Annotated in this window: 49 protein-coding genes and 1 tRNA gene (2 of these 50 cut by a window edge); 24 read left to right on the forward strand and 26 right to left on the reverse strand. The window is 69.7% G+C overall.

The genetic code is table 11. The features are described from left to right. The 3 genes from ABLE88_RS02210 to ABLE88_RS02220 all read right to left on the reverse strand — a co-directional run. On the reverse strand, positions 1-1215 hold the 5' portion of the coding sequence (locus ABLE88_RS02210; RefSeq protein WP_348829772.1) for an amino acid ABC transporter permease. The gene continues 192 nt to the left of window position 1, outside the view; 1215 of the gene's 1407 nt are visible here — the first part of the coding sequence; its start codon is at positions 1213-1215; the stop codon falls past the left edge of the window. A 1-nt stretch (position 1216) separates the two neighbouring features. Then, positions 1217-2512, reverse strand: coding sequence for an amino acid ABC transporter permease (locus ABLE88_RS02215; RefSeq protein ID WP_348829773.1), 1296 nt, complete (start codon positions 2510-2512; stop codon positions 1217-1219). A 123-nt stretch (positions 2513-2635) separates the two neighbouring features. Then, the gene (locus ABLE88_RS02220) at positions 2636-3607 is read right to left on the reverse strand and encodes an amino acid ABC transporter substrate-binding protein (protein WP_348831064.1); all 972 of its coding nucleotides are present in this window, start codon (positions 3605-3607) and stop codon (positions 2636-2638) included. A 211-nt stretch (positions 3608-3818) separates the two neighbouring features. On the opposite strand from ABLE88_RS02220, the gene metC reads away from it, so the two are divergent. Continuing rightward, entirely contained in the window at positions 3819-5003 is a 1185-nt protein-coding gene (gene metC / locus ABLE88_RS02225) for a cystathionine beta-lyase (RefSeq protein WP_348829775.1), read from the forward strand. Between the two features lie 183 nt (positions 5004-5186). On the opposite strand, the gene ABLE88_RS02230 is transcribed toward metC, so the two are convergent. The 9 genes from ABLE88_RS02230 to ABLE88_RS02270 all read right to left on the reverse strand — a co-directional run bounded on the left by ABLE88_RS02230 (position 5187) and on the right by ABLE88_RS02270 (position 16295). Then, positions 5187-5519 (reverse strand): lipid-A-disaccharide synthase N-terminal domain-containing protein, encoded by a 333-nt coding sequence (locus ABLE88_RS02230; protein WP_348829776.1) that lies wholly within the window; start codon positions 5517-5519, stop codon positions 5187-5189. Further along, positions 5509-6267 (reverse strand): glycosyltransferase family 2 protein, encoded by a 759-nt coding sequence (locus tag ABLE88_RS02235; protein WP_348829777.1) that lies wholly within the window; start codon positions 6265-6267, stop codon positions 5509-5511. The genes ABLE88_RS02230 and ABLE88_RS02235 overlap by 11 nt, the downstream gene beginning before the upstream one ends. After that, positions 6264-7187, reverse strand: a complete 924-nt coding sequence (locus tag ABLE88_RS02240; RefSeq protein WP_348829778.1) for a phosphatase PAP2 family protein — start codon at positions 7185-7187, stop codon at positions 6264-6266. Before ABLE88_RS02240 ends, ABLE88_RS02235 begins: the two co-directional genes overlap by 4 nt. After that, entirely contained in the window at positions 7184-8938 is a 1755-nt protein-coding gene (locus ABLE88_RS02245) for an ArnT family glycosyltransferase (protein ID WP_348829779.1), read from the reverse strand. The genes ABLE88_RS02240 and ABLE88_RS02245 overlap by 4 nt, the downstream gene beginning before the upstream one ends. Positions 8939-9188: 250 nt before the next feature. Further along, the gene (locus ABLE88_RS02250) at positions 9189-9419 is read right to left on the reverse strand and encodes a hemin uptake protein HemP (RefSeq protein ID WP_510182837.1); all 231 of its coding nucleotides are present in this window, start codon (positions 9417-9419) and stop codon (positions 9189-9191) included. Positions 9420-9631: 212 nt separating this feature from the next. Then, positions 9632-12757 carry an efflux RND transporter permease subunit gene (locus tag ABLE88_RS02255; RefSeq protein ID WP_348829780.1) on the reverse strand — a complete coding sequence of 1042 codons (3126 nt, stop codon included), beginning with the start codon at positions 12755-12757 and terminating at the stop codon, positions 9632-9634. Positions 12758-12763: 6 nt separating this feature from the next. Beyond that, the gene (locus ABLE88_RS02260; RefSeq protein ID WP_348829781.1) at positions 12764-13975 is read right to left on the reverse strand and encodes an efflux RND transporter periplasmic adaptor subunit; all 1212 of its coding nucleotides are present in this window, start codon (positions 13973-13975) and stop codon (positions 12764-12766) included. 150 nt (positions 13976-14125) lie between these two features. Continuing rightward, positions 14126-14407, reverse strand: a complete 282-nt coding sequence (locus tag ABLE88_RS02265) for a hypothetical protein (RefSeq protein WP_348829782.1) — start codon at positions 14405-14407, stop codon at positions 14126-14128. 115 nt (positions 14408-14522) lie between these two features. Then, a complete protein-coding gene (locus ABLE88_RS02270; protein WP_348829784.1) occupies positions 14523-16295 on the reverse strand; it encodes a potassium/proton antiporter in 1773 nt (590 codons plus the stop codon). A gap of 143 nt (positions 16296-16438) precedes the next feature. Here ABLE88_RS02270 and ABLE88_RS02275 point away from each other — a divergent pair, with 143 nt between their 5' ends. Further along, positions 16439-16720, forward strand: a complete 282-nt coding sequence (locus ABLE88_RS02275; RefSeq protein WP_348829786.1) for a hypothetical protein — start codon at positions 16439-16441, stop codon at positions 16718-16720. A 10-nt stretch (positions 16721-16730) separates the two neighbouring features. Here ABLE88_RS02275 and ABLE88_RS02280 read toward each other — a convergent pair. The 8 genes from ABLE88_RS02280 to ABLE88_RS02315 form a co-directional block, all read right to left on the reverse strand. After that, positions 16731-16807 (reverse strand) — tRNA-Arg (locus ABLE88_RS02280). Between the two features lie 135 nt (positions 16808-16942). Next, positions 16943-17248, reverse strand: a complete 306-nt coding sequence (locus ABLE88_RS02285; RefSeq protein WP_348829787.1) for an ETC complex I subunit — start codon at positions 17246-17248, stop codon at positions 16943-16945. Positions 17249-17349: 101 nt separating this feature from the next. Then, positions 17350-17619, reverse strand: a complete 270-nt coding sequence (locus ABLE88_RS02290; RefSeq protein ID WP_348829788.1) for a hypothetical protein — start codon at positions 17617-17619, stop codon at positions 17350-17352. Positions 17620-18041: 422 nt separating this feature from the next. Beyond that, positions 18042-18692 (reverse strand): hypothetical protein, encoded by a 651-nt coding sequence (locus tag ABLE88_RS02295; protein WP_348829789.1) that lies wholly within the window; start codon positions 18690-18692, stop codon positions 18042-18044. A gap of 83 nt (positions 18693-18775) precedes the next feature. Then, positions 18776-19408 carry an invasion associated locus B family protein gene (locus ABLE88_RS02300; RefSeq protein ID WP_348829790.1) on the reverse strand — a complete coding sequence of 211 codons (633 nt, stop codon included), beginning with the start codon at positions 19406-19408 and terminating at the stop codon, positions 18776-18778. Positions 19409-19419: 11 nt separating this feature from the next. Then, positions 19420-21615, reverse strand: a complete 2196-nt coding sequence (locus ABLE88_RS02305; RefSeq protein ID WP_348829791.1) for a YadA-like family protein — start codon at positions 21613-21615, stop codon at positions 19420-19422. A 97-nt stretch (positions 21616-21712) separates the two neighbouring features. Continuing rightward, complete coding sequence (locus ABLE88_RS02310; protein ID WP_348829792.1) at positions 21713-22189, reverse strand: hypothetical protein; 477 nt, start codon at positions 22187-22189, stop codon at positions 21713-21715. Between the two features lie 873 nt (positions 22190-23062). After that, positions 23063-24130, reverse strand: a complete 1068-nt coding sequence (locus ABLE88_RS02315) for a LacI family DNA-binding transcriptional regulator (protein ID WP_348829793.1) — start codon at positions 24128-24130, stop codon at positions 23063-23065. 387 nt (positions 24131-24517) lie between these two features. Between ABLE88_RS02315 and ABLE88_RS02320 the strand changes: the two genes are divergently transcribed. From ABLE88_RS02320 to ABLE88_RS02365, 10 genes are all read left to right on the forward strand, one after another. Then, on the forward strand, positions 24518-25309 hold the full coding sequence (locus ABLE88_RS02320; RefSeq protein WP_348829795.1) for an SDR family oxidoreductase: 792 nt from the start codon (positions 24518-24520) through the stop codon (positions 25307-25309). Positions 25310-25366: 57 nt separating this feature from the next. Then, entirely contained in the window at positions 25367-26566 is a 1200-nt protein-coding gene (locus ABLE88_RS02325; RefSeq protein WP_348829796.1) for a CaiB/BaiF CoA transferase family protein, read from the forward strand. 7 nt (positions 26567-26573) lie between these two features. Beyond that, entirely contained in the window at positions 26574-27719 is a 1146-nt protein-coding gene (locus ABLE88_RS02330) for an extracellular solute-binding protein (RefSeq protein ID WP_348829797.1), read from the forward strand. Between the two features lie 10 nt (positions 27720-27729). Beyond that, the gene (locus tag ABLE88_RS02335) at positions 27730-28500 is read left to right on the forward strand and encodes an enoyl-CoA hydratase/isomerase family protein (RefSeq protein ID WP_348829798.1); all 771 of its coding nucleotides are present in this window, start codon (positions 27730-27732) and stop codon (positions 28498-28500) included. Between the two features lie 34 nt (positions 28501-28534). Next, on the forward strand, positions 28535-29710 hold the full coding sequence (locus tag ABLE88_RS02340) for a fumarylacetoacetate hydrolase family protein (RefSeq protein ID WP_348829799.1): 1176 nt from the start codon (positions 28535-28537) through the stop codon (positions 29708-29710). A 28-nt stretch (positions 29711-29738) separates the two neighbouring features. Continuing rightward, positions 29739-31334 (forward strand): aldehyde dehydrogenase (NADP(+)), encoded by a 1596-nt coding sequence (locus tag ABLE88_RS02345; protein ID WP_348829801.1) that lies wholly within the window; start codon positions 29739-29741, stop codon positions 31332-31334. A gap of 50 nt (positions 31335-31384) precedes the next feature. After that, on the forward strand, positions 31385-32617 hold the full coding sequence (locus tag ABLE88_RS02350; RefSeq protein WP_348829802.1) for an extracellular solute-binding protein: 1233 nt from the start codon (positions 31385-31387) through the stop codon (positions 32615-32617). A gap of 65 nt (positions 32618-32682) precedes the next feature. Continuing rightward, positions 32683-33621, forward strand: a complete 939-nt coding sequence (locus ABLE88_RS02355) for a carbohydrate ABC transporter permease (protein ID WP_348829803.1) — start codon at positions 32683-32685, stop codon at positions 33619-33621. 5 nt (positions 33622-33626) lie between these two features. Then, a complete protein-coding gene (locus tag ABLE88_RS02360; RefSeq protein ID WP_348829804.1) occupies positions 33627-34448 on the forward strand; it encodes a carbohydrate ABC transporter permease in 822 nt (273 codons plus the stop codon). A 41-nt stretch (positions 34449-34489) separates the two neighbouring features. Beyond that, entirely contained in the window at positions 34490-35659 is a 1170-nt protein-coding gene (locus tag ABLE88_RS02365) for an ABC transporter ATP-binding protein (protein WP_348829805.1), read from the forward strand. A 110-nt stretch (positions 35660-35769) separates the two neighbouring features. Here ABLE88_RS02365 and ABLE88_RS02370 read toward each other — a convergent pair whose 3' ends face one another. After that, entirely contained in the window at positions 35770-36678 is a 909-nt protein-coding gene (locus tag ABLE88_RS02370) for a substrate-binding domain-containing protein (RefSeq protein WP_348829806.1), read from the reverse strand. Positions 36679-36854: 176 nt separating this feature from the next. After that, positions 36855-37640, reverse strand: coding sequence for an IclR family transcriptional regulator (locus tag ABLE88_RS02375; RefSeq protein ID WP_348829807.1), 786 nt, complete (start codon positions 37638-37640; stop codon positions 36855-36857). Between the two features lie 185 nt (positions 37641-37825). Between ABLE88_RS02375 and ABLE88_RS02380 the strand changes: the two genes are divergently transcribed. Further along, the gene (locus ABLE88_RS02380; RefSeq protein ID WP_348829809.1) at positions 37826-38803 is read left to right on the forward strand and encodes a tripartite tricarboxylate transporter substrate binding protein; all 978 of its coding nucleotides are present in this window, start codon (positions 37826-37828) and stop codon (positions 38801-38803) included. Positions 38804-38834: 31 nt separating this feature from the next. Continuing rightward, positions 38835-40601, forward strand: a complete 1767-nt coding sequence (locus ABLE88_RS02385; protein ID WP_348829810.1) for a thiamine pyrophosphate-binding protein — start codon at positions 38835-38837, stop codon at positions 40599-40601. Here the strand turns inward: ABLE88_RS02385 and ABLE88_RS02390 are convergent. The 4 genes from ABLE88_RS02390 to ABLE88_RS02405 all read right to left on the reverse strand — a co-directional run bounded on the left by ABLE88_RS02390 (position 40576) and on the right by ABLE88_RS02405 (position 45285). After that, entirely contained in the window at positions 40576-41118 is a 543-nt protein-coding gene (locus ABLE88_RS02390) for a hypothetical protein (RefSeq protein ID WP_348829812.1), read from the reverse strand. The two genes, ABLE88_RS02385 and ABLE88_RS02390, sit on opposite strands and share 26 nt — an antisense overlap. Before the next feature lie 136 nt (positions 41119-41254). After that, positions 41255-42076, reverse strand: coding sequence for an SDR family NAD(P)-dependent oxidoreductase (locus ABLE88_RS02395; RefSeq protein WP_348829813.1), 822 nt, complete (start codon positions 42074-42076; stop codon positions 41255-41257). Continuing rightward, positions 42052-43866 (reverse strand): TRAP transporter large permease, encoded by a 1815-nt coding sequence (locus ABLE88_RS02400; protein ID WP_348829815.1) that lies wholly within the window; start codon positions 43864-43866, stop codon positions 42052-42054. The genes ABLE88_RS02395 and ABLE88_RS02400 overlap by 25 nt, the downstream gene beginning before the upstream one ends. Before the next feature lie 393 nt (positions 43867-44259). Beyond that, positions 44260-45285 (reverse strand): TRAP transporter substrate-binding protein, encoded by a 1026-nt coding sequence (locus ABLE88_RS02405; RefSeq protein WP_348829816.1) that lies wholly within the window; start codon positions 45283-45285, stop codon positions 44260-44262. Between the two features lie 246 nt (positions 45286-45531). Between ABLE88_RS02405 and ABLE88_RS02410 the strand changes: the two genes are divergently transcribed. The 10 genes from ABLE88_RS02410 to ABLE88_RS02455 form a co-directional block, all read left to right on the forward strand. Continuing rightward, positions 45532-45972 (forward strand): cupin domain-containing protein, encoded by a 441-nt coding sequence (locus tag ABLE88_RS02410; protein WP_348829817.1) that lies wholly within the window; start codon positions 45532-45534, stop codon positions 45970-45972. A 48-nt stretch (positions 45973-46020) separates the two neighbouring features. Continuing rightward, the gene (locus tag ABLE88_RS02415) at positions 46021-46977 is read left to right on the forward strand and encodes a TIGR03619 family F420-dependent LLM class oxidoreductase (protein WP_348829818.1); all 957 of its coding nucleotides are present in this window, start codon (positions 46021-46023) and stop codon (positions 46975-46977) included. Between the two features lie 64 nt (positions 46978-47041). Continuing rightward, positions 47042-47728, forward strand: coding sequence for an NADPH-dependent F420 reductase (gene npdG, locus ABLE88_RS02420; RefSeq protein ID WP_348829819.1), 687 nt, complete (start codon positions 47042-47044; stop codon positions 47726-47728). A 25-nt stretch (positions 47729-47753) separates the two neighbouring features. After that, entirely contained in the window at positions 47754-48485 is a 732-nt protein-coding gene (cofE, locus tag ABLE88_RS02425; RefSeq protein WP_510182838.1) for a coenzyme F420-0:L-glutamate ligase, read from the forward strand. After that, entirely contained in the window at positions 48482-49543 is a 1062-nt protein-coding gene (gene cofD, locus ABLE88_RS02430) for a 2-phospho-L-lactate transferase (protein ID WP_510182839.1), read from the forward strand. The genes cofE and cofD overlap by 4 nt, the downstream gene beginning before the upstream one ends. Further along, entirely contained in the window at positions 49534-50196 is a 663-nt protein-coding gene (cofC, locus tag ABLE88_RS02435) for a 2-phospho-L-lactate guanylyltransferase (protein WP_348829822.1), read from the forward strand. The genes cofD and cofC overlap by 10 nt, the downstream gene beginning before the upstream one ends. Positions 50197-50201: 5 nt before the next feature. Continuing rightward, a complete protein-coding gene (cofH, locus tag ABLE88_RS02440; RefSeq protein ID WP_348829823.1) occupies positions 50202-52574 on the forward strand; it encodes a 5-amino-6-(D-ribitylamino)uracil--L-tyrosine 4-hydroxyphenyl transferase CofH in 2373 nt (790 codons plus the stop codon). Positions 52575-52802: 228 nt separating this feature from the next. Further along, a complete protein-coding gene (locus ABLE88_RS02445; RefSeq protein WP_348829824.1) occupies positions 52803-55484 on the forward strand; it encodes a 2-oxoglutarate dehydrogenase E1 component in 2682 nt (893 codons plus the stop codon). Between the two features lie 111 nt (positions 55485-55595). After that, positions 55596-56843 carry a CoA transferase gene (locus ABLE88_RS02450; RefSeq protein WP_348829825.1) on the forward strand — a complete coding sequence of 416 codons (1248 nt, stop codon included), beginning with the start codon at positions 55596-55598 and terminating at the stop codon, positions 56841-56843. 13 nt (positions 56844-56856) lie between these two features. Next, positions 56857-57223, forward strand: partial view of a 2-oxo acid dehydrogenase subunit E2 gene (locus ABLE88_RS02455; protein ID WP_348829826.1) — the 5' end (the start) only. Its footprint extends 782 nt past the window's final position; the window shows 367 of its 1149 coding nt (coding positions 1-367); the start codon lies at positions 56857-56859; its stop codon lies beyond the right edge, outside the window.

Here is a 57223-nt window from a genome sequence, read left to right on the forward strand (position 1 = left end):
CAGCGTCGTGTCCTTGAACAGGCCGATGAAGTTGTTGACGATGCCGGGGATCACCAGCTTCAGCGCCTGCGGCAGCACGACGAGGCGCATCATCAGGCCGGAGCGCAGGCCGAGCGCCATGGCGCCCTCGTACTGGCCCTTGGGGATCGCCTGCAGGCCGCCGCGCACCACCTCGGCCATATAGGCGGAGGCGAACAGCGCGACGCCCACGAGGGCGCGCAGCAGCCCGTCGATGTTCATGCGGCCAGGCAGGAACAAAGGCAGCATGTAGGTGGCGAAGAACAGCACCGTGATGAGCGGAACGCCGCGCCAGAACTCGATGAAGGCGATCGAGACGATCTTCACCAGCGGCAGGTTCGAGCGCCGCCCGAGCGCCAGAAGGATGCCGAAGGGCAGCGACACGGTGATGCCGGTCACCGCGATCACCAAGGTGACGAGCAGGCCGCCCCACAGGCGCGTCTCCACCGGCATCAGGCCGAGGTCGAGGTCGGCCGCGAACAGGATCGCGGCGAGCACGGCCAGCACCCCGAGGGTGGAGCGCGCCGCCGGCCGGGCGGCCTGGGGGCCGGCGACCACGCGGCAGACGGCGGCGACGAGCGCCGTCAGCAGCGCCGCCGACAGCACGAAGTCGGCCCAGAAGCCGAACTGCACCCCGCCGAGCGCCCCGAAGCCGGAGAACAGCCCGCCGAGCCCCAGCCAGGAGAGCAGGAAGCCCTTCGGCTCCATGTTGCCGCCGGTCAAGAGGATGAAGGCGACCACCGGAAAGACGCCGAAGAAGGCGATGGCGTTGAGCCGCTTGTAGGGCAGGCGCTGGATCAGCAGCGGCAGCAGCAGCAGTGCGCTGAGCGCATAGACGAGGTTGACGCGCCAGCGCGCGCTCGCCGGGTAGAAGCCATAGACCAATTGGTCGAACTTGGCCCAGATGAAGGGCCAGCAGGCGCCCACCGGGCGGCCGACCTTCTCGGGCAGGCAGGCATCGCGGCTGGTGCCGGTCCATACCGCGTCGATCAGGAAGAACTGCACCAGCGGCGGCACCGTCACATAGAGCAGCCAGGCGCCGAACAAGGTGAGCAGGATCTGCGGCAGCGAGCCGAACAGGTGGCCGCGCAGGAACGCGAAGGTGCCGCGCTCGGAGATCGGCGGCGCCTCGGCGCCGAGCACCAGCGGGGCGACGAAGGGATCGAACGGGGCGCCTTGCGCCGGGCTCTTGGCCATCTCAGCGCTCCACCAGCGCGACGCGCTTGTTGTACCAGCCCATCAGCGCCGAGGTGACGATGGAGATGGTGAGATAGACTGCCATGGTCATGGCGATGATCTCGATCGCCTGCCCGGTCTGGTTCAGGGTCGAGCCGGCGAACACCGAGAACAGGTCCGGATAGCCCACCGCCACGCCCAGCGAGGAATTCTTGGTGAGGTTGAGATACTGGCTGGTGAGCGGCGGCACGATCACGCGCAGCGCCTGCGGGATCACCACGAGGCGCAGCGTCGGCCCGGTGCGCAGGCCGAGCGAGTGGGCGGCCTCGCTCTGGCCCTTGGAGACCGCGAGGATGCCGGCGCGCACGATCTCGGCGATGAAGCCGGCGGTGTAGATCACGAGCGCCAGCAGCAGCGCCACGAATTCGGGGATCACGGTCACGCCGCCGGAAAAGTTGAAGCCGCGCAGCTCCGGCCGCTCGATGCCCACCGGAAAGCCCATGGCCGCCGCCACCAGCAGCGGCAGGCCGACGATGATGGCAAGGCCGATCCAGAACACCGGGAAGATCTGGCCCGTGGCCTCGCGCCGCCGTTTGGCGAAGCGCGCGAACAGCAGGGCGATGACGATCCCGGCGGCGATGGCGATCAGCAGCGCGGTTCCGCCGCTCTCGAGGAAGAAGCGCGGCACCACGAGGCCGCGATTGTTGATGAACACCGACGGCGCGCCGAGCCCGGCGGCGAAGGCGCCGACCGGCGCGCCCAGCACCCCGAGGCCGACGGCATCAAGGCCGTTGGCAATGGCGGTGAAGAACGGCTGCAGGCCCATGCCCCAGCTCTGGCGCGGCCCCGGCAGCGCCGCCAGCACGGCGAGGTACCAGAACAGGATCTGGAACAGCGGCGGCAGGTTGCGGGTGATCTCCACATAGGCCGAGGCGAGGGCCTGGATCACCACGTTCTTGGACAGCCGCGCCACGCCCATCAGGAAGCCGAGGATGGTGGCGAGGATGATGCCGAGCACCGCCACCAGCAGGGTGTTGAGCAGCCCCACCAGGAAGGCGCGGCCGTAGCTCATGTCCTCATTGTAGGGGATCAGCGCCTGGCTGATGGCAAAGCCGGCGCGGTTGTCGAGGAAGCCGAAGCCGGAGGCGATGCCCTGGCGCGACAGGTTCGCCACCGCGTTGTGGTAGAAGGCCCAGAGCAGGAATACCAGCAGCAGCCCGAGGGCGATCTGTATGACGGCCGACCGGAGCTTGGGGTCGGTCCATGACCATCGCCGGCCGGCGCCTCGCGCAGGCGCGGAATCTGTCGCGTCGCTCATGTGCCCCTCGAGAAGATGGGGGAATTTTTCCCCTTATGCTTGAGGGCGGGGCGCCGGCGCCCCGCCCCGTGTCGTTGCTCCAAGACCGCTGCCGCGGCGGCGCCCGCGGGCGGGAGCCGCGCCTCAGCGCACCGGCATGCCGTACTGCAGGCCGCCATTGACCCACAGCTTGTTGATGCCGCGCTCGATGCCGAGCGGGGTGGCGGGCCCCACGTTGCGCTCGTAGATCTCGCCGTAATTGCCCACCGCCTTGACGATGCGCACCACCCAGTCGGCGGACAGGCCGATGCCCTCGCCATACTTGCCGTCGGTGCCGAGCAGGCGCTTCACCTCGGGATTGGTGGAGGTGAGCATCTCGTCCACGTTCTTGGACGTCACGCCCAGCTCCTCGGCGTTGAGCAGCGCGAAATAGGTCCACTTCACGAGGTCGAACCACTGGTCGTCGCCGTGGCGCACCAGCGGGCCGAGCGGCTCCTTGGAGATGGTCTCCGGCAGCACCGCGTGGTCCGCCGGGTTGGTGAGCTTCAGGCGCACCGCGGCGAGCTGGGAACGGTCCGAGGTGAACACGTCGCAGCGGCCGGATTCGTAGGCCTTGATCGCCTCGTCGAGGGTGGCGAAGGCGATCACCTCCTTGTACTTCATGTTCTTGGAGCGGAAGTAGTCGCCCACGTTCAGCTCGTTCGAGGTGCCGGTCTGCACGCAGATCGAGGCCCCGTCGAGTTCGGTCGTAGACTTGAGGCCCACCGACTTGCGGATCAGGAAGCCCTGGCCGTCATAATACATCACGCCGGCGAAGTTGAAGCCGTTGGTGGTGTCGCGCGACATGGTCCAGGTGGTGTTGCGCGACAAGACGTCGATGGCGCCCGAGGTGAGCGCGGTGAAGCGGTCCTTCGCCGAGAGCGGCGAATACCTCACTTTCGAAGGATCGTTGAAGATGGCGGCGGCGATGGCGCGGCAGAAATCCACGTCGAGGCCGGACCATTCGTTCTTGTCGTTGGGGGTCGAGAAGCCCGGCAGGCCCTGGGACACGCCGCAGTTGAGCGCACCGCGTGCCTTGACGTCGTCGAGGGTCGCCGCCTGGGCCGCGCCTGCCATGGCGAGGAGGCCGGCAGTTGCTGCGATGAGGAATTGCTTCACGGAAACGTCCCCTTCTGTGGTGATCCCGGGCTGGCCACCGCCGGCTCTTGTGTGGCGCCGGCTCGACGACGGCCCCAAGGCATCGTATCTGCGCATCTCATCGCCTTGCGCGGGTCGGGTCAATAGAGCCATACGCAGCCCACGCGGAATTCCGGGACGGAGTAGGAACATGAGTCACGATGGGGATGACGGGCGCACCTTCGCGCCGCAGACCGAGGTGGTGCGGCTCGGGCGCGACCCGTTCCGGTTCGACGGCTTCGTGAACACGCCGGTGGTGCGCGGCTCCACCGTTCTCTCGCCCACCTATGACGATCTCGTGCACCACCGCGGCCGCTACAGCTACGGCCGGCGCGGCAATCCCACCACCGAGGCGCTGGAAGGGGCGCTCCAGGCGCTGGAGGGCAGCGACGGGGTGGCGCTCACCCCGTCCGGGCTGTCCGCCTGCACCCTCGGCCTGCTCTCGGTTCTGGGCGCCGGCGACCATCTGCTGATGGTGGACACGGTCTACAAGCCCACCCGCCAGGTCTGCGACACGGTGCTGAAGCGGCTCGGGGTCGCGACCACCTATTACGATCCGTTGGTGGGCGCCGGCATCGCCGACCTCATCGGCCCCAACACCCGCGCCATCTTCCTGGAATCGCCCGGCTCCCAGAGCTTCGAGATGCAGGACGTGCCGGCCATCTGCGCGGTCGCCCGCGCGCGCGGCGTCACGACGCTCATCGACAACACCTGGGCGACGCCGCTCTACTTCAGGCCGCACGCCTTCGGGGTGGACGTCTCGATCCAGGCCGGCACCAAATATATCGGCGGCCATGCCGACCTCAATCTCGGCACGGTCTCGGCGGTGGGCGCGGCCTGGCGCAAGGTCCACGCCACCCACGGCACGCTCGGGCTGACGCTCAGCCCGGACGACGCGGCGCTCGCCGCGCGCGGCCTCCGGACCATGGCGCTGCGCCTGGAGCGCCACCACCGCTCGGGCCTGGAGATCGCCCGGTGGCTTCAGGGGCGGCCGGAGGTGTCGCGGGTGCTCCACCCGGCGCTGCCCACCGACCCCGGCTTTGCCATCTGGTCGCGCGACTTTTCCGGCGCGAGCGGCCTGTTCAGCTTCATCCTGAAGCCGGTGCCGGAACAGGCGGTGGCCGCCTTCTTCGACGCGCTCGCTTTGTTCGGCATGGGCTATTCGTGGGGCGGCTATGAGAGCCTCGCCATCCCCTTCGACTGCGCCGACTACCGCACCGCCACCACCTGGAAGGTGGAGGGCCCGGCCGTGCGCATCCATATCGGCCTCGAGGACGTGGGCGACCTCATCGCCGACCTCGACCAGGCGTTCGCGAAGATGGCGGCGGCGGGCTGACGCCGGCTGAGCCGGCAGGCCGCCGTTTCACGGCCGCGCGCCGCTTTCGCGCTCCGTCATGCCCCGGCTTCTCCGGGGCATCCACCGGGCCGCCCGCGCTGCGCTCGAAGAACGAGCGCCCGCCAAGCCGCAAAGTGGATCCCCCGGACAAGCCGGGGGATGACGGCAGTTCCGCGGCCGCCCTCAGGTCACCGCGCTGCTCGCCCGGCGCTCGCGCAAGGCGAACTGCAGATTGCGGATATAGATGAAGGTGGACAGGGCCTGCCCGGCGATGAACACCGGGTCGCGCCGGTAGAGCGCGTAGATCAGCAGCAGCGTGCCGCCGCCCAGCGAGAAGGTCCAGAAGGCGAACGGGATCACCGAGCGCTGCGCGCGCTCGGAGGCGATCCACTGCACCACGAAGCGCATGGTGAACATGAACTGGGCGACGAAGCCCAGCACCACCCACCAGTCCAATTGGGCGACGAAGACGTCGTGCAGATAGTCGCCGACGGCCTGGGCGAGTTCAACGAGCATCGATACTCTCATCCACGAGCTGCGGCACGCGGCGCCGCCTGATCAGCCAGAACACGCCGCCGAGGTCGGCGATGCCGACCCACAGGCGGTTCCAGAAGCCGTATTTGGACTGCCCGTGCCAGCGCGGACGGTCCACCACCTTGACGACACGCACCTCGTAGCCCTCGCGCTTGACGAGGGCCGGCATGAAGCGGTGCAGGCCGTCGAACACCGGCAGGCGCAGATGCACCTCGCGCCGCACCACCTTGAGGCCGCAGCCGGTGTCGATGGTGTCGTCGTTCAGCATCGAGCGCCGCACGCCATTGGCGAAGCGCGACTGGAAGCGCTTGAAGCGCGTGTCCTTGCGCCCCTGCCGCTCGCCTTGGACGATGCCGACCCGGGGGCCGCCTTCGTCCATGGCGCGCACCATCTCGGGCAGGTAAGCGGGGTTGTTCTGGCCGTCGCCGTCCAGCAGCAGCAGGATGTCGCCGCGCGCCGCCCGCGCGCCGGTGTCGACACCGGCCGATTTCCCGCACGAGGCGGCATGGGTGAGGATGCGCAGATGGGGCCGGCTCGCCGCCGCCTGCTTCAGCGCCTCGGCGGTGCCGTCGGTCGAGCCGTCGTCCACGAACACGATCTCGAACGCCTCGCCGGCCAGCGCCGCATCGATCTCGGCCACCAGCGGAGCGATGTTCTCCGCCTCGTCCTTGACCGCGATGACGACCGAGAGCCGGGGCGTCGCCGGAAAACCTTGGAAGGGAGCGTTCACGATCTCGCCTCTTCGAGGGAGGCGCCGCCGGAGGCGCCGTTGGATGCGCCGGGCGCCCTGGGAAACAGCACCTTGCCGAGCCGCCGCGCCGACGGCCCCGCCATCGGCGCGATGCGTCCGTCGGCGGCGACGGCGAACACCACCCGGCGGGCGGCGAACACCTTCACCATGACGAGCACGAAGGCGGTGCCGAGCGCCGCCCCAGCGATCACGTCGCTCGGATAATGGGAGCCGAGCACCACGCGGGTGGAGGCCACCACCGCCGCCAGCGCGATCAGCCAGCCCCGCGCGCGGGGATAGAGCGCGGCGAAGGCGATCGCGGTGGCGAACACCGTGGTGGAATGGCCCGAGGGGAAGGAGGCGAAGTTGGACTTCCAGGCCAGCCAGTCGAAGGTGAGCTGGGCGTGCGGCCCCGGCAGGAAGAACGCCGCCTGCGGCCGCGCCCGGCCGAGCAAATGCTTGGCGATCGCCACCGACAGGCCCACCGTGGCGATGGACAGGAACAGGAAGCCGAGCCGCGCGACGAGGCTCGCGGCGACGCGCCGGCCGAAGGCGTCGAGCCGCGGCTGCAGCGCCAGCACATAAAGGAGCGCGAGGCCGAGCGGCCACAGGATGACGGTGCCGAGCCCGAGGTCGGTGAGGCGGTCGGCGAGCTCCACCAGCCCGCGCGGCAGCCTGAGGCGCAGGCCGGGAATGGCCGGGTCGACCAGGATCATGGCCGCCGCCACCAGCCCCACCACCAGGAGCGCGAGGGCGATCGCCTCCCAGGCGCCGGCAAGGCCGAGGCGCGGGGCGGGGCGCCTGCGCGGCCGCGCCCTCAGATAAGCGAGCGTGCCGACGAGCGCGGCGAGGAGGGCGGCAAGGCCCTGCCCCGCTTCGCGCAGGAACCGGACGGCCGGAGGCCCGTGCGCCGGGCTCACGGGCCCGGCTCCTCGGAGCGCAGCACCGTTACCGCCACCGGACGCCCGCCATTATAGGCGAAGCCCTCCACCGTGGTGACGGCGCGGTATTTCAGGCCGATGGCGGCGGCGCGGATCTGGAACGGCCCCATGACCCGGTTCTCGATGAAAGCGAGGGCGCAGCCGCCCTGCTTCAGATGGTCGGCGGCGAGCGCCGCGGGCATGAATTTGATGTCGGTGCCCACCAGGAAGACGAGGCTCGGCTCCTGGTAGGGCGCGCTGGCGATCCGCGATGCCGGGCAGCCCTCGGCCTTGGCGACCGCGGCGAGACGCTCGGAGACCCACAGCCCCCGCATGTTCGGCAGCAGCAGCTGGTAGGCGGCGAAATAGAGCGCGAGCGCGCCCACCGCCGCGGTGAGGAAGGCGCCGGGCGCGCCGACGCGCCGGAAGACCAGCGCCGCCCACCAGGTGAGCACCGCCGCCGCGGCGATCAGCGGCCAAGCCGCGACCCCGAGGCCGGAGCCGAGCCAGACGTTGAGGCCGATCAGCGCCGCGCCGATGGCGATGGCGAGGATCGGCCACAGCCGCACCAGCTCGCCGAGGCGCGTTCCCGCCTTGGCGAGCGCGTCGCGCTCGATGGCGAGCGCGGCCAGGATGGCGAGCGCCGGATAGAGCGGCAGCACATAATGCGGCAGCTTGGTGGCGGCGAGCTCGAAGGCGATCCAGGTGGGCAGCACGAAGGCGAGCAGGAAGCGCACCTTCGGCTCGCGCCGGGCGCGCCAGGCGAACGGCGCCGCCAGGGCGACCAGGACGATCGCCGGCCAGAAGGTGCCCCACACCGCCAGAAGATAGGTGCCGGGCGGGCCCCAATGGCCTTCCTGGCCTTCCGTCACCTTGCCCAGCATGTCGACGCCCACCGCGTGCTCGTAGAAGGCGCCGGCGGTGACGTAATAGATGGCGACGAACCACGGCAAGGCCAGCAGCAGGCACCAGGCGAGGCCGATCAGCGGCTTCAGCGGCCGCAGGAAGGCGCCGGAGCGCTCGATGATGGCGAGCACCAGGATCGGCAGCGCCACGAACAGCGGCGCCATGGGCCCCTTGATGAGGATGCCGGCGGCGAGCGCGGTCCAGAAGATGGCGGCAAGGCCGAGGTCGCCCGCCGGCGCCCCCTCCCCCCGCGCGCGCGCCGCCACCGTGCCCAGATAAGCGCGCGCGAGCGCGCCGAAGGCGGCGACGATGGTGAACAGCAGCACCGCGTCGGTCTTGGCGAGGCGCGCCTCCACCCCGAGCAGCACCGAGGTCGCCATCATGAGCCCGGCGAGGAGCGCCCCGCGCCGGCCGACGAAGGCGAGCGCGCTCCAATAGGTCAGCAGCACCGCGCCGATGGCGCCGAGGAGCGAGGGGATGCGGTAGGCGCCGATGGCGCTGCGGGCCGAGGGGCCGACCACCGCCTCGCTCGCGCGCACCGCGCCCGCCTGGAGCCAGTGGATGCCGGCCGGCTTCTTGTGGCGCGCCTGGTCGTGGAAGCGGATGTCGACGTAATTGCCGCTCTCCAGCATCTGCTTCGTCGCCTGGGCGAAGCGCGCCTCGTCGCGGTCGATGGGCGACAGGGTGAGAAACCCGGGAAGGAACGCGAGAAGACACGCAACAAGCAGCGTGAGGCAGGCGCGGTGGTGGCGCGCGCAGGCGGCGTCGAGCGCCCGGTCGAGGCGCCGCGGGAGGTCGAACTCGAAGGCCCGTCCGTTGCCGGAGGCGGGCTCAGAAATGGCCATGCGCTCTATAGGATCCGCTCGAATTGGGCGCGGACAATAGCAGAAACGCCCTGCCCGGAAAGGGTGGGCGCGCCCGGTCCCGTCGCGCGGGCGGAGCTACTCGCAAAGGAAGGCGGCGAAGGAAAGGCGCAAATCGCCGCGCGCCCCCGGAGCTTTGATCTGGGGTAATATGATGCCGTCGGCCAAGCCACGGCCCGCGCGTGCCGAAGCCACCCGCATCGGCGGCCGCCGCGACGCTCCGGCGCCGCGCCTATTTGGTCAGGATCAGCTTGTTCTGGGCCGTCAGGCGCAGCTGATAGACCTGGTCCCCATGGGCAATGGTGATGACGCGCTCGGCCGCGAACAGGTCCCGGCTGTCGATCTGGGCGTTGATCATGGGAAGGGCGCGCGCCGCCCCGGCCGGCGCCATCGGGTCCGAAGCGCCGTCTTCGCCCCCCGAAAGGTCCCGCCAGAGACCGCGCACGTGCTCATGCCTGGACATCTGGAATTACTCCAAATTTAAACAGCGCCAGACCCCCTGGAATCACAAGAAGATCGCAGCAGCTTGGAAGCATTCGACAGTGAAATCTCAATGGCTGATTCATTGAATAATATAATCAGGGACGTGATTCAACACGCGCCGTGAAATGACGCGTGATTTCTTGACGGAAACCGCTGGCGCGGCCGCAAGGATTGGAATGGCTCAAGGAAAGACTATTCGGCGGGGGTCCGTTCCGGCGCCGCCGCGCGTCCCGATCCGGCCCCGCCGGCGAGCGCCCGGTTCACCACCCCGTCGAGCCGGTCGAGATAAAGATAGATCACCGGCGTGATGAAGAGCGTCAGCAACTGGGACACCAGCAGGCCGCCCACCACCGCGATGCCGAGGGGCTGGCGCAGCTCCGAGCCAGCCCCGGCGCCGAGCGCGATGGGCAGCACGCCGAAGATGGCGGCGAGCGTCGTCATCATGATGGGGCGGAAGCGCAGCAGCGCCGCCTCGCGGATGGCGTCGAGCGCGGCGTAGCCGTTGCGGCGCCGGTCCAGCGCCACGTCGATCATCATGATCGCGTTCTTCTTGACGATGCCCACCAGCATGATGATGCCGATGATGGCGATCACCGACAGCTCCATGCCGAACGCCATCAGCGTGATCAGCGCCCCGATGCCCGCCGAGGGCAGGCCCGAGAGGATGGTGATGGGGTGGATGAAGCTCTCATACAGGATGCCGAGCATGATGTAGATCACCACCACCGCCGCCAGCAGCAGGAACGGCTGGCTCGACAGCGCGTCCTGGAACACCTGCGCGGTGCCCTGGAAGCTGGTGGCGATGCTCGCCGGCAGGCCCGCGTCGCGCTCCGCCGCCCGGATCTCGTCCACCGCCTGCCCGAGCGACGTCCCCGGCGCGAGGTTGAAGGAGATGGTCACCGCCGGCTGCTGCTGCTGGTGCGCCACCTGCAGCGGACCCACGGTGCGGCGGATGTCCGCCACCGTCTCCAGCGGCACGACCGCGCCGGAGGCGGTCCGCAGATAGACCCGCGAGAGGTCGCCCGCATCCTGCTGGAAGCGGGGCTGCACCTCGGCGATGATGGCGTACTGGTTGGCGGGGGTGAACAGCGTCGCCACCTGGCGCGTGCCGAACTGGGTATAGAGCGCATCGCGCAGCTTCTGCTCGGTGATGCCGAGCGCGGCCGCCTTGTCCTTGTTGAGGTCGATGGTGAGCTGGGGATTGGAGATCTGCAGGTCCGAGGTCACGTCCCGCAGCCCCGGCAGGGCCGAAAGGCGCTCTTCCATCGCGTTGGCGTTGGCATAGAGCGCCTCGGTGTCCGAGCTCTGGAGCGTGTACTGGAACTGGCTCTTGGAGGCGACGCCGCCGACATTGATGTTCTGCACCGCCTGGAAGAACACCCTGACGCCCGGCACCTCGGCCACGCGCTTCCTGAGGTCCTGGATGACCTCGAAGGCGGAGAGCTTGCGCTCCGAGCGCGGCTTGAGGGCGATGAACATGCGCCCGCTGTTGGTGGTGCGGCTGATGCCGGTCGCCCCGGCGGTGGAGACCAGATAGGCGACGTTCGGGTCGGCCCTGACCGCCGCCGCCACCTTCTTCTGGCGTTCGACCATGGCGTCGAAGGAGCTGTCGGTCGCCGCCTCCACCGTGCCGGTGATGAAGCCGTTGTCCTCCTGCGGGAAAAAGCCTTTGGGGATGATGATGTAGAGATAGATCGAGGCGGCGATGGTGGCGAACGTCACCACCAGCATGAAGGGCCGGTGGCGCAGCACGAAGTCGAGGCTGACGCGATAGGCGGCGAGCCAGGACTCGAACATGCGCTCGGTCACGCGCATGAACAGGTTGGGCGTCTTGTGGTGGTCCGGCGCCTTCAGCACGCGCGCGCACAGCATGGGCGTCAGCGTCAGCGAGACGAAGCCGGAGACCAGGATCGCCACCGAGATGGTCACCGCGAACTCGCGGAACACCCGCCCCAGCACGCCGCTCATGAACAGCACCGGGATGAACACCGCCACCAGCGACAGCGTCATCGAGATGATGGTGAAGCCGATCTCGCGCGAGCCGAGCAGGGCGGCCTTGAAGGGCGGCTCCCCATTCTCGATGTGGCGATAGATGTTCTCCAGCACGACGATGGCGTCGTCCACCACGAAGCCGACGCACAAAGTCAGCGCCAGCAGCGTCATGTTGTTGATGGAATAGTCCAGCACCCACATGGCGGCGAAGGTGGCGACGATGGACAGCGGCAGCGCCAGCGAGGGGATCAGGGTCGCCCGGACGTTGCGCAGGAACAGGAAGATCACCATCACCACCAGGAAGATCGCTTCCATCAGCGTCTTCTGCACGTCGGCCACGGCCTCGCGGATCGAGACCGAGCGGTCGTTCAGCACCGAGATGTTGATCGAGCCGGGTACCTGGGCGCGGAACTGCGGCAAACGCTGGCGCACCTCGTCCACCACCGCCACGGTGTTGGCGTCCGGCTGGCGGTAGATCGCGAGGATCACCGCGCGCTCGTCGTTGAACCAGCTCGCCACGCGCTCATTCTCGACGCCGTTGGTGACGCTGCCGATCTCGTCGAGCCGCACCGGCGCACCGTTGCGCCAGGCCACCACCAGGCGCCGGAACAGCTCGGCGTCCGCCTTGGGGGTGCCGAGATCGATGGTGAAGGTCTGCTTGGTGCCGGACAGGACGCCCAGCGGCGTGTTGGACGCCGCCGCCTCCACCGCCCCCTGGATGTCCGCCGCCGAGATGTTGCGCGCCGCCGCCGCCGCCGGGTCGACGCGGATGCGCACGGCATATTTCTGGCTGCCGAAGATCTGCACCTGCGCGACCCCCGACAGCTGCGAGATCTGCTGACCGATCAAAGTGTCGGCATATTCGTTGACCGAGGAGAGCGGCAGCGTCTCGGACGAAATCGCCAGCAGCAGCACCGGCGCATCGGCCGGATTGACCTTTCGGAAGCTCGGCGGGGTGGTCATCTCGTCGGGCAGCTGGCGCTGCGCCACCGAGAGCGCCGACTGCACGTCGAGCGCGGCATCGTCGATGTTGCGGCTGAGGTCGAACTGCACCGTGATGGAGCTCGACCCCTGCGTGCTCGATGAGGTGAGCGAGCTGATGCCGGCCACCGTCGACAATTGCCGCTCGATGGGCGTCGCCACCGCGGTCGCCATGGTCTCGGGGCTCGCGCCCGGCAGCGTCGCGGAAATGGTGATGGTGGGGAAGTCCACGCGCGGGAGCGCCGCGACGGGAAGCTGGCGATAGGCGAACAGGCCCGCCACCACGAGCGACAGCATCATGAGCGTCGTCATGACCGGTCGGCGGATGCACAGTTCCGGGAACATGGCCGTTCAGCTCCCGGCCGCCGGGCGGGGCTGGTTCTTGACGCTCACGCGCGCGCCGTTGCGCAGCGAGAGCTGGCCGTCGGTCACGACGGTCTCCCCGCCCTCAAGGCCCTTCGTCACCACCGCCTCGCCGTCCACCGTGCGGGCCACGGAAACCGGACGCACCTTGGCGACGTCGCCGTCGAGCACGAACACGAAGGTGCCGTTCTGGCCGTTCTGGATCGCTTCCGCCGGCACCGCCACCACGCCGCTCTGCTGGCCCAGCGTCACCGTGACCGCCCCCAGGGTGCCCGGCCACAGGCGCTCGTCCTCGTTGGCAAACAGCGCGCGGGCCGTGAGCGTGCCGGTCTGCGGATCCACCGTGTTGTCGAGCACCGCCACCCGACCGCCGTCCACGGTCTCGCCGCTGCCCTGGAGGGAGATCGAGACCCTGGCGTCCTTGGAGGCCCTGAGGTCGCCGATATAGCGCTCGGGCACCCCGAAGGCGACATAGATGGGGCTGGTCTGCCGCACCGTGGCGAGGACGTCCTCGACGCGGATGACGGTGCCGGGCCGCGCCGTGGCGACGCCCATGCGCCCGGTCGCCGGCGCACGGATGGTGTAATAGCCGCGCTGCACCTTCAGCGACTGAAGGTTCGCCTCGTCCTGCTGGACCGTTGCGTCCTGCACGTCGACCGCGGTGCGCGCATCCTCGACCTGCACCTGGGAGACGGCGCTACGCGCGGCAAGGCCGGTATAGCGCTCCACGTCGCGCCGCACCTTGTCGAGCTGGGCCTTGTCTCTGGCGAGGGTGGCCTCGGCCTGGCGAATCTGCGCATCCACCACCCGGGCGTCGAGCTCGAACAGCACGTCGCCCTCCTTGACCGAGGCGCCGTCGGCGAAGCGCACGGCGTCGACGCTGGCGGCGACGCGCGAGCGGATGGGAACGGTGACGATCGCCTCCACGGTGCCGAGCGCCTGCAGACGGATCGGCATGGGCTTGCGGACCGCGACGGCGGTGAGCACGGCCACCCGGCGCGGCGGTTGAGCCACCTGGGCGTTGGCCGCGGGGCCGGTCGAGAACCAGCCGTGCGACCAGCCATAATAGCCGCCGCCCGCCGCGGCGATCACCAACAGCGCCAGGACCAACCTTCCGCGGCGCGACCGGTCGCTGGTGGCCCTTTCCGCCGGCACCGTGACCTGCGCTTCCCCGTCCGGCCTGTTGGTGTGCTGCAACATCTAACCCTCGAACGGCGCTGAGCGCCGGTAAACACACAACCGCAGGGCACTATAGCCCCAGCCTGCGATGGCGCGCGTGGCAACTTATCGGCCGCGCTGCGGCATGGCGGCAACGGGCAACCGTCTGACAACCCCGTGATCGGACACGCCTCATGCCTCCGCAAGGGGGCGCAACGCCGTCCGCAAGTCTTCTTCGGTAACCTGCGCCATGGGGCACTTGACCTTGGCGGCCTCGGTGCGCCGCCCGGGCCGCATCACCAGCACCACCGTCTCGGCGCCGCCGCAGGCCGGGTCGCCGCAGGCGATCTCGGATATGGAGACGGTGGCCTCCTCGTCCAGCGCCAGCACGCGCCGGGCGAGATCCGCCAGGGCGCGGGCCGCGTCGCGGCCGCCCTCCCCCTCCTCGCCGCGCCGCCTCATGAAAAGTCGCATGAACCCACCCGCCGGCGCCGCGCGCCGTCATGCACCCTTGGCCGGCGTCGCGCGCCGCCATGTATCTTAGCTTGGCGATCCTTTCGTGCGGACAAGGCAGGAGCGTGGCACGCCATCAGTCGTCGTCCACCACCGGACGACCGAACAGCCGGCGCACCGTCGCGAGGCCCCGCCGGAAGCCCTTGGGCTCGAGCCGCAGGACCGCGGTCTTCACCCCGTGCTCGTCCACCTCGCGCACCTCGATCACCGCGCCGTCGCCGACGCCGATGCGCATGCCCGCAAAGGGATGGCCGTCGGAGCGGTCGGCGAACGCCTCGGCGATGGTGAGGCCGCGCTCGCTTTCCGGCACCGGCAGGCCATAGAGGTCGGCGAGGTCGGCGAGGCGCACCGATCCGACGAAGGGAAAGGCCGCCACGTCGAGAAACACCGTCACCTCCCGCGGCCGGAACATGCGGTCGAGGTCGAGCACCCGCTTCGGAGGGACGAGCAGGTAGCCGTAGTCTCCCGCCCGCAGCGGCCCGGCGGCCTCGGGGGTGAGGATGTGACCGCCCCGCATGACGAGGACCAGCCGTGCCCAGTCGGGCAGAGCCATGGCGCCGGCGGCCGGCGTCCCCTCGGTCACCGGATAGGCGACCAGTTCCTGGTCGATCTGGCCGGGCAGATCGATCTCGAAGCGCCGCACCGGCGGGGTCGGATCGGTGAGCGCGACGTCGAGGCGCCGCGCCGCTGCCACCAGGGTCCAGCCGTGGAGCACCAGGGAGATGAACACCACCGCGAAGGCGACGTTGAAATAGACTTCCGCCCCCGGAAGATGGGCCAGCATCGGGATGGTGGCGAGGAAGATCGACACCGCCCCGCGCAGGCCGGCCCAGGAGATGAAGGTCTTTTCCTTCAGCGAGAAGCCGAACGGCGCGAGGCAGGCGAACACCGCCGCCGGCCGGCCCACCAGGATCAGGAAGGCCGCCACCGCGAGGGCCGGCAGCGCATAGGCGGCGAGCTTCTCCGGCGAGACCAGCATCCCCAGCATCACGAACATGACGATCTGGCACAGCCAGGTGACGGTATCGAGAAAGCCGGTGATGGGCGCGAGCGCGCGCACCGGCCGGTTGCCGATGACGAGGCCGGCGAGGAACACGGCGAGGAAACCCGAGCCGTGCAGCAGCGAGGCGACCGCGAAGATCAGCACCGCGAACGCCACCACGAGCACGGGATGGAGCCCGCCCGGCAGATCCACGCGGTTGATGAGCCAGGCGAGCGCGAAGCCGCCGCTGACCCCGATCGCCGCGCCCACCGCCAGCTCGCGCATCACGCCGAGCAGGACCACCAGCCCCAGATCGCCGAGATTGGAGGTCAGCAGTTCCACCAGGAGGACGGTGAGGAACACCGCCGCCGGGTCGTTGGTGGCCGATTCGATCTCGATCACCGCGCCCACCCGCCGGCCGAGATGGAGGCCTTGGGCCCGCACCAGGAAGAACACCGCAGCGGCATCGGTGGAGGCGACGATGGCGCCCACCAGGAAAGCCTCCATGGCCGACAGCGAGAGCAGCGGCGCCGCCACCAGCGCCACCAGGGCCGCGGTCAGCACCACCCCCACCGTGGAAAGGGCCAAAGCGGGAGCAAGCGCGCCGCGCATGCTGGCGATGCGCATGCGCAGCCCGCCATCGAACAGGATCACCGCCAAGGCCGCGGAGCCGACCATATAGGTGGCCCAGTAGTCGTCGAAATGAATGCCGCCCGGCCCCGCCTCCCCGGCGAGCACCCCGATGAGCAGGAAGACGAGCAGGATGGGCGCGCCGAATCGCGCCGCGAGCAAGCTCGACAGCGTGCCCGCCACGACCAGCGCCGCCACCACCAGCAACACCAGATTGGAGACGACAACCGATCCCATCCGCCTTTCCGATTCGTCCCGGCCCCTTGTCCGCCGGCAGGGCGACCGATAATACGGCCAACAATAAGATAGCCTTCACATTCCCAGGCGCGTTATCCTTGAACCGGTCCGGGATTCGGCCTGCGCACGAGGGATCATCCATCATGCCACGTGCTGGCTGCGCGGCAGCATATCTCATCACGACATTCGTCATGTCGCCACGCGGCGAGGTGCGGTTGGAGGGTGAGACCGTGTGCTTCGACCTGTGTTGCGCCCTGGACATGGCGCGATCCGACTGCGAATGGGCGGCGGGAGCCTGCGTCTATGCCCTGGACCTCGCCAGCGAGCGGGGCAATCCGCGCCTCGTGGCGGGATTCGGCCTCCTCGCGTCCTCCGGCAAAGGCCGGCATGCCGTGTCCCCGGTGGAAATCCGGCACATCGCCTGAAGGCGGACGCTGGCGACCCCGGCAGGGCTCGAACCTGCGACCTAGTGCTTAGAAGGCACTCGCTCTATCCAGCTGAGCTACGGGGCCAGCTCCTGTGCTTTTAGTCGGCCGGGCCCGCCGATGGAAGCGCCGCGCAGCGGGGCGGGCGCGCGGCCCCTGCTCGGTGGTTGCCGTCCGCAGCGTTCAAGCCGCGCGGCGCCGCGCCTCCGGCCGGCCGGCCGGTCAGTGGGTCCACTGCCCCATGCGCCGGAAGGCGAAATTGTCGGAATAGGAGATCTTCTTGCGCTCGGCCTCGTGGGGCTCGAACACCCGGAACGGGATGCCGCGCTTCTCGGCGTAGGCCACCGCCTCCTCCTTGCTCGCGAAGGTGAGGCGGATCTGGCTGCGCATGTCGGCCGAGGACGTGTAGCCCATCAGCGGCTCCACCAGGCGCGCATGCTCGGGCTCGTAGTCGAGCACCCAGCTCTTGGTCTTCGCCACGCCCGATTGCATCGCGTTGCGCGACGGCTTGTAGATGCGTGCCACCATGATGTGCCCGTGCCCGCTTGCCGTGCGGGCCCCGGCCCGCTCTTTCAAATGGTTCTATAGCGAGACGGCGCGCGCCCGACAACCGTCCGGCGCGCCCCCGGTCAGCGCAGCACCAGGCAGTCGGCGGCCGCCATCGCCGCGACGTTGGCGGTGAGGTGGCTGACCTTGCCCGAGAGCACCAGCTTGCGGGTCTGCTCGGTGACCACGGCGCGCCCGTCGGCGCCCTTCCCCAGGAGCGGGGCGCTCGCGTTGTAGATGGCCCGCGCCTCGCCGGAGAGCTTGGCGGCGCAGCGGCCCGCTTCCGCCGTGTCCGCGCGCGCCGGGCTCGCCAGCGCCGCCAGTGCCGCGAGGGTGACCACAACACGTTTCATGAGCAGCTCCTTGGATGAACCGAGATCGATCATCGGGGTTTCCGGTGCCCCGGGTCCGGGCGCCCATGAGCCGCAGGCGGGCGCCGAATGCAAGTGCCGGGACCGTGTGCGCGCGACGGCCGGGGGATTGTGTTGCCCGTTCGCACGGCGGAATGCGCGGCTGCGACGCCGGGGACAGGCCCCCCTCAACCGTCGGGAGACCGCGTGGGCGGCGCCGGACGGGGACGATCACGGCGCGCCGGGACAGGCCGGCGCGCCACCGCTACGGCGCCTGTTCCCGTTGGCGCGATGGGAGATGCCGCCGGTCCGGCACGCTTCGCCGGGCGGTTCGCGGGCGCCAGGGCGGAGCCCCGCGCCAGCACCTGCCCCTGTCTTGCCGACGCCGCTCTCAGGCGCGCCCGCGCCGCGCCGACGCGGGCCGATCAGGCGCCCACGCGCACTGCGGTGATGGCGACGCAGCCCGTGCCGACCGGAAGGAGCAACGTGTGCTCGCCCTTGGGCAGGGCGAAGAAGGCAAGGCCCGACAATGGCGGCATCGCCTTGCTGCCGGCCGGCAGCAGCGCCACCGAGGCCTCGCAACTCTGCTTGAGCGCGACCACGTGCACCGAATTGCCCTCACAGTTCGCCCCATTCGGCGCGGCGAGCACCACGCCCGCCCCCTGCCCCGTGAAGCCCGCATTGGGCTCAAAGCGCATGCCGATAGTGCCTTGAAGGACATGACGGTCGGGATCGGTCGCCGAGGTCTGGGTCTGGAACACGAACTGGGCGCCGGCGATGAGCGCGCTGCCGAGCTTCGCATAGGTCTGCGCGCAGGTCTTCACGCCCGCCGCGGCGGCAAAAGCGGAGAACGGGTCGGACGCGCCCGCGGGCGTCCCGCGCGTCGCCACCTGCGCCTTGCCGTTGACGGCCGAGGCCGGGTCGAACCCGAGCCCGCGCGCGAAGAGCAGGCCCCCTATACCGCCGACGGCGAGCAGCGCGACGGCAAGTCCCGCGAGAAGGAGGCCGCGGGGAAGCGACCGCCGCGCGGACGCGGGCGCGCCGTCGTCGCCGGCCCAATGGGGACGGCCGCCCATGATCCGATCATGGATGCTCTTCTTCCCTGGCATGGCTCTGTCGCTGTGCTGAGGGGGCGGGAAGCTCGACTTGGGCATGGGCGTCAGATGGCCGCGAGGGCGCGCGTGAGCCCCGCGAACGGCACGCGAAAGGACAGCGCCTGCACCGTGCCGGCGCTGAGGGCGACGTAGGAGATCTTCACCGTCGCGCCTTTCTCCATGGCGGCGCGCAGGCGCTTCTCCAGCGGCAGATAGGCGATGCACAGCTGCGCGTCGCACCCCTTCGCCGGAACCGACAATGCGGGCGATCCGTCGGCGAGGTCGACGTCGATGGCGCCGGTGGAGCCGAGCCCCGGCGGCGTCCGCAGAATCATGAACGGCAGGCCGTCCTGCGTCGCCGCCAGCGACCAGCTGAACACCGTCGCCCCGGCGGGGCCGGAGATGACCTGCGAGATGTTGCAGACTCGCTGCTTCTTCGAGAGGTTTTCGTCGCAGATCAGCGTCCAGTTGGGAAACGGCTGGATCGTGCGCCGGTATTGCCCAAGGGGCACGCCCTCGGGGGGCACCACCTCGGAGGGCTTCACCGCATAGCCGGGCGTCAGGCTCTCGGCCGGGGTCTGCGGCGCCGCGGGCTCGGCCTTCTTGGCCTTGCCGGCGGCGAGCGCCGTGCCGCCGGTGAACATCAGGGCCGCGAGCAGAGTGGCCGCGGCGGGGAGGAGGCGGAGGGAGAGGGGCATGGCCGCTGCGCTCAGTTGAGGGTGAAGCTCACGCCGCCGCCGAAACCCCAATTGCCGCCGGCATTGGTGCCCGAGATGTTGGCGCGCACCCGCTGATCGTCGCTGGTGTAGCCGAGGCCGGCCGCCGCCGCCCCCTGGCCGCCCCAGGCGCCGCCGCCGATGGCGGCGCTGATCTTGCCGGGCCGGTCGTCATAGCGCAGCGAGCCCGCCGCAAGGCCGATGGCCGCCGCCTGGCGCGCCTCGGAGCGCACGTCGCCGATGGACTCGTTGAGCATGGCGAACTTGCGGTCGGTATAGCTGTTGGCCTGCTGGAGCGTCTGCGACGCCTTCTGATCGGTATAGGTGTTGGCGGTCTGGATGGCATAAGCGGAGCGCTCGTCGGCGTAGCTGGTGGCGGATTTCAGCGTGTCGCCGAGCCCGGTCTTCAGCTGCGCCACGTTGACCGCATCGGTGCCGCCCACTCCGGCGGCGACGTTCGAGATCACCACCGGGGCGTTGGGATCGCCGCCCTGCAGCGTGACGGAGTTCCGCTTGTTGCCGCCGAGATCGGTGTCGTACTGCAGGGCGTTCTTGCCGAGCGCGCCGATGCTGGAGGCCGTCGCCTCGAGAGCCTTGTTGGTGGCGTAGAGCTGGGACCCGTTCACGGCGTCCGTGGAGGTGGCCTCGACCCGCCCCGCGGCGACGTTGGTGATGGTGCGCTCGGCGCCCGCCGAACCGACGGAGACGGTGCTCGCGGCGGTGCCTGCCACCGCATAGGTCTGCCCGTTCACGGTCATGGTGGAGGTCTGCACCGCCGCCAGGGTCATGGAGCCGGCGCCGAGCGCCACGTCGCCCGCATTGCCCGCGACCGCGCCCCGGCCGAGGGCGGTGGCCCCTTCGGCGGTTGCCTGGGCGTCTGCGCCGCCAGCCAGGGCCCCGGTGCCGGACGCGAGCGCGCCGCCGCCCATGGCGAGGCTCTCCGCACCGGTGGCCTGGCTGTCCCCGCCCGCCGAACTGGTGTGGAAATACTTGATGCCGCCGCCGTTGGTGATCGACGTGATCTGCGTGCTGATGGACGAGATCTGGGTGTTCACGGACGCGACCTGGGTGGTGAGGGACGAGAGGCCGCCATTCACCGCGCCCAAGGCGTCCCCCACATTGGAATAGCTGCTGCCGCCGATGGTGTAGCTCGGCGCGGTCACCTTGCCGTTGGCGTCGACGCCGGCGCCGCCGCCGAGGGCGCCCGCCACGCTCTGGGAGGCGCCGTAGAGCTGCGCGCCGTTGATCGCCTCCATGGATCCGGCGGAGACCGCGCCCGCTTTCAGGTTGGCAAGGGTGGTGCCGCTCGTTCCCGCGAGCGTGATCTTGTCCTTCGCCGACCCCAGGGCGCCGTCATAGGTGACGGCGCGGTCGGCGAGGTTGCTGACGTCGGCCGAGACCGACTTCAGCTGCGCCACATTGACCGCGTCGCTGTCGGCGGTGCCCGCCGCGACCCCGGTGACCTGCCGGTACAGGCCCTTGGACGGATCGCCCACGGCGACCGCGCCCCGGGTGCTGGTGGTGGCGTCGACCGCGCTCTGGGCGCCGGCCGGCGTGCCGATGGGCGTATAGCCCTTGGCGCCCGCCGCGGTATTCGCCACCGAGCCCTCGCCGATGGCGACGCCGCCGGCCGCCGTCGCGCTGCTGTTGGCGCCCAGCGCCACCGCGCCGGCGCCAAGCGCCTGCGCTCCGGCGCCGAACGCGGCTGCGCCGTCCGTCTCCGCGCGTGCGTTCGCGCCGATGGCGACCGCGTTGGCGGTGCCGTAGGTCGTCCCCCCGTCGACCACGCCGGCGATCGCGCCCGTGCCGAGGGCGATCGAGGAGCTGCCGAGGCCGGCATTGCCGGACCGGGTCGCCGTGCCGAGCAGCACCTGCGCGCCCGAGCCGATGGCGGTGCTGTCCGGCGTCTGCGCCGAGGTGGTCGGCGTGCCGATGGCGAGCGCGTTCGCCCCCGGCGCGTTGCCGGCGAGATTGGCGGCCTGGACCGTGGAGGCGTTGCCGACGACGCCGTTGACCCAGGCGATGCCGCCCGAGGGCGTGCGTGTCTGGCAACTCCACACCGCGGCGGACGAGGCGGGGTCGTCCGACGTCAGGCAGAAATTGGTCTGGCCGGCATTGGCCGCGCTGGTGCTGCCGATCACGTAGCCGCCCGCAGAGGCGGCCTGCATCGCGAGCGGCAACGACGCCATTGCGCCGAGGCCGAGCCCCAATCCGAGCCGGCCGTGCCGAATGACGAGGACCTTCGAAAGAAAAAGGGCCGCGCCCTTCTTTGTCCGCCGGCGGCGCTCAGCACGCGCCGGCGCGGCTTTCATGGTCTGCGATCCTGTACCCACAGCCGCTCTCCCGCGGTTTGGCATTGGATGATGAGATGGGTTCGAGTTCGATTTGCCCGGCGTGCCCGCGCGCGATGCGGCCGCCGTCGTGGCGGCCCGCCTCTTCCGCCGCCGCCACGACGCGCGCGATGGCGGAGCCGTTGGCCGGCGGCGCGAGATGGACGACACGCGCGATGGCCGCGCGCGGCAGCACCAGAGCGGCGAGGCGCCGGAACAGCGCCATCTGGGCGCCGGACGGGGCGCGGCCCCGGACCGCGAAGACCAGGCCGAGCAAGTAATGCGCGAAGATCAGCTCCATGTCCCGGTCGGTCCAGTCGGGCGCGCGGCCGCATTGCATGGCGCGCTCGAAGGCGACGACCCGCTGCTCCAGGCGCGCCAGGGTCTCCCGGGACAGACGCGGGGCGGAGAGCCGATTCAGCAAGGCGTGCATGCGGACGCACCCTCCGACGGGAGGCGGGCGCGGCCCGAATGCAAGGATGATTTGGCCGGGGTCGCCTTGGGCTGCCCGGCTTCGCGGCCGGCCCCCGACCGCCTGCGGACGAGCGGCCGCTGGGACCAAGGACAGGCGCGCCAGCGCGTGCGCATCGCGCTGACCCCTTCCAGGACATTGAATGACATGACAGCCCCCGACGTCGGCCCCGCCGCCCGCGCCCATGGCGCGGGAGCTGAACGCACGACATTCGCAACGCGATGGGTTGGACTGTGGAACGATACGCATTCCACTACGCACGGACAAATCAAGCCTTTAGAACGCCGCACGCCGGCGCGATGCAATTTAAATTCAACTACATTTTATCATAAATATACTATCGCACTTGAGAGCATCTCGGAACGCAGAAGGACCATAGCCTTCCGGTGTTCGCCTCCGAACATTCACACCAATGTAAAGCACACGCATCATTTGCTTCAGGATGTTGACTTCGCCGGCGGCGTTCTTCGGTGCAATTTATGGCTGTGGTGTTTAAAAAAAGTGAACGGCGCGATCCTGGCACGATAAGAAAATATTCAGGTATTCGAGTAAGATTGACTGGCCTGCTGAATGTATTGGTAGAAATTTACCTCTATATACTTTCAGCACGCCATTAAGTGGAAAGAGTATCCGCGTTCCCGATTTGGCCACGACCGCCGGCGGCACGAGCCCGCGCAGCCCCCGCGCGCAAGGTTCCCGCACCAGGCCATCGACGCGCGCTTGCCCGCCCTTCCGCCCCGCGCGATGACGGATCCGCGCGCGGGCTCGACCGCCGGATGCGGCGGAAGCGCAGGCGCGGGCTCCGGGACCTGACGGCCTTCGTCATCGGCGATCTCAGGAACTGCCGCGCACCAGCAGCTCGAACCCCACGTCCACCATCTTCGCCTCCACCTCCTCGCCCTGCATGCGCCGCAGCAGCAGGCGGGCCGCCTCCATTCCGATCTTGCGGCTGGCGATGGCGATGGTGGTGAGGCCGGGCACGAGATGGGCGGCGATGTCGTAATCGCCGAACCCGGTGATGGCGAGATCCTGCGGCACGCGCATGCCGAGCGCCGTGCACTTCAGCAGCGCCCCCGACGCCAGCACGTCGCTGGCGAACACCACGGCATCGGTCTCGGGGTGCGCCTGGCGCACGCGCTCCAGCAGCGCGACGCCGGCATCCATCACCATGGGACCGCCGGTCGCCGTGACCACACGTGGCTGTTGCCCGGGAAAATGCCGGCCGTGGGCATCCAGGAACCCCTTAAGACGCGCCTTGGCCCGGTGGTCCCCCGGCTTGATCATGCCGGCGAAGGTCAGCCTGCGGTAGCCGCGCCCCACCAGATGGTCGACCACCGCCATCATCGCCGCGGGGTTCGAGAAGCCGACCAGCAGGTCGATGGGCCGCTGCGTCCAGCTCCAGCTCTCCACCACCGGCACGCCGGAGCGCTTCAGGATGTCGGTCGCCTCCTGGGTGTGGCGCGTGCCGATGATGAAGAAGCCGTCCGGGCGGCGTCCGGCGAGCGAACGCACCAGGGCCTCCTCGCGGGCGGAGGTGTAGTCGGTATGACCGAGAAAGACCTGGTAGCCCTCCGGCAGCAGGACGTCGGTCAGGCCCTGAATGGTCTCGGCGAAGATCGAGGTGGAGATGGTGGGAATGATCGCCGCCACCGTCATGGAGCGGTTGGAGGCAAGGTGGCTCGCGGCGTAGTTCTGCACGTAGCGCGTCTCGCGCACCGCCTTCTCGATGCGCGCCAGGGTCTCCGGACCGACGCTGCGCGGATCGCGCAAAGCGCGCGAGACCGTCTGGGTGGACACCTCCGCCGCGCGCGCCACGTCCGCCATGGTGACCGCGCGGGTGGCGGACCTGCGCCGGGAAGCGGGATTCAGCGCCGGCCCTCGCCCGTTTTCTGACACGTCCACTAACCCCTTCGCCAGCCACGAAATCCCTGGACCGCGCCAGGGTCTGCCCGGGCGGCCCGCAGGCTGTGGCCGACGCCCCACGACCCGCGCGGCGCAACCGGCAGCGGTCCCGATGTTAGCGATCGCGTTATCGCTAATCCAGTGGTGTCCGCCGGCGGGCGGACGGCCGCCGCCCGCAAGCGCAGGAGGCTCCGCCCCGGCCCCGGCCGCCCGGATTGGAACGGGTCCACCCCGCGCCGGGCCTCTTGCGCGCCGCTGGACCTGCATGTTATCGCTAACGTTAGCGGTCACTTTGCACCAATGCAGACGCCCGGCAGCACCGGGAAGAGAGCCGCGATCAGCGCGCGGGTGAACGGCCCGCCGTGCATGGGAGAGGACGATGCGGCCATGAGGGCCACGGGCCAGCTCGAGGGCAGGATCGCCTGGATCACCGGCGGCGGCAGCGGCATCGGCGAAGCGACCGCGCGGGCGCTCGCACAGGCCGGCGCGCATGTGGTCGTCTCCGGGCGCCGCGCGGGCGAGCTCGACCGGGTCGCCGCCAGCATCCGCGCCGGCGGCGGGCGCGCCGATGCCCTCCCCCTGGACGTCGCCGATGCCGATGCCGTGGCCCGCGCCGCCGACGCGATCGGCGCCGCCCACGGAACCATCGACATCCTCGTGGCGAGCGCCGGGCTCAACGTCCCGAACCGGGCCTTCGCCGACCTCGACATCGCCTCCTGGGACAAGATCGTCGCGGTCAATCTCAGCGGCGTGATGTATGCCGTTGCCGCCGTCCTGCCCGGCATGCGGGCGGCGGGCGGCGGGCTGGTCGTCATCGTGTCCTCCTGGGTCGGGCGCCATGCGGTGAAGCTCGGCGGGCCCGCTTACAACGCCACCAAGCACGCGCTCGTGGCGCTGGGCCATTCGCTCAACATGGAGGAATGCGGCGCCGGCATCCGCGCCTGCGTGGTGATGCCGGGAGAGGTGGCGACCGACATCCTGGCGAAGCGCCCCGCGCCGCCGCCGCCGGAGGAGCTGGCGCGCCTCCTCGACCCGTCGGACGTGGCGCGGATGATCCGCGCGGTATGCGAGATGCCGCCGCGCGCCTGCGTCAACGAAATCCTCATCAGCCCCACATGGAACCGCAACTTCATCGCCCCGGGGGAGACCGCGCCGCACCCTGCGCGCGCGGCCACCTGAGGCGTCCCCTTTACGAGAGCAGCTTCCGCCGACGGGCGGACCCAAGGATGACCAGGCATGGACAGCAAGCGTAACGTTCTTTCCGGGTACCGCGTGCTCGACTGCTCGATCGCCATGGCCGGCCCGTTCGCCGCCCAGCGGCTCGGCGACCTCGGCGCCGACGTGGTGAAGGTCGAGCCGGTGACCGGCGAATGGCAGCGCCACGTAGCGGCCGGCGGCGCGGGCGGCAACCGCATCAACGTCTCGTTTCTCTCGCTCAACCGCAACAAGCGCTCGCTGGCGGTGGACCTCAAGTCCCAGCAGGGCAAGGCGGTGCTGCTCGACCTCGTGAAGAGCGCCGACGTGTTCCTGCAGAACTACCGGCCCGGCGTCGCCAAGCGGCTCGGCGTCGACTACGAGACGCTCGCGGCGATCAATCCCAAGCTCGTCTACTGCTCCATCTCCGGCTATGGCGAGAGCGGGCCCTACACCCAGCGTCCGGGCCAGGATCTGCTGCTGCAGGGCATGTCGGGCGCCATGCTCTCGGCCGGGCGCGCGGGCGAGCCGCCGACCCCGGCGGGCCAGTATCTGGTGGATGCGGTCACCGCCTACACCGCCTTCGAGGGCGTGCTCGCCGCCTTGCTCCATCGCGAGCGCACCGGCGAGGGCCAGCTGGTGCAGGTGAACATGCTCGACGCCATCACCACGCTGCAGATGCAGGAGCTCTCGGTGTTCACCGTGGCCGGCAAGCCGCAGGTGCGCTCGGCCGAGCCGCACGCCCACGTCTATATCCGCGCGCCCTACGGCGTGTTCGCGACCGCCGACGGCTTCCTCGTGCTCGCCTTCCCCTCGCTCAAGCTGCTCGGCGAGCTGATCGACGAGCCCTCCTTCCTCGCCATGAACGACGAGGTGGACAGCTGGACGAAGCGCGACGACATCTTCGCCAAGACCCGCGCCAAGCTCACCGGCAAGACCACCGCCGCGTGGCTGGAGGCGTTCCGCGCCGCCGACGTGTGGGCCGGCCCGGTCTATGGCTACGAGGACCTCGTGAGCGACCCGCAGGTGGCGCACAACGGCACGTTCGTCACCTATGACCATCCCACCGAGGGCCGGGTGACGACGCCCGGCTTCCCCATCAAATTCTCCAAGACCCCGTCGCAGGTGGACCGCGGCGCGCCGCTCGCGGGCGAGCACTCGCGCCAGGTGCTGGCGGAAGCCGGCTATGACGATGCCGCCATCGCGCGCCTCCTCGCCTCCGGCGCGGTGGCGGAAAGCTGAGGCGGCAATGCACTATCACGGCCTCACCTGGGACCATCCGCGCGGCTACAATGCGCTCGCCGCCGCGGCGGCGCGGCTCGATCCCGCCGGCGGCCTCTCCCTCTCTTGGGAGAAGCAGCCGCTGGAGGGCTTCGAGGCGCATCCCATCGACGATCTGTGCGCGCGCTACGATCTGGTGGTGCTGGATCACCCCCATGTGGGCGAGGCGGTGGCCAAGGGCTGCCTGGTGCCGCTGGAGGACCTGTTCGCCGCCGACGAGATCGCGGCGCTGGACCGGGAGAGCATCGGCCCGAGCCTGTCGAGCTACCGCTTCGCCGGCGCCCACTGGGCGCTGCCGCTCGATGCGGCGACGCAGGTGATGGCGCGCCGGGCGGACCTCGTGGAGGGGCCGGCCCCGGCCACCTGGGACGAGGTGCTGACCCTTTCCGAGCGCGCGCCGGTGGCGCTCTCGCTGGCCGGCCCGCACGCCTGCCTCACCTTCCTCTCCATCGCCGCCGCGCTCGGCGAGCCGCCCGCCGTGGCGGACCCGGACGTTCTGGTCTCGGACACGGTGGGGCAAGCCGCGCTCGACGCCATGGCGCGCCTTGCCGCCCGTTCCCCCGCCTCGGTGCGGGAGAAGAACCCCATCGGCATCCTCGACCACATGGCCGCCCACGCCGACGTGGCGCTCTGCCCGCTCATCTATGGCTATGTGACCTATGCCGCCCCGCGCGATCCCGGCCTCGCGGCGATCGCCTTCTCCGATGCGCCGCGCGCGGCGGCGGGCGGGCGGCCGGGCTCGACGCTGGGCGGCACCGGCATCGGCGTCTCGCGCCGCTGCGTGGTCACCCCGGCTCTGCTCGACCATCTGCGCTGGCTGATGGGCGCCGCGGCGCAGGTCGCCTTCATCCCGGCCCATGACGGCCAGCCGAGCCGGCGCGACGCCTGGCGGGATGGCGGCGTCAACGCCCGCTGGGGCGGCTTCTACGCCGCCACCGCGCAGACCCTGGAGGCGGCCTATGTGCGCCCGCGCCACGGGGGCTACATCGCCTTCCAGGCCGACGCCGCGCGCCTCATCCGCGACGGGCTCGCCGACGGCCGTCCCCACCGCGACATCCTGGGCGACCTCGCTGCGCGCTATGCGCGCAGCCGCGTCCCCGGCACCGAACGATAGGCGGAGCACCATGAGCGAAGACGTCACCTTCTCCACCGACGGCCACGTCGCCACCCTGACCCTCAACCGGCCGCAGAAGCTGAATTCCGTGACGCCGGAAATGGCGAGCGCGCTGATTGATGCCGTCGCGCGTATCAATGACGACGACGCCATCCGCTGCGTGGTGCTCACCGGCGCCGGTGAGAAGGCGTTTTGCTGCGGTTCCGACATCCGCGAGCTCGACCGCTACGACACGGCGTGGAACTTCCGCAACCGCGCGGACTATTGCGACGCCATCCGCCGCCTGCGCAAGCCCGCCATCGCCGCGGTGAACGGCTACGCCTTCGGCGGCGGCCTCGAGACCGCCATGAGCTGCGACGTGCGCATCTGCTCGGTCAATGCGCAGTTCGCCGCGCCCGAGATCAAGCTTGGCTGGATCGGCGGCGGCGGCGTCGCCGCCTTCCTCTCCCATGCCATCGGCGCATCCAACGCGGCGCTCATGATCCTCACCGGCGATCCCATCGATGCGCACAAAGCGCTGGCCTGGGGCCTCGTCAGCGAGGTGACGCCCCAGGACCGGCTCCTGGAGCGCGCCCAGGCGCTGGCGGCGGTCATCGCCAGCCGCGCCCCGATCGCGGCGGAGACCGCCAAGCTCAACCTCGCCGCGGCCCATACGCTGCCGGTCGAGCAGGCCATCGCCTACGAGCGGGACCTGCAGACCATCTGCTTTGCCACGCAGGACGCCGCGGAAGGCCGCGCCGCCTTCAAGGAGAAGCGCCCGCCGGTGTTCCGGCGCAAATGACAACAAGAACGACTGGAGGAGGAAACGCCCAGCCATGACCGACCCTGCCCTCACCCTCGACCCCGCTGCAGCGCTCCCTGCGGGCGGTCTCCTGGTGGGCCGCGCCTTCCGCCCCCGCATCGGCCCCAGCGTCGTCACCGTGCGCGGCGGCGAGGTGATCGACATCACCTGCGCCGAGGCGCCCACCGTGCGGGACCTGTGCGAGAGCGCCGATCCCGCGGCGCTCGCCCGCGATCTGCCGGGCGTGCCCATCGGCGCCGCGGCGGACTTGCTCGCCAATTCCGACGAGGCGCGGCGCGCCACGCCGGCGCCGCGCCTCCTCTCGCCCATCGACCTGCAGGCCGTGAAGGCCTCCGGCGTCACCTTCGTCATCAGCCTGCTGGAGCGGGTGATCGAGGAGCAGGCGCGTGGCGCGCCGGAAAAGGCGCATGCCATCCGCGCCGACATCGACCGCCTGATCGGCGCCGATCTCTCCAAGCTCAAGCCCGGCTCGCCCGCCGCCATGGAGGTGAAGGCCGCCTTGGTCGCGCGGGGTCTGTGGTCCCAGTATTTGGAAGTGGGCATCGGCCCGGATGCGGAGATCTTCACCAAGGGCCAGCCGCTCTCCACGGTGGGCACCGGCGCCCATGTGGGCATCCTGCCCTCCTCGGTGTGGAACAATCCCGAGCCGGAGGTCGCGATCGTCGTCACCAGCCGCGGCGCCATCGTCGGCGCGACGCTCGCCAACGACGTGAACCTGCGCGACGTGGAAGGCCGCTCGGCCCTGCTGCTCGGCCGCGCCAAGGACAACAATGCGAGCTGTTCCATCGGCCCGTTCGTGCGGCTCTTCGACACCCGCTTCACCCTGGACGACGTGCGCGCCGCCGAATTGAGCCTGACCGTGGACGGCCCGGACGGCTTCCGCCTCACGGGTGCAAGCTCCATGCGCCAGATCAGCCGCGACCCAGCCGAGCTTGCCGCCGCCACCATCGGCGCCAACCACCTTTACCCGGACGGCTTCGTGCTGCTGCTCGGCACCATGTTCGCCCCGGTGGAGGACCGCGACCGCCCGGGCGAGGGCTTCACCCACAAGGTGGGCGACGCCGTGACCATCGCCACGCCGTCGCTCGGCGCCCTGTCCAACCGGGTGCGCCATTGCTCGGACTGTGCGCCCTGGGCATTCGGCGCCGCCGACCTCATGCGAAATCTCGCGGGACGCGGGCTCCTGTGAGCCCCCTCGCCACCGGATGGAGGTTGCCATGACCGCCGAAGTGACCGGGCTGATGCTGATCGGCGCCGCCGCCGTGCGCGGCAGTCGCGGCGCGATCTGCGCCGTCGACCCGAGCTCAGGCGAAGAGCTGCAGCCCGCCTTCCCCGGCGGCTCGGCCGACGACGTGGCGCGCGCCTGCGCCCTCGCCTGGGCGGCCTTCGACACCTATCGCGAGACCGCGCCCGAGGCGCGCGCCCGGTTCCTGGAAGCCGTGGCCGAGGCCCTCCTCGGCCTCGGCGACGGCCTCATCGGGCGCGCCATGGCGGAGAGCGGCCTGCCGCGCGGGCGGCTCGAAGGCGAGCGCGGCCGCACGGTGGGCCAGTTGCACCTGTTCGCGAGGCTGCTGCGCGAGGGCGCATTCATCGAGGCGCGCATCGATCCGGCGCTGCCGGAGCGCCAGCCGCTGCCGCGCGCGGACCTGCGCCAGCGCCACATCGCGCTCGGCCCGGTGGCCGTGTTCGGCGCCAGCAATTTCCCCCTCGCCTTCTCGGTGGCGGGCGGCGACACCGCATCCGCGCTCGCCGCCGGCTGCCCGGTGGTGGTGAAGGGCCATTCCGCCCATCCCGGCACGTCCGAGCTGGTCGGGCGCGCGGTGCAGCAGGCGGTGGCGGCCTGCGGCCTGCCGGAAGGCGTGTTCTCTTTGCTGTTCGGCTCGGGCAGCGAGGTGGGCATCGCCCTCGTCACCGATCCGCGCATCAAGGCGGTGGGCTTCACCGGCTCGCGCCGCGGCGGGCTGGCGCTGGTGGCCGCCGCGCAGGCGCGGCCGGAGCCGATCCCGGTCTATGCGGAGATGGCCTCCATCAATCCGGTGGTGCTCCTGCCGGCCGCGCTCGCCGCCCGCGCCGAGGCGCTGGGCCGGGATTTCGTCGGCTCGCTCACCCTCGGCGCGGGGCAGTTCTGCACCAATCCGGGCCTCGTCTTCGCGCTCGCGGGTTCCGACCTCGACCGCTTCGTGGCGGCCGCGGCGGCGGTGCTGCAATCCAGCGCCGCCGCCACCATGCTCACCCCCGGCATCCATGCCGCCTACGAGGCGGGCGTCGCCCATCTCGAAGGCAATGCCCATGCGCGCACCCTTGCCCGTGGCGGCAAGGGCGCGGGCCCGCACCAGGGCTGCGCGGCTTTGTTCATGACCGACGCGGCCGCGCTCGCCGCCGATCCCGCGCTCACCGAGGAGGTGTTCGGCGCCGCATCCCTGGTGGTGCGCTGCCGCGACCTCGACGAGGTGCGCGCCGCGATCGAGCAACTCGAAGGCCAGCTCACCGCCACCCTCCATGCCGACGATGCGGACCAGGGCGCCGCCCGCGCGCTGCTGCCGACGCTGGAGCGCAAGGCCGGGCGCATCCTGTTCAACGGCTGGCCCACCGGCGTCGAGGTCTGCGACGCCATGGTCCATGGCGGTCCGTTCCCGGCCACCTCGGACAGCCGCACCACCTCGGTCGGCACCCTGGCCATCCGCCGGTTCCTGCGGCCGGTCTGCTACCAGGACGTGCCCGACGCCCTCCTGCCCGACGCCCTGAAGCGCGCCAACCCGCTCGGCGTGCCGCGCCGCATGGACGGCGCGTTCCAAGGCGCCGCCCCGGGCTGATTTTTCCCCGCAAGGGGCCCCACCGCAAACAAGAAAACTGGAGGAAGCCAATGACCCTGAACCGATTTCTGACCCCCCTCGCCGCCGCCGGAGCGCTGCTGCTCGCAGCCGGAGCGGCGTCCGCCCAGACCAAGAGCGTGGTCACCTTCGCCGCCTCGCATTTCGCCGAGGTCGGCCGCGGCGACCGACTGCGGGCCTGGGTGGAGAAGTTCAACAAGGCGAATCCGAACGTGGAGGTGAAGCCGATCACCATCCCGTTCTCCTCCTTCGCCACCACCATCTTCACCCAGATGGGCGGCGGCGGCGGGCCGGACATCATCCGCTTCGACCTGCCGGAATTCTATGCGGCGGTGGCGGCGAAATCGGTGCTGCCGTGGGACGGCTTCATCACCGATGCCGACTACAAGTTCACCAGCGCCGACAAGTTCATGTTCGTGGGCGGCAAGCGCTACGGCGTCGCCTTCGACACCGCCAACTACGCCATGGTCTTCAACGCGGCGCTGGTGCCCGGCGGCAAGCCGCCGGCGAGCTTCGACGATTTCCTGGCCGCCGCGAAGGCCGCGACCAAAGACGGCCATTACGGCTTCGCCTTCCGCGCCACCATGGCCGAGCGCGGCGGCATGTGGTATGATTTGACCAATTTCGTCTATGGCTTCGGCGGCCGCTGGTCCAAGCCCGACGGCACGCCCACCTTCAACAGCCCCGAGGTGATCGCCGGCATCACCGCCTACAAGCAGGTCTACGACGCCGGCGTGACGCCCAAGGGCACCGACGCCGCCACCTACCGGCGCATGTTCTGGGAGGGCAAGATCGCCATGGAGATCGACAATGGCGGCGTCGCCACCATTCTGACCTCCGAGGGCAAGACCCATCCCATCGGCGCGGCGCACTCGCCGTTCCCGCACCGCGAGCAGGGCATGATCCTCGCCCCCGCCACCATCAACGCCAACACCAAGGTGAAGGACGCGGCGGTGAAGTTCCTGCGCTGGGCGCTCGAGCCCCAGCAGCAGCAGGAATTGCAGACCCTGCTCGGCGCCGCCAACGTCGCCACCGTGGTGCCGCGCACCCCGGCGGAGCTGGAGGCCATGCCGTGGCTGAAGGTCTACGACGCACAGACCCCCTACAGCGTGCCGGCTCTGCCCCAGGGCCTGGAGACCAAGGCGCCGGAGATCCAGCAGATCGTGGTGGCGCAGGTGCTCAAGGTGCTCCAGGGCGGCATGGCGCCGAAGGCGGCCATGGACGAGACCCAGCGCCTCGTCACCACCCGCGTGCTCGGCCAGTGACCTGCACCTGACCCTGCCGGGGGCGGCGCGCGCCGCCCCCGCCTCTCCGCGACGGACCCATGATGATGACGCGCCCCGCCCCGAGCCGGCCTCAGGCCACCGACACCGCCGCAGCGCCGGACCGCAGCCGATGGACCGCGGCGGTCTTCGTCGCGCCGGTCGTGCTCTATCTCCTCGCCCTCCAATTCTACCCGCTGGCGCAGCAATTCTATCTCAGCGTGACCGCCACCTCGCTGCTGGACCCCTCGCGCCAGACCTTCGTGGGGCTTGAGAACTATCGCGACATCCTGAGCGATCCCGAGTTCCACCAGGCGCTCCGGGTGACGGTGGTCTACACTCTGGTCTGCGTCGCCGGCTCGATCCTGCTCGGCCTCGGGGCGGCGCTGCTGCTCGACCGGCCGTTCCGCGGGCGCGGCATCGCGCGCGCCCTCGTCACCATCCCCTGGGCGGCGCCGCCGGTGGCTGCCGCGCTCATCTTCGTGTGGCTCTTCAATGCCCAATACGGCCTGGTGAGCCGCGCCTCGCAGGCGCTCGGCCTATCGACCGGCGGCTTCAACTGGCTCGACGAGCCCTCCTTCGCGCTGCCGGCGATCCTCATCACCACGCTGTGGCAGATCTTCCCATTCTCGGCGGTGGTCATCCTCGCCGCGCTCCAAAGCGTGCCCTCCGAGCTGCGCGAGGCGGCGGTGATCGACGGGGCGGACCGCCTCAGCGTGTTCAAGGCGGTGGTGTGGCCCACCATCCGGCCGACCGTGGCGCTGCTCGCGCTATTGATTACCGTGTGGTCGCTGCGCCGCTTCGATGTGATCTGGATCATGACCCAGGGCGGCCCGCTCGGGGAGACCAACACGCTGGTGATCGACCTTTATCGGCGCGCCTTCGTCTATCTGGACCTCGGCCGCGCCGCCGCCGTTGGCATCGTCGGCCTGGTGGTCGCGGTGCTGGTCACCCTCATCTATTTCTGGGCTTCCCGGCGCGCGGAAGCGGCGAGCGGAAAGCGGTGAGCGCCATGGCCCGGTTCCGTCCCTTCCATGCCGCGGCGGTGCTCGCCCTGCTCGGGGTCGCCGCCTTCCCGCTCTACTGGATGTTCGTCACCTCGCTGACGCCGTCGGCGCGGCTGTTCGGCGCCGCGCCGCAGGTGCTGCCGGACCTCTCCCAGCTGCCGGTCTACCTCGATGCGCTGACCTCGACCTCGCTGCGGCACTGGCTGTTCAATTCCATGGTGGTCGCGGTGGGCACCACGGTGCTGTCGATCCTGCTCGCGGTGCTGCCGGCCTACGCGCTCTCGCGCCTCAAATTTCCCGGCATGCTGCTGCTCGGCTTCACGCTGTTCCTCACCCAGATGCTGCCCGAAGCCATGCTGGTGGTGCCGCTCTACGACATCTTCGCGCGGCTGGGGCTGCTCAACACGCTGCTCGGCCTGATCCTCGCCAACACCGCCTTCACGGTGCCGGTGGTGACCTGGATCCTGAAGGGCGCCATCGACGCCGTGCCGAGCGAGATCGAGGAGGCGGCGCACATCGACGGCTGCTCGCGCCTCGGCATCGTGCTCACGGTGGTGGTGCCGCTCATCGCGCCGACGCTGGCGGCGGCGGCGGTGATCGCCTTCTTCCATGGCTGGAACGAATATGTGTTCGCCCAGACCTTCATCAGCGACGACCAGTTGCGCACCGCCTCGGTGGGCCTGGCAAGCTTCGTGGGCGAGCTGTCGACGCCGATCCACACGGTGATGGCGGTGGGCTTCATCTACACGCTGCCCGCGGTGGTCTTCTATCTCTTCGTCCAACGCTACGTGGTCGCCGGCATGACGTCCGGCGGCGTCAAGGGCTGACGCGCGCGCGTCGCCGTCCCCATCTTCGAGGAACACGCCCCATGGCGCTCAAGCTCGCGAACGTCACCAAGTCCTTCGAGGCCCACAAGGTGATCGACAACATCGACATCGAGGTGGGCGACGACGAGTTCCTGGTCCTGCTCGGCCCTTCGGGCTGCGGCAAGTCCACCATCCTGCGCATGATCGCCGGCCTCGAGAGCGTCACCAGCGGCGAAATCCACCTCGCCGGCCACCGGGTGGACCAATTGCCGCCGAGCGAGCGCGACATGGCGTTCGTGTTCCAGTCCTATGCGCTCTATCCGCACATGACGGTGCGGCGGAACATCGCCTTCCCGCTCATCATGCGCCGGCACCGCTGGTGGTTCCACCTGCCGGTGATCGGCGGCCTCGCCAAGCGGCGCATCGAGCGCAGCCCCGAGGTGCGCGAGAAGGTGGAGCGCACGGCGGAGATGCTGGCGCTCACCAAGATGCTCGACCGCTATCCGCGCACCCTCTCCGGCGGCCAGCGCCAGCGCGTGGCGCTCGGCCGCGCCATGGTGCGCCAGCCCTCCGCCTTCCTCATGGACGAGCCGCTCTCGAACCTCGACGCCAAGCTGCGCACCGCCATGCGCGCCGAGATCACCCAATTGCACCAGCGCGTGGGCGGCACCTTCGTCTATGTCACCCACGACCAGATCGAGGCGATGACCATGGGCAGCCGCATCGCGCTGCTGCGCGACGGCACGCTGCAGCAGTTCGGCACCCCGCGCGAGATCTACGAGACGCCCGCCAACACCTACGTCGCGCGCTTCATCGGCACGCCGCCCATGAACCTGATCGCGGCCGAAGTGACGCAAGGCACGCTCACGGTCGGCGCCCTGCGGCTGCCGCTGCCCGACGGCACGGCGGACGGAAACTGCGGTGCGGTCTGGCTCGGCCTGCGGCCCGGCGCGCTGCGGCTGACCGCGCTGGGCGCGCCCGGCACGCTCCCGGGCACGGTCTGCCTGGTCGAGCATATCGGCGCGGAATCCGTCGTCGGCGTCACGCTCGACGGCCTCCACACCGCCCATGACGACGACGGCGCGCCGACCCGGGAGGTGATGGTGACGCTGCCCGGCTATGCCGCGCACAAGGCCGGAGAGAGGGTGGGCATCGCCTGCGATCTCACGGCGTTCTCGCTGTTCGACCGCAGCAGCGGCGCGCGCGTCGGGGGCGATGCCGCGCGGTCCTGACGGCGCTGTCCGGCCGCGCCAGACGCCCGGCCTGAGACCGGCCCGGCCCGAACTTGCCCTGCCTCACTTTGCCTGCCCGCGGCCGCATGCCCCCACCGGCGCCCGTCGGCTCAGCGCTCGCGCGCGCCCGCCCGCGCCGTGCTGCCGCGCAGCGCGATCTCGTAGCCGACCTCGCAGACCAGATGGGGCGCGCATTTGCCCTCGATGCGGTCGAGCAGGATATCCGCCGCACGATGGCCGATCTCGTAGCGGGGAATGTCGACCGTCGTCAGCGCGGGATTGAGGTGGCGCGCGAAGTCGAAATCGCCGAACCCGGCCACGGCGATGTCCTCCGGCACCCGCAGGCCCGCCCGCTGGAAGGCGAGCAGCGCGCCCGCCGCCAGCACGTCGTTGAGGCAGGCGACCGCGTCCGGCCGCGGCGCAAGGGCGCGCAGGCGCTCGGCGGCCGCCGCGCCGCTGGCCATGCTGGTCAGGTCGTCGGCATAAAGCATGACGCGCTCATGCAGTCCGGCGGCCGACAGGCTCCCCGCATAGCCCTCGGCGCGCATCTGGGCGCGGCGGTCGCGGGTCACGGTGCCGACGAAGGCGATGCGCCGGAAGCCCTGGGCGACCAATGCGTCGGTCATCGCCTTCATGGCGTCGAAGTTGGATAGGCCCACCAGGCTGTCGATCGGGGTGGGCGTGCTGTCCCACGTCTCGACCACCGGCAAACCGGACTTCTCCAGCATGGTGCGCGTCGCCCGCGCGTGGGACACGCCGACGATGATGAAGCCGTCCGGACGGCGCCGCAGCAGGGATTCGATCGCCCTCTGCTCCTCGGCGGCGGAATAGCCCGTCTCGGCCATGATCATCTGCACGCCGCGGCGCCGGGCGACGTCGGCGACGCCCTTGACGCTGTCCGAGAAGATGGAGCTTGCGACCGTGGGCAGGATGAGCGCGATCGTGCCGCTGCGCTGCGAGGCGAGGCTGGAGGCCACGAGGTTGTAGATGTAGCCGGTCTCGCGGATCGCCGCTTCCACCTTCAGGCGCCTTGCCCTCCTCCGCCTTCAGGTCCAGCGCAATGAAACGCTTGTTGCGGTTGATGGCGAGGACGATCGGCCCCATTCCGCGGTTGAGGGTGACGCCGCGCGCACGGGCGAGGTCGCCCGCCAGGGCGGGCGGGACGCCAAGGCGCCGAACCGGCTCCCGCGGGCGATCAGTCGGCGCTTTTTTCCGGCCCCGGCTTGGCGGCCGGCTGCTGCGCCTTCTCGATCCGGCGCGCCTCCGTGCGCAGCAGCCGCGCCACCTGCTCGATGCGCTCCGGCGTCAGGCGGCTCTCGATGGCGGCGACGCTCAGCGAGCCGGCGAGCGTGCCGTCCGCGCCGCGCACCGCGACGCCGACCGCCACCACGCCCGGGGCGCGGCTCACATTCACCGCGTGGCCCCGCGCCCGTGCCTCCGCCACGAGGCGGCGCAGTGCCTGCGGCGGCAGGTCCGTGAAGCTGGCAAGGCGCGGCGCGTTCGCCGCCATGATGCTCTCCGCCTCCTCCTCCGGCAGCGCCGCCAGCATGGCGAGACCGCCGCAGCCGACGCCCAGCGGGATGCGGGCGCCCAGATCGATGGTGAAGGCCTTGATGGGGAAGCTGCCCGCCTTGCGCCGCACGCACAAGGCATCCCCGCCGGCCCGCACGGCGGCGAACACGGTGTCGCCGGTGCGCTCCGCCAGCAGGTCCACGGAGGCTTCCGCCATGCTGCTGAAAGCAAGGCGCGGCTCCGCCAGCAGCCCCAGTTCATAGACATAGGGCCCCAGATGATAGCGCCGGGTGCCGGCATCCTGGCTGGCCAGCCCCTCCGCCATCAGCCCCTGCACGATGCGGTGGGCGGTGGCGTGGATGAGGCCGGTCTCCCGCGCGATGTCCACCATCCGCGCCCCGGACTGGCTCCGCTGCGCCAGCGCGCGCAGCACGCTCGCCGCGCGGCGGATGCTTTGCACCCCGGCCATGTCCGCTCCCGCCATCGCCGCACCCTCCATAAATATCCATAATATGGACTATCTATCTTGCCGAATGCCGTCAAGGAATCTTTTAGTTGACAGGATTATCTCGGCTTATAGGTTTTCATCGGCTCAGCGAAGAGCATATAGTCCAAATTATGGACATTCGTGGGCCTGTCGAGGGAGGAACGTCAATGGACCGCAGAACCCTTTTGCTTGGCCCGCTCGCTTTGGCCGCCGCGCTCGCAACCGGACACCTGCCCGCAGCGGCGCAGGCCTATCCCGCAATGCCCATTCATCTGGTGGTCGGCTATGCGGCCGGCGGCGCGACGGATTCCGTCGCCCGGCTGCTCAGCCAGAAACTGTCCGAGGAGCTGGGCCAGCCGGTGGTGGTGGAAAACAAGCCCGGCGCCGGCGCGACCGTCGCGTCCAATTATGTCGCGAAGGCCGCGCCTGACGGCTACACGCTGTTCATGAGCACGATCGCCAACACGATCAACACCACGCTCTACAAGCGGCTCGCCTTCGATTTCGAGCGCGACTTCGCCCCGGTCTCGCTGGTCGCGACCGTCCCGAACGTCCTCGTGGTCAATCCCGAGGTTCCGGCAAAGACGGTGAAGGAGTTCATCGCGCTGGCGAAGAGCAAGCCGGGCGAGATCAATTTCGGCTCATCGGGCAGCGGCTCCTCCGTGCACCTGTCCGGCGAGCTGTTCAACATGGTGGCCGGCGTCAAGCTCACCCATGTGCCCTACAAGGGCAGCGCCCCGGCGGCGGTGGACCTGATGAGCGGCCAGATCCAGGCCATGTTCGACAATCTCTCCACCGCTCTGCCCTTCATCAAGTCCGGCCGGCTGCGGGCGCTCGCCGTCACCAGCGCGGAACGCTCCGCCGCCGCGCCCGACATTCCCACCATGGCGGAAGCCGGCCTGCCCGAGTGCGAGGTGCTGTCCTGGTTCGCGCTGGTGGCGCCCGCAAAGACCCCGAAGGACATCGTCGACCGGCTCAATGCGGCGACCGTGAAGGCGCTGGCCGACCCCGCCGTGAAGCAGCAGTTCGCAGCTTTGGGCGCCGACCCCGTCTCCAGCCCGCCGGGCGCGCTTGCCGCCTTCATCACCGCCGAGACCGCCAAGTGGGCCAAGGTGGTGAAGGCCTCCGGCGCGACCGTCGACTGATCCTGTTTTCCCGCACCAAGAGACCCGTTCCATGACCCAGCATGTCGAGCTTCCGGCCGCATCCGGCCCGGACGTCCTGTCCATCACCGGCGGCGAAGCCATCGCCCGCATGGTCATCGCCTTCGGCGGCGGCGTGTGCTTCGGCATGGGCGGCTTCCAGCTCCTGCCGTTCTACGACGCCGCACGCCGGCTCGGCCTCACGCACGTCCTGGTGAATGACGAGCGCGCCGGCATCTTCGCGGCGGACGCCTATGCCAAGGTGTCCGGCCGCGTGGGCCTCGCCGACGCCACCCTCGGGCCGGGCGCCACCAATCTCGTGACCGGCCTGATGGAGGCGCTCAATGCCGGAACGCCCCTGGTGATCCTCGCCGGCGACACCCACCGGGCCCATTCCTGGAAGAACATGACGCAGGAATGCCGGCAGGTGGACCTGCTGCGCCCGGTCTGCAAGGAGCTGATCCGGGTCGAGATGGTGAGCCGCATCCCCGAGCTGGTGCGCCGCGCCTTCACGGTGGCGACCTCGGGCCGCCCCGGCCCGGTGGTCATCGACATTCCGGAGGACATCTCCCACGCGCTCTACCCGTTCCCGGTGGGCGAGTTCGCGGTGGACCCCATCTTCCAGAGCGTGCCCGCTCTGCGCACGCGCCCCGACGGGGAGAGCGTCGCCAGGGCGGCGGACCTGATCGCGGCGGCGCAGGCGCCCGTGATCCTCGCCGGCGGCGGGGTGCACATTTCGGGCGCGGCGGAGACGCTGACCGCCTTTGCCCGCGCCCTCAACATCCCGGTTGCCCACACGCTGAGCGGCAAGGGCGCCATCCCCTGCGCCGATGCGCTCAATGCCGGCCTGTTCGGCCGCTATGACCGCATCGCCAATCCGCTGATCGAGGAATCCGACCTGCTGATCGTGGTGGGCTGCAAGCTGGGCGAGATCGCCACCAAACGCTACACCATCCCCTCCCCCGGCAAGACGCTGATCCATCTCGACTGCGTGGCGGAGGAATTCGACCGCACCGTGCCCGCCGCCGTGAAGCTGTGGGGCGATGCCAAGCTCGGCCTCGCCGATCTGGGCGCGGCGCTGGCGCCGCTTGCGGGGGACCTCGCCGCCCGCTGGGCGGACCGCCCGGCCGACATTGCCGCGCGCATGGCCGCGTGGCGGCAGAAGGTGGGCGAGCGGCTCAACTCCACCGAGACGCCGGTGGACATTGCGCGCCTGCTCACGGAGATCAACGCGGCGCTGCCGAAAGACGGCTATCTCATCGCCGATGGCGGCTTCGCGGCCCATTGGGGCGGGCTCTTGTTCGACTCCCCCCGCGCCGGCCGCGCCTTCGTGCCCGATCGTGGCTCCGCCTCCATCGGCTACGGCCTGCCCGGCGCCATGGGCGCGGCGCTGGCCAAGCCCGATGCGCCGGTCTTCGCCCTGACCGGCGATGGCGGCTTCAACATGATGCTGGGCGAGCTTGAGACGGCGCGGCGGCTGAAGCTGGACGTCGCCATCATCGTCATCAACAACGCCGCCTCCGGCTATGTGAAGGCGCTCCAGCACCTCATGTACGGCCAGGGCGCCTACCAGTCGTCCGATCTCAGCGAGATCGACTATGCGGCGGTGGCGAACGCCATGGGCTGCCGGGGCATCCGCGTGGAGCGGCCGGAAGACCTCGCGGGCGCCCTGCGGGCCGCGCTGGAGCGCCGCGGCGGGCCGACCGTGCTCGACGTGGTGGTGACGCGCGATCCCGCCAAGATGCTGCCGGGCGTGGACAGCCGCACCGTCCAGATCAAGCCCGGCGACCGCATCGCGTGATGCCGGCCACCGGGCGGCCGAGGCCGTCCGGTGGCCCACCGAGCATTGATCGACGTCTCAGCCGCCTGGCCGCGGAGACGCCGGTCCGTTTGCCGGCCGCCACCTCGGCCTTCGTCCCGTTCCGCGAGTGCGCGGGGCAGCCGATCTTCGCCGGGCCCGGCACAATCGCCTGCCGGCGGGAGATACTCACGCGCGCAGCGGCAGCGATCCGTCCGACCCCCCCGCCACTGAGCTGCGGCCGCGCCGGGCATGGGGCCGCCGATGTGGCAACCCTGCGCCATTTCGCAGCCGTGAGCACAAAGCCGATCGCATCGAGCGCAAGGGTGACGACCAGCGCATCACGAAAATTGCCGAAGAACAGCGTGCGCGTTGCCATGCCGAGCACGGAAATGAACGCCCAGACCACGAGATTGGCCCGCCAGAACGGCATCGGCCGCGCCGCCCCGGTGGGGGCGGAGCCGTCTCCTTGGGCCGTGCCCAGGGGATGATCATCCGATCGGGCGATCCAATGGTTCATGCCGGCGCACCCCTCCAGAGCGCCATTTAGCGATCTGGAGGAATTTTGGCGATTCTGCCCCCCGAGACATCCGGCACGATCAATCGGGAAGAGGCGCAATCTTCGATGACCCGGAACGAGGGGGCGGCGAGCACCGTCAGTACATGGACATGCCGCCGTCGACCACGACCGTGGAGCCGGTGAGGAACGCGGCCTCGGGGCTGAACATCCAGGTGATCGCGCTCGCCACCTCAGCGGCGCGGCCCGGGCGGCCGAGTGGAATCATGCCTTCCACCCGCCGGCGCTGCGCCTCGTCGCCCCAGAACGCGTCCAGCATAGGTGTTTGCACGGGGCCCGGGACAAGGCAGTTCACCGTGATCTGGCGCGGCGCGAGGGTGCGGGCGGCGGTCTTGGTGAGGGCGATGATCGCGCCTTTGCTGGCGGCGTAGGCGGCGGTGCCGAACACCCCTCCCCCGCGCAGGCCCGCAACGCTGGAGACGGTGCAGATGCGGCCGCCATCGGGCATCAGCTTCACCGCCTCGCGCATGGCCAGGAACGTTCCCGTGGCGTTGATGGCGAACATCCGCGCGAACGTATCGGCGTCGAGGTCGAGGAACGGCGTGCTGTCGGAAACGCCGGCGCAAGCCGCAAGGCCGTCCACTCTGCCGAATGTCCTGGCTATGGCTGCGAAGGCCTCGATCACCTCCGCCTCTCGCGAGATGTCCGCGCGGAAGGCGGCATGGCGGTCTCCGGCCGCATCCACCACCGCCCGGGCCGCATCGAGATTCTGGTCGATGGCGGCGATGCTCCACCCATTGGCAGCGAGCGCGACGACCGCCGCCGCGCCGATGCCGCTACCCGCGCCGACCACCACCGCGACCTTCCCGGTCGGCCCGGAAGAGTCTTGCAATGTCATCATGTCCTCCCGGAAACGGATGCGCGGTGCGGATGGCCTCAGAGCAGTGCGGTGGAAAACCACGGCACCGCGGCGATGATAAGAAGCGCCACCGCGAGCGCACCGAGATAGGGCCAGATGCGCAGCATGGCCTCGTCCGGCGGCACGCGGGCGATGCCACAGGCGGCATAATAGCCAATGCCGAGTGGCGGGGCGAACAGGCCAAGACCCATGGAGACGATGATGACCATGGCGTAGTGCACGTCGTGAATCCCCAAGGCGCGGGACGCCGGGAACAGCAGCGGCGCGAATACCAAGATCGCCGGCAGGCCCTCCAGCACGCTGCCGAGCACGATGAAGCCCAGGATGGAGGCGATGAGGAAGCCCCACGCGCCTCCGGGAATGGACGACATGGCGACCACCAGTTGCTTGGCGAAGCCCGACTGGGTAAGCGCCCAGGCCATGGAGATGGCGACGCCGAGGATGAGCAGCACGGCGCCCGTGAGCGCCACGGTGCTCCTCAGGATCGCCGCCATCTGGGAGAACGAGAAGGCGCGATAGATCAGGGCGCCGACCACCAGTGAGTAAATGACGCCGATGGTGGACACCTCCGTGGCGGTGGCGACCCCTTCAACCACCGCCGAGCGGATGATGAAGGGCAGAGCCAGCGCCGGAAGGGCGATGAGGAACGTGCGCCGAATCTCGGCGCCCGAGGCGCGTGCGACGCTCACCGATTCCGGCTGGGACCGCATGCGGAAATAGACGGCGATGACCAGCGCGATGGTGCACACCACCGCCGGCAGGAGGCCGCCAGCAAACAGCGCACCGATCGAGATGCCGGTCGACGACCCCAGCATGATCAGGACCAGGCTGGGCGGGATGGTCTCGGTCATCACCGCCGAGGCGGAAAGCTGGGCTGCAAGCTCGCCCTGATGGGCGCCGCGCCGCTTCATCTCCGGGATCAGGCCCGGCGCGACGGCCGCCATGTCGGCGGCCTTCGATCCGGCGATGCCGGAGACCAGAAACATCGCGCCGAGAAGCACGTAGGACAGCCCGCCGCGCACATGGCCGAGCAGCGCAGCCATGAAGTTCACCAGCGCCCGGGCGAGGCCCAGGGCCTCGATGAGCAGGCCGAGCACGATGAACAGGGGGATCGCCAGCAGCACCATGCTCGACATGCCCTCGCCCATACGGGTGACGACGATGATCAGCGGTATCTTCGGGATGAACATCAAGTAAGAGCTGGTGCAGATGATAAAGGTGAAGGCGATGGGCAGGCCGACGGCGATCAGCACACCCAGCAGCAGCACAAAGAAGATCAGCAGGTTGAAGTTGCCGATGGACAGAAGCCACGGCTGGAGCAGATAGAGACTGAGCCCGACCGCCCCCACCACGGCGCCGGCGAAGGCAACGTCCCGCCACCGGCAATGTCCGAGCCGCAGCAGGGCGATGGTCGCGAGCATCACGAACCCCACCAGGAACGCCGCGGCGCGGAAGCCCTCGGAGATGCCGAGGGTCACCATCTGGATGAAGCTCTCGCTCTCCAGGTGTTCCCAGGCCGGCGGAATGAGGAGCAGCGAGGCGCCCGCGATCAGCACCGCATTCACGGCGTTAAGCCGGTCGCGCCAGCGCCCGGAGCAGGAATCGAGGAAAAGCGTAAGGCGCATGTGCTCGCCGCGCTGGAGCGCCACCACGGCGCCCAGCATGGAGATCCACACGAACATGACGGCGGCGGCCTCGTCCACCCAAAACAGCGGAGAATGAAACACATAGCGGGCGACGACGCCCGAGGCGATGACGACGACCTCCGCCACCAGAAGGATGGCTCCGGGGACCTCGCTCGCCCAGCGGATGGCGTTTTCGATCGCCTCCACCCAGCGCGCCGCTGCGACCCCACCGGCAGCCAGTCTTGCTTCGTTTGCTTCGCCGACGGACATGTCTCGCGCCTGCCTTGGATCTGAAGAAGGGAAGAGAGTGCGGTGCTCGGCCACGCTCGCAGCACCCTATGGGCGCCGGCCCCTGAAAAGAGCCGCGGCGGAAAGGGCCGGGATCGCCTGACATCCGATCGCCGGGTCGCCCTCCCGCCTGCGGGGACATAAGGAACCACCCTCCAATAGCGAAACGCATGCGATTCGCCATCGGCGCTGCCGGCCCCAGAGCACGGGCCGATCCGCCTGCGGTGCAGGCCGATGGCAAAATGCGCGTTCCATCTTGTGTTTAGAGAGAAATTCACCGGGCAGATCGAGGCAATTTGCCCAGGCCGCGCTCTAGGTCAGGTTGCCGACGGCGCTCTCGAGCGCCTTCCAAGCCACATCCCCGTAGACCTTCTGCCACTCGGCATAATAGCCGGCCTTCTTCAGAGCCTCGCGGAAGGGCGCGCGGTCCGGCGAGTTGAAGATCATGCCCTTGCCTTCCAGCGACGCGCGCAGGGTGAGGTCAAGTTTCTGGATGTCTTCGCGCTGCAGCAGGGCGGCAGCATTCATGTTGCGGGAGATGATTTCCTGGAGGTCCGCAGGCAGCTTCTTCCAGACATTCATGTTCATGACCTGGATCCAGGTGTCCCAGGAGTGATTTGTCAGAGCGCAGTAGCGCTGAACCTCGTTGAAGTTCCGCGTGGCGATGACGCTCAGCGGGTTCTCCTGGCCATCCACGATATGGGTCTGGAGCGCGCTGTAGAGTTCGCTGACGTTCATGCTGGTCGGCGCCGCGCCGAGCGACTTGAACAACGACAGCAGCATGGGGCTGATGGGCACACGGATCTTGAAGCCTTTGAGGTCGTCCGGCGCATTGATTGGCTTGGTGGCCGAAGTGATCTGCCTAAACCCATTCTCCCACATGCGGTCAAACACGTGGAGGTTGATGCGGCCGAATCCCTGGCGGATCAGCGCACCGAGATCGCCATCCATGGCTTGCCAACCCTGGCGCGAATCCTTGAAGGCGAAGGCGGTGTTGACGATGCCCACCACCGGCACCAGCGGCGCGAACGAGGTGGCGGCGGGAGTGTACATCTCCAGCACGCCGCTGCGCACCTGGGACGCCATGTCGGTGTCGCCACCGAGCTGGCTATCGGGGAATACCTTGATGTCCACCCGGCCGCCGCTTTCCTGGCGAATCTTGTCCGCAGCCTCCATCCCGCGGATTGTCAGCGGGTGGGAGAGCTGCATGGAGTGGCCCCACTTCAGCGTGTATTCTGCAGGCTTGGCCTGCTGGCCGAAGGCCCGGGTTGCCGACGCACCGGCGATGCCGCATGCGGCGGCAGCCGTGGAGCCTAGAAATCTACGGCGGGTAAGCATGATGCCTCCATTTCCCCCATTTTATCTTATAACTTCTTGAGTTCAGCCGCGATGCCCGGCATAAGACTTCAGATCTCGGCGGCGACAAACCCCTTGATTTTGCATCCTATAGGGCAGGTCGAGAGGGAGAAAGGCGGGCACGGGCTATATCTGTTATAGGCGACCGAGGGTGTCCAATCCGCTGGTCCTGCCGGTCGGATCGTGGATGATGAAAGCAACAATAGCTCAATGCACTTGGGGAGAGACATGAAGGATACGTCCGCCGCCACCGCCCGCATCGAGGCGCCCACAGACTGGCCCGAGGATCTGCGCCAAGAGTTCGAGCGCGGGCAGTTCAATGGCTGTGTGGGAACGGCGCTCCTTTCGGAAACCGACCGCGCCCGTGTCTGGGAAGTGCGGCTCAAGCCTGGCGAGCGTCTGCCGTTCCATCGCCACCTGCTGAGCTATTTCTGGACCGCCACCACCGATTGCAAAGGCCTCAGCCACTTCTCCGACGGCCGCATTCTGGAGCCGGAATACAAGGCGGGCGACACCCGGCACATGGAATTCGGCGCCGGAGAGTTCATGGTGCACGACATCCGGAATATCGGCGACACGGATTTCGTATTCACGACGGTGGAGTTTCTCGACAGCGCCAACGCGCCGCTGCCGATTCCCGATCACATCCGCCGGAAGAGCGCGGCTTAGTATATTTGAACCGCTCTTTTCTTCAGACCGCTCGGGAATTCGACATCTATGACTTTGAACATCGGTCTCCACACCTTCATGCGTGGCGCGATGGCGAGCCGCGAGGGCACGCTCGCCGTCGCACAGAAGGCCGACGCGTGGGGCTTCAGCCATATCGGCATCAACGATCACGTGGTCGTCCCCACGGACATCAACTCCCGCTATCCGTACACCGAGCAGGGCCAGTGGCCCGGCAAGGCCTTCGGCGAGGCGCTGGAGATGCTCACCACCATGTCCTTCATCGCCGGTGCGACGGAGCGCATCCGCATCCTGTCGTCGGTGATGATCCTGCCGTATCGTCCGGCAGTGCTCACCGCCAAGATGCTTGCCACCGCCGACGTGCTCTCCGCGGGGCGCATGGTGCTCGGCTGCGGCGTCGGCTGGATGCCGGAGGAATTCGCGGCTCTGGGCTCCCCGCCCTTCGCCGAGCGCGGAGCGGTCACCGACGAGTATCTCGACGCCTTCCGTACGCTGTGGCGCGACGAGCATCCGGAGGCGCACGGCAAGCACGTGGCTTTCGAGAACATCACCTTCATGCCCAAGCCCTATCGGGCCACCGGCCTGCCCATATGGATCGGCGGCGAGAGCACGGTCGCGCTCAGGCGCACCGCTCGGGTGGGCGACGGCTGGTACCCGGCGTCCAACAATCCCCAGGCGCCGCTCGATACGGTGGAGCGTATCGCCGCGGCGATCGGTGAACTGGACAAGGTGATCACCGCGGCCGGCCGTGACCCGGCCACGGTGGAACGCGGCCTCGTTCTGCTCCATTCGGTGGACTGGGATGCGCAGACGAAGGATGGCAAGCGCCGGCTGTTCACCGGCAGCTCGGCCGACATGGCAGCCGACGCCGCCGACCTCGCGGAGATCGGCCTTGACCATGTGTCGCTGATCTTCCAGACGGCCACCGCCGGGGAGACCCTGGACCGGATGCAGCGGTTTGCGGAAGACGTCCTTCCGAAGCTTTGATCGAGCCGCGCGGGCGGCGCGCTAGGTCCGCCTCCGTGGCCGCGCCTGCCGTTTGGAGAACATGATGAACACGCCTACGTCCATTGCCATCATCGGCGGCAGCGGCGACCTCGGATCGGGCCTCGCCAAGCGCTGGGCCGCGGCCGGCCACCGGGTGATCGTGGGGTCGCGGTCGGCGGAGAAGGCGATGCGGGCCGCCGCCGAGCTGGGCGCCTCCGTCGGCTGCGCCATCGAAGGTATGAACAACCATTCGGCGGCCGCGGCCGCCGACGTGGTGGTGCTGACTGTGCCTTTCTCGAGCCATGCCGACACGCTCGCCGAGATCCGCGATGCGGTGACCGGCAAGATCGTGGTGGATGCCGTGGTTCCGCTGAAGCCGCCTAAGGTGGCCACCGTGCAGTTGCCGCCCGAGGGCTCGGCCGCCGAGATCGCCCGGGCCATGCTGGCAGAAAGCGTGCGGGTGGTGTCCGCCTTCCACAATGTGGGGGCATCCAAGCTGCATGCCGGCGAGCCCGTGGGCTGCGACGTGCTGGTGTTCGGCGACGACAAGGACGCGCGCGACGCGGTGATTGCCCTGGTGGCCGATATCGGCGCGCGCGGGGTGGATGGCGGAGCGCTCGCCAATTCCGCCGCGGCCGAGGCCCTGACCTCGGTGCTCATCGGCATCAACCGGCGCTACAAGGTCCAGGGTGCCGGCATCCGGATCACCGGCCTGCCAGAGCTGGGCTCCGCGGAGGGCGGCATTGCCTAGCCTCACGCTCCACGCGCTAGAAGACATGCCGATGATCGAGCCGGGGGACGACCTCGGCTCGATCATCGCCGGTTGCGTGCGCACCGCCGGCATCGGCCTTGAGCGCGGCGATGTGGTGGTGATCGCCCAGAAGATCGTCTCCAAGGCCGAGGGACGCTATGCCGACCTCGACGCCGTGGAGCCCTCGGCCCGGGCGCTGGAGCTGGCTGCGGCCACCGGCAAGGATCCCCACCACGTGGAATGGGTGCTGCGTGAATCGCGCGAGGTCGTGCGTCATGCTCCAGGCGTGCTGGTGGTGGAGCATCTCCTGGGGTTCGTCATGGCCAATGCCGGGATCGACGAGTCCAATATCCCCCAAGAGGCCGGCCGTCGCCGGGTGCTGCTTTTGCCGCGCGATCCGGATCGAAGCTGCGCGCGCCTGAAGAGCGAGCTGGAGGCCGCTTTTTCCACCGAGGTGGGCGTGGTGATGAACGACAGCTTTGGTCGTCCCTGGCGCCAAGGAGTGGTGGGCGTCGCGCTGGGCGCGGCAGGCCTTCCGGCATTGAGGGACATGGCTGGCAAGCCGGATCTTTTCGGCCGTCCTCTGCGGATCACCGAAATCGCGGTGGCCGATGAATTGGCCGCCGCGGCTTCCCTGCTCATGGGGCAGGCCGACGAAGGCCGCCCCGTGGTGGTGGTGCGCGGCCTGCCATTCTCTGGCGAGGCGCGGCCCGCCGCCGCATTGGTCCGCGCCAAGGGTCGGGACCTGTTTCGATGACAGCGTCGGCTGAAACCGGACCGGGCGCCGGACCACGCCGCGTGCTGGCCGTGTGCGGCGGCGTCGGCGGGGCGAAGCTCGCCTTCGGGCTGCAGGAGGAGGTCGGCGCGGCATTGACCGTCATGGTCAATACGGGCGACGACTTCACGCATCTCGGCCTTGCCATCAGTCCCGACATCGACACGGTGCTCTACACGCTCGGCGGCCTCGCCGATCCGGTGCGCGGCTGGGGCCGGGCGGGAGAGACCTGGCAGTTCATGACTGCGTTGCGCCAGCTGGGCGGCGAGGACTGGTTCCAGCTCGGCGACCTCGACCTTGCCATGCATGTGGAACGAACCCGCCGGCTCGCGGGCGGCGAACGCCTCTCTGCGGTGACGGCGGACACGGCCCGCAGGCTCGCCCTCGCCGCCCGCGTCCTGCCCATGAGCGACGAGCCGGTCCGCACGACGGTTGAAACCTCCCAAGGCCGGCTCGCCTTCCAGCACTATTTCGTGCGCGAGCGCTGCATGCCGTCCGTGCTCGGCCTGCGCTTCGAGGGCGCCGAACGGGCCCGGATCCTGCCCGAGCTGGCGGACCTGCTGGCCGACGACGCCCTGTGCGCGGTCATCATCTGCCCGTCCAATCCCTATCTCAGCATCGACCCGATCCTCGCCTTGCCCGGCATGCGGGAGGCCCTGGCCCGATGCGCCGCGCCGGTGGTGGCGGTATCGCCGCTCATCGGCGGCCAGGCGGTGAAGGGACCGACCGCCAAGATCATGGGCGAGCTGGGCCTCGCCGCCGGCAGCGCGGCCATCGCCAGGCACTATGCCGGGCTCGTGGATGGCCTCGTCGTCGATACGGCGGATGCCGCGGACGCGGACCGCGTCCTGGCGTTCGGCCTGTCCTGCATGGTGGCCCCCACCCTGATGAAGGGGCCGCAGGAGCGCGTGGCGCTGGCGCGCCAATGCCTCGCCTTCGCCCACGAGCTCGATGCCAAGAGGCGCGCCGAGCGCCCGGAGGAAACGCAACCCTGGAGCAGGTCATGGACCGAGCAGGACTCTGGGCCCTCGTGCCCGTGAAGCGCTTTGCCGCGGCAAAGCAACGCCTCAGCGGGCTGCTCGACGCGGACGGCCGCGCCGCGCTGGCACGCGCCATGCTGGACGACCTGCTCGCGCTGCTATGCGGCGACGCAGGCCTGGCCGGCACGCTCGTGGTGGGCGAGGAGCCCGAGGCCCGCGTCTTGTGCCGGCGGCATGGCGCAGCGTTCCTATCAGTGCCGGACCAGGTGGGGCTCAATGGCGCCATCGCACGCGGCGAGCAGGATCTGGCCGCCCGCGGCGCTTCGGCCATGCTGGTGGTTCCGTCCGACCTGCCCGGCCTCACTCGTGCCGACCTTGATGCCCTGCGCCGCGCCCTGGCCACCTGCGACGTCGCCTTGGTGGCGGCCGAGCGGGACGGCGGCACCAATCTTCTGGCGAGCCCCCTGCCCCTCGCTTTCGCGCCCTCTTACGGCCCGGCAAGCTTTGCCCGGCATCGGGCGGCGGCCACGGCGGCGGGCCTCACCGTGGGAGAGCCGGACTGCCCGGGCGGCCGCACCGACCTTGACCGCCCTGAAGATCTCGCCGCGCTCGGCACATGCGGTTTGCGCACCCGTGCCGTCCTTCCTCATCTGAAGCGGGACATCAGGCCACGCGCAGCCCGGCCCGCATTGACCCCGATCGCCGCGGGATGATCTCCATGCCCTCCTCCGCCTTCTCCGACCGCTTTGATCTCGGCGACCTGCGTCCTTTCCTTGATCTCGATGATCCAGCGCCGCTCATGGTCCTGGCCGCCGAAAAGCGCGACCGCGCCCATGGCCACCGCATCTCCTATTCGCGCAAGGTGTTCATCCCGCTGACCCAGCTCTGCCGGGACGTCTGCCACTACTGCACCTTCGCGCATCCGCCGCGCGCCGGCGAGGCCGGCTTCCTGAAACGTGACGAGGTCTTGGCGATCGCCCGCGCCGGCGTGGCGGCGGGCTGCCGGGAGGCGCTGTTCACCCTCGGCGACAAGCCCGAGCTGCGCTACCCGGCGGCGCGCGAGGAGCTGGCCCGTCTCGGCCATGCGACCACCCTTTCTTATCTCGCCGAAATGGCGCGGCTCGTATTCGAGGAGACCGGGCTGCTGCCGCATCTCAATCCCGGGGTGATGGCGGCAGAGGACATGGCCGCGCTCCGCACGGTCTCGGCCTCCATGGGCCTTATGCTCGAGACCTCGGCCGAGCGGCTGAGCGCGCGGGGCGGCCCGCATTTTGGCTCGCCCGACAAGTTGCCCGCCGCCCGGCTCGCCACCTTGCGCGCCGCCGGCGAGGAGAAGGTGCCCTTCACCTCGGGCCTCCTCATCGGCATCGGCGAAACGCGCCGCGAGCGGGTGATGGCCCTGCTGGCCCTGAGGGACCTCAACGACGCCCATGGCCACATCCAGGAAGTCATCATCCAGAACTTCCAGCCGAAGCCCGGCACCCGCATGGCCCATGCGCAAGCCCCACGCCGCGCCGAGCTGCAATGGACCATCGCGGCGGCGCGCATGCTGTTCGAGCCTCAAATGAACATCCAGGCTCCGCCCAATCTCAGCGCGGGCGCGCTGGCTCCTCTGCTGGCCGCCGGCATCAACGACTGGGGCGGCGTGTCGCCGGTGACGCCGGACCATGTCAATCCCGAAGCGCCCTGGCCCCATCTGCGGGTACTGGAGGCGGCCACGCGTGCTGCGGGCAAGGAACTGGTCGAACGGCTCGCAATCTATCCCGCCTTCGTCCAGCACTGCGAAACATGGCTGCACGGCGCCTTGCGCACCGCCGTGCTGCGGCAGGTGGACGGCGAGGGATGGCCGCGCACGGATGGATGGAGCGTCGGCGTTGCGGCGGCCGCGCCCGCAGCGGTCGCGGATGGCGTGCGCTCCCCGGCCCTGGCCCGCAGCGCCTTAGCGCCCGTCCTGGCGCGCGCCGAGGCAGGGACGGCGCTGTCGGAAGGGGACATCGTGCGTCTTCTGGGCGCCCGCGACCACGATTTTCACGCGGTCTGCGCCAGCGCAGACGGGCTGCGGCGGGCGACGAACGGGGACGCGGTGAGCTACGTCGTCACGCGCAACATCAACTACACCAACATCTGCAGCTACAAGTGCCGGTTCTGCGCCTTCTCCAAGGGCAAGACCCACGAAGCCCTGCGGGGTCGGCCCTACGATCTATCTCTGGACGAGATCGCCGACCGCACGCGCGAGGCATGGGAACGCGGCGCCACCGAAGTGTGCATGCAGGGCGGCATCCACCCCGACTACACCGGCGCCAGGTATCTCGAAATCCTGGCTGCGGTACGGGCGGCGGTGCCGACGATGCACGCCCACGCATTTTCCCCGCTGGAGGTGCATCACGGTGCCACCACGCTCGGCATGACGGTGCCGGAATTCCTCGGGGTCCTGAAGTCCGCCGGGCTCGGCTCGCTGCCCGGGACCGCCGCGGAGATCCTGGACGACGAGGTGCGCGCCGTGCTGTGCCCGGACAAGCTGTCCACGGACGAATGGCTCGCGGTGATGCGCGCGGCCCACCGGGTCGGCCTAAAATCCACCGCCACCATCATGTTCGGCCATAGGGAACGCTATGCGCATGTCGCCCGGCACCTTCTGCGCATCCGCGCGCTCCAGGATGAGACGGGCGGCTTCACCGAATTCGTGCCGCTGCCCTTTGTCCACATGGAGGCGCCCCTCTATCTGAAGGGCGACGCCCGCAAGGGTCCAACAGCGCGGGAAGCGATCCTGATCCATGCGGTCTCGCGGCTGGTGCTCAATCCTCTCATCCGCAACATCCAGGCCTCCTGGGTGAAGCTCGGGCCCGACATGGTGAGCCTTGCCCTGCGTGCCGGCGTCAACGATCTCGGCGGCACGCTCATGGACGAGAGCATCTCCCGCGCCGCCGGCGCCAGGCATGGCCAGGAAATGACGCCGGAGCGCATGGAGGGGCTGATCCACAGCGCCGGCCGCATCCCGCGCCGCCGCACCACACTTTATGAAGATGCCGTGCCCCGACCCGGCGCATCGCCGTCCGCAGCACGGCCGGCCGCCTCTGGCGCGATGCGCTAAGCCCGCTCCTCTTCGCCGCCCGGCTCGACGCCGATCCTGATCGGACCGGTGAAGGCCGACTCGCGCCCGAAGACTTTCGGGCCGCTTATAGCGGCATTGAATAGCTGATAGAGGATTATGCGGAGATGTTCGCCCGGCTGCTAACAAGATATCTCCGCTCAAACGTTCGAAAGCGCCGTTTGCGGACTGACTTTTCCCGCGACACGCAGTGCATTGGAAAATTTGTCCATGCGTCGGTACACGTCCCCCCTGGCGGCTGCCACCCCGACTTATTTCGAGACCTTGCAAGCGCGCTACAGGGCCGCGCCCCAGTCTGTCGATGAAAGCTGGCAGGCCGTATTCCGCCTGCTCGACGAATTGGAAGCGAGCGCCACGCCGGCACCTGCCCCGCGGGCCGCGGACCGCCCCGGCACCGACGAGGGGCGTCTGATCGCCGAGGCCTTGCGTACCCATGGTCATCTCCTCGCCAACCTCGATCCGCTGGCCGCAGAAAGGCCCACCGCGCGCCTGTCCCCGGCGGAGCTCACGACCACGCTGACCGCCCACCTCGCCGGCGCCGAGACGGCCCCGCTGGGCCGCCTGGAGGCGCTTTATCTCGGCGCGCTCGCCGTCGAGACCGGCCATATCGATGACGCCGAGGTGCGGCGCTGGCTGGTGGCGCGCTTTGAGAACCGTCCTTTTCTGCCGGCCGTCGAGAGCCGCCTGGCGGCCTTGGACCTGCTGGTGCGGGCCGAGACCTTCGAGCGCTTCCTGGGGGTGAAGATGCCCACCAAGAAGAGGTTCGGGGCGGAGGGCGCGGAAGTGGTCGTGCCGCTGCTTGCCCGCATCCTCGAACGGGCGGCGCAGAACGGCGTGAGCGAGGTGGTGATCGGCACCATGCACCGCGGCAGGCTCAACCTCATGGCCAACGTGCTGGGCGAGCCGGCGGTGGAGCTGCTGCATAAATTCAAGGGCGGGCACCCCTTCCCCATCGACGGGCCCAGAGACGCCGATGTGCCCTATCATCTCGGTCTTACTGCCGCTCTCCCGTTGGCTGGGCGGGATGTGAACGTCACCTTGTGCGCCAACCCGTCCCATCTGGAGGCGGTAAACCCCGTGGCGCTCGGCCGCGCACGGGCACGGCAGGACCTCGCCGAACGGGCGGGGCGGGATCCCCGGGACACCCTGGCCATCATTCTCCATACGGATGCCAGCGTGATCGGACAGGGCGGCGTCTCGGAGATCATCCAGCTGGGGGGGCTGGAGGCCTTCACCACCCGCGGCACCATCCACGTGGTGATCAACAATCAGATCGGCTTCACCACCAATCCATCCGAGGCGCGCACCTCGCGTTACTGCACCGGCCTGTGGAAGGCGGTGGACAGCGCGATCCTGCACGTGAATGGCAACGAGCCGGATGCGGCCCTGGGCGCGGCCGACATCGCCGTCGATTTCCGCAGCGCCACCGGCCGCGACGCGGTGATCGACCTCGTTTGCTATCGCCGGAACGGCCACAATGAGATCGACGAGCCGCGCTTCACCCAGCCCGTCCTCTATCGCCGCATCGATGCCCTCCCATCGGTAGCATCGCTTTATGGCGAGCGGCTGGTGGCCGAGGGCGTGGCCGATGCCGAGCGCGCCCGGAGCTTGCGCGAGACATACTGGCAAGGCCTCCAGGACGCCTATGCCGCATCGGGCGATCACCGGATTAATCGCAGCGCCTTTCCCAAGGACCGCTGGGAGCCCTACCGCCCCGGGGGCGCCGTGGCCGTGCCTGCCACAGGCGTCACGGAAGCGGACCTGAAGGCGCTCTTGAAGCAGCTCAGCACCGTGCCCCCGAACTTTGCCGTCGATCCCAAGATGCAGCGCATCCTCAACCAGCGTTTCGAGGCAGCGGAGAAGGGCGCCAACTGGGCGGTGGCCGAATCCCTCGCCTTCGCGACGCTCCTCAAGGAGGGGACGGATGTGCGACTGGTGGGCCAGGACGTGGTGCGCGGCGCCTTCTCCCATCGCCACTTCACGGTGGCGGACGCAACGGACGGGCGCACCGTCAACGCCCTGCGCGATCTCGGCGGTCCGGTCGGCCGCTTCGACGTGGTGAACAGCCCGCTCGCCGAATTTGGCGTGCTGGGGTTTGAGTATGGCTACAGCCTTGAGCGGCCCGATGCGCTGGTGATCTGGGAGGCCCAGTTCGGCGACTTCGCCAACTGCGCCCAGGTGATCGTGGACCAGTTCATCACCAGCGGCGAGGAGAAATGGATGCAGCCCTCCGGCCTCGTGGTGCTCCTCCCCCACGGCTTGGAGGGGCAAGGACCCGAGCACTCATCCGCCCGCGTGGAACGCCTGCTGCAGATGTGCGCCAAGGACAATATCCGCGTCGCCAACCCCTCCACGCCGGCCAATTTCTTCCACCTCCTGCGCCGGCAGGTGCTCGACCGGCGGCGCAAGCCTCTATTCGTCACGAGCCCCAAGACCCTGCTGCGACTGCCGGAAGCCATTTCGCCCCTGTCGGCGTTCGCGCCCGGCGAAGCCTTCCGCCCGATAATCGCCTCCCGACCTGCCGGAACGGTGCGCCGGGCGCTGATCTGCACCGGCAAGCTCGCCTACGAGCTGGAGGCGGAGCGCGCCCGCCTCGGCGTTGACGACGTGGCGGTGCTGCGGCTGGAGCAGCTCTACCCGTTCCCCGCCGAGGAATTGCGCGAGCTGTTGGCCGGCTGGCACGGTTGCACCGTCCAATGGGTCCAGGAAGAGCCCGCCAACATGGGCGCCTGGACTCATGTGGACCAGGCCCTCGAACCGATACTTGCCGGGTGCGGGCTGGCGCGGGCCCGGCTTGTCGCGCGCCCGGCCTCGCCTTCGCCGGCGGGCAGCTTTCACGATTTCCATCAGCGCGATCAGCAAGCGTTGGTGAAACGCGCCTTCGAGCTCTGAGAGGGGCGGGCGTGTCGCCCGTTCGCCTCGGGCGGTGGCGTCCCGCTCCGGGCCGCTCCGGGGGACGAGGGACTGGGATGCGGCGTCCCCCGGTCCCGGAAGGAACCTGACATGTACGGCATTCTCAATGGCATGCGCGTGGTGGAGGCGGCCTCGTTCGTGGCCGGCCCATCCTGCGGGCTGCATCTGCTCCAGCTGGGCGCCGAGGTGATCCGCATCGATCCGCTGGAAGGGGGCGCCGATGCCCGCCGTTGGCCTCTCGCCTCCAATGGGGCGAGCCTTTACTGGGAAGGCCTGAACAAGGGCAAGAAGTCCGTCGCCCTCAACCTGAAGACCCCCGAGGGGCGCGAGCTGGCGCAGGCGATCGTCGCGGCGCCGGGGGCGGACGGGGGCCTCTTCGTCACCAACCAGCCGGTGGAGGGCCTGTTCTCCCATGCGGCCCTCAGCCGGCGCAGGACGGACCTCATCACCGTGCGCGTGATGGGCTGGGCGGACGGGCGTGCCGCTGTGGACTACACGGTGAACTGCGCCGTCGGCGTGCCCGACCTGACCGGTCCAGTGGAAGGCGGGCCGGTCAATCACGTGCTGCCGGCCTGGGACCTCCTGACCGGAGCCTACGCCGCCTTCGCACTGGTCGCGGCCGAGCGGCAGAGGTCCCGCACAGGCGCGGGTCTAGAGATCCACGCGCCGCTGGGCGACATGGCCATGGCCACCCTGGGCCATCTCGGGCAGGTCGCGGAGGTGGCCCTCTCGGGGCGCGATCGGGAGCGGACGGGCAACGTGCTCTACGGCGCATTCGGGCGCGATTTCGAAACCGCCGACGGACATAGGGTGATGGTGGTGGCCCTGACCTCGCGCCAGTGGACCGCGTTGGTGGCGGCCCTCCACCTGGGCGAGCCGATGGCCGCCCTCGAGCAGGAAGTCGGCCTTTCATTCGCCGCGGACGAAGGCGCCCGCTACCGGTGGCACAGCCGGCTCAGCGCGCTGATGGAGCCAACGATCCGGGCCCTGACCCGCGCCGAGCTGTCCGCACGGTTCGAGGCGGCGGGCGTGCTGTTCGGTCCCTACCGCACCCTCGCGACGGCCTTGGCGGAGGATCCGGGATTCCTGCCCGCGGGCGGCCTGTTCGAGGAGGTGACCCATCCCGGCGGCGGACGCTACCCGACGCCCGGACCGGCGGTTCGCATCCCCGAGGCCAGGAGGGGCGCCGCGCCGCGCGCCCCGCGGCTCGGCGAGCACACCGCCGAGGTGCTGGCCGGGCTACTCGGCCTCAGTGGGCGCGAGATCGATCGACTGAATCGCCATGGCATCGCCGGTGCGGCCGCGTCGGCCCCCGGCGGGGTGCCGTCCCCCGCCTGATCAGTGAGGCCCCATGTCCATCGACATCCATGTGCCGAGCCTCGGGGAATCCGTCGCCGAGGCGACCGTCGCCAGATGGCTGCGTCGGCCGGGCGAGGCGGTGCACCGCGACGAAGTGATCGCCGAGCTGGAGACCGAAAAGATCACGGTGGAGGTTACCGCGCCCACCGACGGCGTGATCGCTGCGCTCCATGTCGCGCAAGGCGAAAGCGCGCTTCCCGGCTCACGCCTCGCCACGCTGCGCGCGCCGCTGGCGGACCACGCGCCGCCCGTCCTTATGCCATCGCCGACCGCCGCCCCGTCGGCGCGCGGCCGGACCTCCGGCTCCCCTGGCGGAGCCGCGGCCCGGCATGGGGAGCCGACGGAAAATCTTCTCGCCC

It is taken from the genome of Xanthobacter luteus, assembly GCF_040049235.1.
Taxonomy (GTDB): domain Bacteria; phylum Pseudomonadota; class Alphaproteobacteria; order Rhizobiales; family Xanthobacteraceae; genus Xanthobacter.

What these genes read in the sequence shown, in the direction of transcription:
- ABLE88_RS02215 (WP_348829773.1), bottom strand. Translation starts at nt 2,512, where the DNA reads ATGAGCGACGCGACAGATTCCGCGCCTGCGCGAGGCGCCGGCCGGCGA.
- ABLE88_RS02220 (WP_348831064.1), bottom strand. Translation starts at nt 3,607, where the DNA reads ATGGCAGGCGCGGCCCAGGCGGCGACCCTCGACGACGTCAAGGCACGC.
- metC (WP_348829775.1), top strand. Translation starts at nt 3,819, where the DNA reads ATGAGTCACGATGGGGATGACGGGCGCACCTTCGCGCCGCAGACCGAG.
- ABLE88_RS02230 (WP_348829776.1), bottom strand. Translation starts at nt 5,519, where the DNA reads ATGCTCGTTGAACTCGCCCAGGCCGTCGGCGACTATCTGCACGACGTC.
- ABLE88_RS02245 (WP_348829779.1), bottom strand. Translation starts at nt 8,938, where the DNA reads ATGGCCATTTCTGAGCCCGCCTCCGGCAACGGACGGGCCTTCGAGTTC.
- ABLE88_RS02250 (WP_510182837.1), bottom strand. Translation starts at nt 9,419, where the DNA reads ATGTCCAGGCATGAGCACGTGCGCGGTCTCTGGCGGGACCTTTCGGGG.
- ABLE88_RS02255 (WP_348829780.1), bottom strand. Translation starts at nt 12,757, where the DNA reads ATGTTCCCGGAACTGTGCATCCGCCGACCGGTCATGACGACGCTCATG.
- ABLE88_RS02260 (WP_348829781.1), bottom strand. Translation starts at nt 13,975, where the DNA reads ATGTTGCAGCACACCAACAGGCCGGACGGGGAAGCGCAGGTCACGGTG.
- ABLE88_RS02265 (WP_348829782.1), bottom strand. Translation starts at nt 14,407, where the DNA reads ATGCGACTTTTCATGAGGCGGCGCGGCGAGGAGGGGGAGGGCGGCCGC.
- ABLE88_RS02270 (WP_348829784.1), bottom strand. Translation starts at nt 16,295, where the DNA reads ATGGGATCGGTTGTCGTCTCCAATCTGGTGTTGCTGGTGGTGGCGGCG.
- ABLE88_RS02275 (WP_348829786.1), top strand. Translation starts at nt 16,439, where the DNA reads ATGCCACGTGCTGGCTGCGCGGCAGCATATCTCATCACGACATTCGTC.
- ABLE88_RS02285 (WP_348829787.1), bottom strand. Translation starts at nt 17,248, where the DNA reads ATGGTGGCACGCATCTACAAGCCGTCGCGCAACGCGATGCAATCGGGC.
- ABLE88_RS02290 (WP_348829788.1), bottom strand. Translation starts at nt 17,619, where the DNA reads ATGAAACGTGTTGTGGTCACCCTCGCGGCACTGGCGGCGCTGGCGAGC.
- ABLE88_RS02295 (WP_348829789.1), bottom strand. Translation starts at nt 18,692, where the DNA reads ATGGGCGGCCGTCCCCATTGGGCCGGCGACGACGGCGCGCCCGCGTCC.
- ABLE88_RS02300 (WP_348829790.1), bottom strand. Translation starts at nt 19,408, where the DNA reads ATGCCCCTCTCCCTCCGCCTCCTCCCCGCCGCGGCCACTCTGCTCGCG.
- ABLE88_RS02305 (WP_348829791.1), bottom strand. Translation starts at nt 21,615, where the DNA reads ATGGCGTCGTTGCCGCTCGCGATGCAGGCCGCCTCTGCGGGCGGCTAC.
- ABLE88_RS02310 (WP_348829792.1), bottom strand. Translation starts at nt 22,189, where the DNA reads ATGCACGCCTTGCTGAATCGGCTCTCCGCCCCGCGTCTGTCCCGGGAG.
- ABLE88_RS02320 (WP_348829795.1), top strand. Translation starts at nt 24,518, where the DNA reads ATGAGGGCCACGGGCCAGCTCGAGGGCAGGATCGCCTGGATCACCGGC.
- ABLE88_RS02325 (WP_348829796.1), top strand. Translation starts at nt 25,367, where the DNA reads ATGGACAGCAAGCGTAACGTTCTTTCCGGGTACCGCGTGCTCGACTGC.
- ABLE88_RS02330 (WP_348829797.1), top strand. Translation starts at nt 26,574, where the DNA reads ATGCACTATCACGGCCTCACCTGGGACCATCCGCGCGGCTACAATGCG.
- ABLE88_RS02335 (WP_348829798.1), top strand. Translation starts at nt 27,730, where the DNA reads ATGAGCGAAGACGTCACCTTCTCCACCGACGGCCACGTCGCCACCCTG.
- ABLE88_RS02340 (WP_348829799.1), top strand. Translation starts at nt 28,535, where the DNA reads ATGACCGACCCTGCCCTCACCCTCGACCCCGCTGCAGCGCTCCCTGCG.
- ABLE88_RS02345 (WP_348829801.1), top strand. Translation starts at nt 29,739, where the DNA reads ATGACCGCCGAAGTGACCGGGCTGATGCTGATCGGCGCCGCCGCCGTG.
- ABLE88_RS02350 (WP_348829802.1), top strand. Translation starts at nt 31,385, where the DNA reads ATGACCCTGAACCGATTTCTGACCCCCCTCGCCGCCGCCGGAGCGCTG.
- ABLE88_RS02355 (WP_348829803.1), top strand. Translation starts at nt 32,683, where the DNA reads ATGACGCGCCCCGCCCCGAGCCGGCCTCAGGCCACCGACACCGCCGCA.
- ABLE88_RS02360 (WP_348829804.1), top strand. Translation starts at nt 33,627, where the DNA reads ATGGCCCGGTTCCGTCCCTTCCATGCCGCGGCGGTGCTCGCCCTGCTC.
- ABLE88_RS02365 (WP_348829805.1), top strand. Translation starts at nt 34,490, where the DNA reads ATGGCGCTCAAGCTCGCGAACGTCACCAAGTCCTTCGAGGCCCACAAG.
- ABLE88_RS02375 (WP_348829807.1), bottom strand. Translation starts at nt 37,640, where the DNA reads ATGGCCGGGGTGCAAAGCATCCGCCGCGCGGCGAGCGTGCTGCGCGCG.
- ABLE88_RS02380 (WP_348829809.1), top strand. Translation starts at nt 37,826, where the DNA reads ATGGACCGCAGAACCCTTTTGCTTGGCCCGCTCGCTTTGGCCGCCGCG.
- ABLE88_RS02385 (WP_348829810.1), top strand. Translation starts at nt 38,835, where the DNA reads ATGACCCAGCATGTCGAGCTTCCGGCCGCATCCGGCCCGGACGTCCTG.
- ABLE88_RS02390 (WP_348829812.1), bottom strand. Translation starts at nt 41,118, where the DNA reads ATGAACCATTGGATCGCCCGATCGGATGATCATCCCCTGGGCACGGCC.
- ABLE88_RS02405 (WP_348829816.1), bottom strand. Translation starts at nt 45,285, where the DNA reads ATGCTTACCCGCCGTAGATTTCTAGGCTCCACGGCTGCCGCCGCATGC.
- ABLE88_RS02410 (WP_348829817.1), top strand. Translation starts at nt 45,532, where the DNA reads ATGAAGGATACGTCCGCCGCCACCGCCCGCATCGAGGCGCCCACAGAC.
- ABLE88_RS02415 (WP_348829818.1), top strand. Translation starts at nt 46,021, where the DNA reads ATGACTTTGAACATCGGTCTCCACACCTTCATGCGTGGCGCGATGGCG.
- npdG (WP_348829819.1), top strand. Translation starts at nt 47,042, where the DNA reads ATGAACACGCCTACGTCCATTGCCATCATCGGCGGCAGCGGCGACCTC.
- cofE (WP_510182838.1), top strand. Translation starts at nt 47,754, where the DNA reads ATGCCGATGATCGAGCCGGGGGACGACCTCGGCTCGATCATCGCCGGT.
- cofD (WP_510182839.1), top strand. Translation starts at nt 48,482, where the DNA reads ATGACAGCGTCGGCTGAAACCGGACCGGGCGCCGGACCACGCCGCGTG.
- cofH (WP_348829823.1), top strand. Translation starts at nt 50,202, where the DNA reads ATGCCCTCCTCCGCCTTCTCCGACCGCTTTGATCTCGGCGACCTGCGT.
- ABLE88_RS02445 (WP_348829824.1), top strand. Translation starts at nt 52,803, where the DNA reads ATGCGTCGGTACACGTCCCCCCTGGCGGCTGCCACCCCGACTTATTTC.
- ABLE88_RS02450 (WP_348829825.1), top strand. Translation starts at nt 55,596, where the DNA reads ATGTACGGCATTCTCAATGGCATGCGCGTGGTGGAGGCGGCCTCGTTC.